General features: G+C 52.1%; 45 protein-coding genes and 2 rRNA genes (2 of these 47 running past the window's edge). 27 read left to right on the forward strand and 20 right to left on the reverse strand.

All coding sequences use genetic code 11. From position 1 onward, the window contains the following. The 11 genes from AWR27_RS22850 to AWR27_RS22900 form a co-directional block, all read left to right on the forward strand. Positions 1 to 1,916: ribosomal RNA gene (locus tag AWR27_RS22850) — 23S ribosomal RNA — on the forward strand (it extends 930 nt beyond the left edge of the window). A 124-nt stretch (positions 1,917 to 2,040) separates the two neighbouring features. Beyond that, positions 2,041 to 2,152, forward strand: a 5S ribosomal RNA gene (gene rrf / locus AWR27_RS22855). A gap of 232 nt (positions 2,153 to 2,384) precedes the next feature. Next, on the forward strand, positions 2,385 to 3,023 hold the full coding sequence (locus AWR27_RS22860; protein ID WP_232325907.1) for a gluconate 2-dehydrogenase subunit 3 family protein: 639 nt from the start codon (positions 2,385 to 2,387) through the stop codon (positions 3,021 to 3,023). 96 nt (positions 3,024 to 3,119) lie between these two features. Further along, positions 3,120 to 4,838, forward strand: a complete 1,719-nt coding sequence (locus AWR27_RS22865) for a GMC oxidoreductase (protein ID WP_077133332.1) — start codon at positions 3,120 to 3,122, stop codon at positions 4,836 to 4,838. 154 nt (positions 4,839 to 4,992) lie between these two features. After that, complete coding sequence (locus AWR27_RS22870) at positions 4,993 to 5,529, forward strand: hypothetical protein (RefSeq protein ID WP_077133333.1); 537 nt, start codon at positions 4,993 to 4,995, stop codon at positions 5,527 to 5,529. A 316-nt stretch (positions 5,530 to 5,845) separates the two neighbouring features. Continuing rightward, positions 5,846 to 7,558, forward strand: a complete 1,713-nt coding sequence (locus AWR27_RS22875) for a gliding motility-associated C-terminal domain-containing protein (RefSeq protein ID WP_077133334.1) — start codon at positions 5,846 to 5,848, stop codon at positions 7,556 to 7,558. A 75-nt stretch (positions 7,559 to 7,633) separates the two neighbouring features. After that, positions 7,634 to 10,078, forward strand: coding sequence for an OmpA family protein (locus AWR27_RS22880; protein WP_077133335.1), 2,445 nt, complete (start codon positions 7,634 to 7,636; stop codon positions 10,076 to 10,078). A gap of 87 nt (positions 10,079 to 10,165) precedes the next feature. Continuing rightward, positions 10,166 to 10,996, forward strand: a complete 831-nt coding sequence (gene ispE / locus AWR27_RS22885; RefSeq protein WP_077134156.1) for a 4-(cytidine 5'-diphospho)-2-C-methyl-D-erythritol kinase — start codon at positions 10,166 to 10,168, stop codon at positions 10,994 to 10,996. Between the two features lie 5 nt (positions 10,997 to 11,001). After that, complete coding sequence (locus AWR27_RS22890) at positions 11,002 to 11,610, forward strand: cytochrome c oxidase subunit 3 (RefSeq protein WP_077133336.1); 609 nt, start codon at positions 11,002 to 11,004, stop codon at positions 11,608 to 11,610. 12 nt (positions 11,611 to 11,622) lie between these two features. Continuing rightward, entirely contained in the window at positions 11,623 to 12,234 is a 612-nt protein-coding gene (locus tag AWR27_RS22895; RefSeq protein WP_077134157.1) for a thioredoxin family protein, read from the forward strand. A gap of 64 nt (positions 12,235 to 12,298) precedes the next feature. Continuing rightward, a complete protein-coding gene (locus AWR27_RS22900; RefSeq protein ID WP_077133337.1) occupies positions 12,299 to 12,805 on the forward strand; it encodes a sll1863 family stress response protein in 507 nt (168 codons plus the stop codon). A gap of 91 nt (positions 12,806 to 12,896) precedes the next feature. Here the strand turns inward: AWR27_RS22900 and AWR27_RS22905 are convergent, their stop codons facing one another. Beyond that, on the reverse strand, positions 12,897 to 15,239 hold the full coding sequence (locus AWR27_RS22905) for a glycosyl hydrolase family 95 catalytic domain-containing protein (protein ID WP_157579292.1): 2,343 nt from the start codon (positions 15,237 to 15,239) through the stop codon (positions 12,897 to 12,899). Positions 15,240 to 15,309: 70 nt separating this feature from the next. Here AWR27_RS22905 and AWR27_RS22910 point away from each other — a divergent pair, with 70 nt between their 5' ends. Beyond that, entirely contained in the window at positions 15,310 to 15,987 is a 678-nt protein-coding gene (locus AWR27_RS22910) for a DUF3291 domain-containing protein (RefSeq protein WP_077133339.1), read from the forward strand. Here AWR27_RS22910 and AWR27_RS22915 read toward each other — a convergent pair. Then, positions 15,957 to 16,607, reverse strand: coding sequence for a hypothetical protein (locus AWR27_RS22915; RefSeq protein WP_077133340.1), 651 nt, complete (start codon positions 16,605 to 16,607; stop codon positions 15,957 to 15,959). The two genes, AWR27_RS22910 and AWR27_RS22915, sit on opposite strands and share 31 nt — an antisense overlap. A 125-nt stretch (positions 16,608 to 16,732) precedes the next feature. Between AWR27_RS22915 and AWR27_RS22920 the strand changes: the two genes are divergently transcribed. After that, positions 16,733 to 18,844 carry a peptidylprolyl isomerase gene (locus tag AWR27_RS22920; RefSeq protein WP_077134158.1) on the forward strand — a complete coding sequence of 704 codons (2,112 nt, stop codon included), beginning with the start codon at positions 16,733 to 16,735 and terminating at the stop codon, positions 18,842 to 18,844. A gap of 107 nt (positions 18,845 to 18,951) precedes the next feature. Here the strand turns inward: AWR27_RS22920 and rdgB are convergent, their stop codons facing one another. From rdgB to AWR27_RS22940, 4 genes are all read right to left on the reverse strand, one after another. Then, positions 18,952 to 19,524, reverse strand: coding sequence for an RdgB/HAM1 family non-canonical purine NTP pyrophosphatase (gene rdgB / locus AWR27_RS22925; protein ID WP_077133341.1), 573 nt, complete (start codon positions 19,522 to 19,524; stop codon positions 18,952 to 18,954). Between the two features lie 58 nt (positions 19,525 to 19,582). Beyond that, positions 19,583 to 20,488, reverse strand: coding sequence for an FKBP-type peptidyl-prolyl cis-trans isomerase (locus AWR27_RS22930; RefSeq protein ID WP_077133342.1), 906 nt, complete (start codon positions 20,486 to 20,488; stop codon positions 19,583 to 19,585). A gap of 90 nt (positions 20,489 to 20,578) precedes the next feature. After that, positions 20,579 to 21,493 carry an FKBP-type peptidyl-prolyl cis-trans isomerase gene (locus AWR27_RS22935; protein WP_077133343.1) on the reverse strand — a complete coding sequence of 305 codons (915 nt, stop codon included), beginning with the start codon at positions 21,491 to 21,493 and terminating at the stop codon, positions 20,579 to 20,581. Positions 21,494 to 21,534: 41 nt separating this feature from the next. Further along, positions 21,535 to 22,551 (reverse strand): DHH family phosphoesterase, encoded by a 1,017-nt coding sequence (locus AWR27_RS22940; protein ID WP_077133344.1) that lies wholly within the window; start codon positions 22,549 to 22,551, stop codon positions 21,535 to 21,537. Between the two features lie 138 nt (positions 22,552 to 22,689). On the opposite strand from AWR27_RS22940, the gene AWR27_RS22945 reads away from it, so the two are divergent. Continuing rightward, on the forward strand, positions 22,690 to 23,109 hold the full coding sequence (locus tag AWR27_RS22945; RefSeq protein WP_077133345.1) for a nucleoside-diphosphate kinase: 420 nt from the start codon (positions 22,690 to 22,692) through the stop codon (positions 23,107 to 23,109). A gap of 120 nt (positions 23,110 to 23,229) precedes the next feature. Here the strand turns inward: AWR27_RS22945 and nth are convergent, their stop codons facing one another. From nth to AWR27_RS22960, 3 genes are all read right to left on the reverse strand, one after another. Next, positions 23,230 to 23,889, reverse strand: coding sequence for an endonuclease III (gene nth, locus AWR27_RS22950; RefSeq protein ID WP_077133346.1), 660 nt, complete (start codon positions 23,887 to 23,889; stop codon positions 23,230 to 23,232). 94 nt (positions 23,890 to 23,983) lie between these two features. Further along, the gene (locus tag AWR27_RS22955) at positions 23,984 to 24,235 is read right to left on the reverse strand and encodes a hypothetical protein (protein ID WP_077133347.1); all 252 of its coding nucleotides are present in this window, start codon (positions 24,233 to 24,235) and stop codon (positions 23,984 to 23,986) included. Next, positions 24,210 to 24,809: an RNA polymerase sigma factor gene (locus AWR27_RS22960; RefSeq protein ID WP_077133348.1), complete on the reverse strand. Its 600-nt coding sequence runs from the start codon at positions 24,807 to 24,809 to the stop codon at positions 24,210 to 24,212. Before AWR27_RS22960 ends, AWR27_RS22955 begins: the two co-directional genes overlap by 26 nt. 377 nt (positions 24,810 to 25,186) lie before the next feature. On the opposite strand from AWR27_RS22960, the gene AWR27_RS22965 reads away from it, so the two are divergent. Continuing rightward, complete coding sequence (locus AWR27_RS22965) at positions 25,187 to 26,728, forward strand: YifB family Mg chelatase-like AAA ATPase (protein ID WP_077133349.1); 1,542 nt, start codon at positions 25,187 to 25,189, stop codon at positions 26,726 to 26,728. A 122-nt stretch (positions 26,729 to 26,850) separates the two neighbouring features. After that, a complete protein-coding gene (locus AWR27_RS22970) occupies positions 26,851 to 28,743 on the forward strand; it encodes an amidophosphoribosyltransferase (RefSeq protein WP_077133350.1) in 1,893 nt (630 codons plus the stop codon). A gap of 121 nt (positions 28,744 to 28,864) precedes the next feature. Here the strand turns inward: AWR27_RS22970 and AWR27_RS22975 are convergent, their stop codons facing one another. Next, positions 28,865 to 30,247: a vanadium-dependent haloperoxidase gene (locus tag AWR27_RS22975; protein WP_077133351.1), complete on the reverse strand. Its 1,383-nt coding sequence runs from the start codon at positions 30,245 to 30,247 to the stop codon at positions 28,865 to 28,867. 189 nt (positions 30,248 to 30,436) lie between these two features. Here AWR27_RS22975 and dnaG point away from each other — a divergent pair, with 189 nt between their 5' ends. After that, a complete protein-coding gene (gene dnaG, locus AWR27_RS22980; protein ID WP_077133352.1) occupies positions 30,437 to 32,488 on the forward strand; it encodes a DNA primase in 2,052 nt (683 codons plus the stop codon). Positions 32,489 to 32,552: 64 nt separating this feature from the next. Here the strand turns inward: dnaG and AWR27_RS22985 are convergent, their stop codons facing one another. Then, positions 32,553 to 32,939, reverse strand: a complete 387-nt coding sequence (locus tag AWR27_RS22985; RefSeq protein WP_077133353.1) for a hypothetical protein — start codon at positions 32,937 to 32,939, stop codon at positions 32,553 to 32,555. A 233-nt stretch (positions 32,940 to 33,172) separates the two neighbouring features. Here AWR27_RS22985 and AWR27_RS22990 point away from each other — a divergent pair, with 233 nt between their 5' ends. Beyond that, positions 33,173 to 33,868 carry a LuxR family transcriptional regulator gene (locus AWR27_RS22990; RefSeq protein WP_077133354.1) on the forward strand — a complete coding sequence of 232 codons (696 nt, stop codon included), beginning with the start codon at positions 33,173 to 33,175 and terminating at the stop codon, positions 33,866 to 33,868. Here AWR27_RS22990 and AWR27_RS22995 read toward each other — a convergent pair. Beyond that, on the reverse strand, positions 33,865 to 34,884 hold the full coding sequence (locus AWR27_RS22995) for a LytTR family DNA-binding domain-containing protein (protein ID WP_077133355.1): 1,020 nt from the start codon (positions 34,882 to 34,884) through the stop codon (positions 33,865 to 33,867). The genes AWR27_RS22990 and AWR27_RS22995 overlap by 4 nt on opposite strands. Positions 34,885 to 35,254: 370 nt before the next feature. Between AWR27_RS22995 and AWR27_RS23000 the strand changes: the two genes are divergently transcribed. Further along, on the forward strand, positions 35,255 to 36,370 hold the full coding sequence (locus AWR27_RS23000) for a lysophospholipid acyltransferase family protein (RefSeq protein ID WP_077133356.1): 1,116 nt from the start codon (positions 35,255 to 35,257) through the stop codon (positions 36,368 to 36,370). Between the two features lie 86 nt (positions 36,371 to 36,456). Here AWR27_RS23000 and AWR27_RS23005 read toward each other — a convergent pair whose 3' ends face one another. The 3 genes from AWR27_RS23005 to AWR27_RS23015 form a co-directional block, all read right to left on the reverse strand. Beyond that, the gene (locus tag AWR27_RS23005) at positions 36,457 to 38,019 is read right to left on the reverse strand and encodes an Rne/Rng family ribonuclease (RefSeq protein WP_198045068.1); all 1,563 of its coding nucleotides are present in this window, start codon (positions 38,017 to 38,019) and stop codon (positions 36,457 to 36,459) included. A gap of 435 nt (positions 38,020 to 38,454) precedes the next feature. Beyond that, positions 38,455 to 39,321 carry a tetratricopeptide repeat protein gene (locus AWR27_RS23010; RefSeq protein WP_077133358.1) on the reverse strand — a complete coding sequence of 289 codons (867 nt, stop codon included), beginning with the start codon at positions 39,319 to 39,321 and terminating at the stop codon, positions 38,455 to 38,457. 1 nt (position 39,322) lies between these two features. Then, positions 39,323 to 39,625, reverse strand: coding sequence for an HU family DNA-binding protein (locus AWR27_RS23015; RefSeq protein WP_077133359.1), 303 nt, complete (start codon positions 39,623 to 39,625; stop codon positions 39,323 to 39,325). Positions 39,626 to 39,766: 141 nt separating this feature from the next. Between AWR27_RS23015 and mutY the strand changes: the two genes are divergently transcribed. The 3 genes from mutY to gldE all read left to right on the forward strand — a co-directional run bounded on the left by mutY (position 39,767) and on the right by gldE (position 42,819). After that, positions 39,767 to 40,855, forward strand: coding sequence for an A/G-specific adenine glycosylase (gene mutY / locus AWR27_RS23020; RefSeq protein ID WP_077134159.1), 1,089 nt, complete (start codon positions 39,767 to 39,769; stop codon positions 40,853 to 40,855). 70 nt (positions 40,856 to 40,925) lie between these two features. Continuing rightward, positions 40,926 to 41,444, forward strand: a complete 519-nt coding sequence (locus AWR27_RS23025; protein WP_077133360.1) for a single-stranded DNA-binding protein — start codon at positions 40,926 to 40,928, stop codon at positions 41,442 to 41,444. A gap of 43 nt (positions 41,445 to 41,487) precedes the next feature. After that, complete coding sequence (gene gldE, locus AWR27_RS23030) at positions 41,488 to 42,819, forward strand: gliding motility-associated protein GldE (protein WP_077133361.1); 1,332 nt, start codon at positions 41,488 to 41,490, stop codon at positions 42,817 to 42,819. Here the strand turns inward: gldE and AWR27_RS23035 are convergent. Further along, positions 42,808 to 43,917, reverse strand: a complete 1,110-nt coding sequence (locus AWR27_RS23035; RefSeq protein ID WP_198045069.1) for an LBF_2804 family protein — start codon at positions 43,915 to 43,917, stop codon at positions 42,808 to 42,810. The two genes, gldE and AWR27_RS23035, sit on opposite strands and share 12 nt — an antisense overlap. Positions 43,918 to 44,076: 159 nt before the next feature. Between AWR27_RS23035 and AWR27_RS26055 the strand changes: the two genes are divergently transcribed. From AWR27_RS26055 to AWR27_RS23045, 3 genes are all read left to right on the forward strand, one after another. Further along, on the forward strand, positions 44,077 to 44,658 hold the full coding sequence (locus AWR27_RS26055; protein ID WP_335695397.1) for a DUF3500 domain-containing protein: 582 nt from the start codon (positions 44,077 to 44,079) through the stop codon (positions 44,656 to 44,658). 14 nt (positions 44,659 to 44,672) lie between these two features. Further along, a complete protein-coding gene (locus AWR27_RS26060; RefSeq protein ID WP_335695398.1) occupies positions 44,673 to 45,209 on the forward strand; it encodes a DUF3500 domain-containing protein in 537 nt (178 codons plus the stop codon). Positions 45,210 to 45,340: 131 nt separating this feature from the next. After that, complete coding sequence (locus AWR27_RS23045; protein ID WP_198045070.1) at positions 45,341 to 46,960, forward strand: S8 family peptidase; 1,620 nt, start codon at positions 45,341 to 45,343, stop codon at positions 46,958 to 46,960. 50 nt (positions 46,961 to 47,010) lie between these two features. Here the strand turns inward: AWR27_RS23045 and AWR27_RS23050 are convergent, their stop codons facing one another. The 3 genes from AWR27_RS23050 to AWR27_RS23055 all read right to left on the reverse strand — a co-directional run bounded on the left by AWR27_RS23050 (position 47,011) and on the right by AWR27_RS23055 (position 53,659). After that, positions 47,011 to 49,518 carry a S8 family peptidase gene (locus AWR27_RS23050; protein ID WP_077133362.1) on the reverse strand — a complete coding sequence of 836 codons (2,508 nt, stop codon included), beginning with the start codon at positions 49,516 to 49,518 and terminating at the stop codon, positions 47,011 to 47,013. An 86-nt stretch (positions 49,519 to 49,604) separates the two neighbouring features. Further along, positions 49,605 to 50,396, reverse strand: coding sequence for a T9SS type A sorting domain-containing protein (locus AWR27_RS26065; protein WP_335695399.1), 792 nt, complete (start codon positions 50,394 to 50,396; stop codon positions 49,605 to 49,607). Beyond that, positions 50,363 to 53,659: a S8 family serine peptidase gene (locus tag AWR27_RS23055; protein WP_335695400.1), complete on the reverse strand. Its 3,297-nt coding sequence runs from the start codon at positions 53,657 to 53,659 to the stop codon at positions 50,363 to 50,365. Before AWR27_RS23055 ends, AWR27_RS26065 begins: the two co-directional genes overlap by 34 nt. A gap of 271 nt (positions 53,660 to 53,930) precedes the next feature. Here AWR27_RS23055 and AWR27_RS23060 point away from each other — a divergent pair, with 271 nt between their 5' ends. Further along, positions 53,931 to 55,376: a DUF1800 domain-containing protein gene (locus tag AWR27_RS23060; protein WP_077133363.1), complete on the forward strand. Its 1,446-nt coding sequence runs from the start codon at positions 53,931 to 53,933 to the stop codon at positions 55,374 to 55,376. 106 nt (positions 55,377 to 55,482) lie between these two features. Next, complete coding sequence (locus AWR27_RS23065; protein WP_077133364.1) at positions 55,483 to 56,724, forward strand: DUF1501 domain-containing protein; 1,242 nt, start codon at positions 55,483 to 55,485, stop codon at positions 56,722 to 56,724. Positions 56,725 to 56,873: 149 nt separating this feature from the next. On the opposite strand, the gene gldG is transcribed toward AWR27_RS23065, so the two are convergent. Then, positions 56,874 to 57,671: the end of a gliding motility-associated ABC transporter substrate-binding protein GldG gene (gldG, locus tag AWR27_RS23070; RefSeq protein WP_077133365.1), read on the reverse strand. It continues 870 nt past the right edge of the window; the window shows 798 of its 1,668 coding nt (coding positions 871–1,668); its start codon lies beyond the right edge, outside the window — the gene reads right to left on this strand; it ends in the stop codon at positions 56,874 to 56,876.

Raw genomic sequence — 57,671 nt, forward strand, 5'->3', positions numbered from 1 at the left:
CTACCAACTTCTGATGAACTCCGAATGCGCAGAGGGGTGCGTGGCAGTGAGGGGCAGGGTGCTAAGGTCCTGCTCCGAGAGGGGAACAACCCAGACCACCGGCTAAGGTCCCCAAGTGAATGCTAAGTTGAACAAAGGCGGTCCGGCTGCTGAGACAGCCAGGAGGTTGGCTTGGAAGCAGCCATTCCTTTAAAGAGTGCGTAACAGCTCACTGGTCGAGCGGGGCGGGCGTCGATAATAACCGGGCATCAAGCATTTCACCGAAGCCGTGGACTTGCAGTTAGACTGCAATGTGGTAGGAGAGCATTCTGACATCAGCGAAGCTGGGGCGTGAGCCATCTGGTGGAGAGGTCAGAAACGCAAATGTAGGCATAAGTAACGAGAATGAAGCTGAGAACGCTTCACACCGAAAGGCTAAGGGTTCCTCCGCGATGGCAGTCATCGGAGGGTTAGTCGGGGTCTAAGGGGCAGCCGAAGGGCGGGACCTGAGGGGGAACGGGTTAATAGTCCCGTACTACTGTTGCAGGTCACCTCATGACGGAGTGCTGGGGGTCTTGGGTGCTGACGGAATAGCACGCTGAGCGGAGACTTCGGTCGAAGCGAAAGGCTGAAGGGGCTTCCAAGAAAAGTGGGGTGATGGTAAGCGCAACGGTACCCGTACCGCAAACCGACACAGGTAGCCGGGAAGAATATTCTAAGGTGCGCGAAAGAATCATGGTTAAGGAACTCGGCAAGATGACCCTGTAACTTCGGGATAAGGGGGGCCGTCTCTTTCGGGAGCGGCTGCAGAGAAGAGGCCCAGGCGACTGTTTACCAAAAACACAGGACTCTGCCAAAATGAAAGTTGACGCATAGGGTCTGACACCTGCCCGGTGCTGGAAGGTTAAGGGGGGAGCTTAGTCTGCAAGGGCGAAGGTTTGAACTGAAGCCCCAGTAAACGGCGGCCGTAACTATAACGGTCCTAAGGTAGCGAAATTCCTTGTCGGGTAAGTTCCGACCTGCACGAATGGTGTAACGATCTGGGCACTGTCTCAACCATGAGTTCGGTGAAATTGTAGTAGCGGTGAAGATGCCGCTTACCCGCCACGGGACGGAAAGACCCCGTGCACCTTTACTACAGCTTAGTAGTGGGTGCTGGTTGTGGCTGTGTAGGATAGGCGGGAGGCTGTGAAGGGGTGTCGCCAGGCATCTTGGAGCCAACCTTGAAATACCGCCCTTTCACAACCGGCGTCCTAACCCTTTATGGGGGACATTGCTTGGTGGGTAGTTTGACTGGGGTGGTCACCTCCGAAAGGGTAACGGAGGTTTCCCAAGGTCCGCTCAGGCCGGACGGTAATCGGCTGGGGAGTGCAATAGCAGAAGCGGGCTTGACAGTGAGGCAAACAGGCCGATCTGGTGCGAAAGCAGGGTATAGTGATCCGGTAGTTCCGCATGGAAGGGCTATCGCTCAAAGGATAAAAGGTACGCCGGGGATAACAGGCTGATCTCCCCCAAGAGCTCACATCGACGGGGAGGTTTGGCACCTCGATGTCGGCTCGTCACATCCTGGGGCTGGAGAAGGTTCCAAGGGTTCGGCTGTTCGCCGATTAAAGTGGCACGCGAGCTGGGTTCAGAACGTCGTGAGACAGTTCGGTCCCTATCTGTGGTGGGCGTGGGAATACTGAGGGGGTCTGTCCTTAGTACGAGAGGACCGGGATGGACCAACCGCTGGCGGATCGGTTGTCTGGCCGCAGGCACGGCCGAGTAGCTACGTTGGGTTAGGATAAGCGCTGAAGGCATCTAAGTGCGAAACCGGCCCCAAGATGAGTGTTCCGTGTGGTAAGGGTTGTTGGAGACGACGACGTGGATAGGGTGCAGGTGTAGGCGTGGAGACGCGTTGAGCTGAGCACTACTAATGAGCCCGAGAGCGTATGGTTTGTGGCAGGTTGAGGGGCAGGTGGTTGGCGGGGTTTGGTTATGGATTTCTTTCTGTAGGGTAAAAGACAAGCAGGTACGGCGATAGCGCAGGGATGCGGTATCGGCAGAAGAGCAAAGAGTCAGGCTGGTGCTGGTCGGGCGGGTGCACACCTCTATCCATTCCGCACAGAGCCGTTAAGCCCCGTACTGCCGATGGTACTGCCGTCACAGGTGGGAGAGTAGGTAGGTGCCACCTGACTTTTTTTAGGATTGGGTCGAGTACCCGGCAAAGCGAGCTGATTCAGCTCGCTTTTTTTTGTTTATAGCTATTCTGAGAAGCATCTACTTTTATATAATCAGTATAACAGACATTTTTACCTGTTTCTTTAGTGATTAAGTTCCATGAATTAGACAATCCAATCATCGATTGTTATACATTTGTAATCCTTACATTCGTTTTATTTGAAAGCTAACTTTATCGTGTAATCATGAACAGAAGAGACGCCTTAATGCGGGTTGCCATGCTGGCGGGGGCAACTGTATCGCTGCCTGCGCTGGCTGATACGCTCGAAGCTTCAGCGGCCCAGCGCGTTCTTACTGGTAAACCAGTTTTGTTTACGGCTGATCAGGACGCTACGGTGGCGGAATTGGCCGAAACAATTATTCCGACAACCTCTACGCCCGGTGCAAAGGCCGCTAAGGTGAATGAAATCATTGATGTGATTCTGAAAGACTGTTACAAACAGGAAGATCAGCAACGATTCCTCGATGGGTTGACGCAGACGAACAAACTCAGTCAGGAGACATATGCGAAGGCATTTGTACAATTGGACCCGACTCAACGCATTGACATAGTCAAAAAACTGGAGGCTGATGCCAAACGGCAAATTGCTGAGATGAACAGCGCGAAGGCCGCTGCAAAAGTAGAAGGTGGGCAGGCTGATTTGCAGGTCCCTGACGCTAAAAAACGTTATACGCCCTTCTTTACTATGTTGAAGGATTTAACGCTGACGGGGTACTTCACGTCGGAAGTTGGCGCAACACAAGCGTTAGAGTATGTAGCCGTTCCGGGACGTTATGAGGGTTGTGTACCTCTGAAACCTGGCCAGAAAGCGTGGGCAATCTAAATCGGTAGTTGTGACGTTATCAGGTTTTATAGTATGCCGTGCGACACGATAACTATACAAACCTGTGATGTTAAAACACTATAACTTTTTTATAGGATGAATCTAAATATCGACGCAAAAAAAGATATGACCTACGACGCTATCGTTGTAGGGTCAGGTATTTCGGGCGGTTGGGCAGCTAAAGAATTAACTCAGAAGGGTTTGAAAGTGCTGATGCTGGAACGGGGGCGCGATGTGAAACACATTGAAGGCTATCCGACAGCAACAAATAATCCCTGGGATTTTCCACATCGGGGGCGCGTTACTGTGCAGGCGGCTGAAGAATACTGGGCCAACATGCGTACAGGCTACACTGCCAATGAAGAGTGGCGGCATTTTTTTGAAAACGATAAGGAACACCCTTATCTGGAGAAACGAAAAGTTGATTGGATTCGCGGCTACCATGTTGGGGGTCGCTCGTTGATGTGGGGGCGGCAAAGCTACCGCTGGAATAAAGAAGATTTTCTGGCGAATGCTAAAGAAGGGGTTGGTATCGACTGGCCGATTCGTTACGAAGATCTCGCACCGTGGTACACATATGTTGAAACATTTGCCGGTATATCAGGTAATAAAGACGGTCTGGATGTCTTGCCCGATGGTAACTTCCTGCCCGCCATGCAAATGAATTGCGTGGAGAAAGAGGTAAAAGCTCGGGTCGAAAAAGCGTTTGGAAAACGTAAAATTACGATAGGTAGAACCGCCCACCTTACCGATCCTAAGCAAATACACTATGATTTGGGCCGGGCGGCATGTCAGTTCCGTAATCAGTGTATGCGTGGTTGCCCGTATGGAGCTTACTTTAGTACACAGTCAGCTACCCTCCCGGCAGCCGTGAAAACCGGTCGGTTAACGCTACGCCCCGACTCGATTGTATCGGAAGTATTGTATGATGAAAAGAAAGGGAAAGCAACCGGGGTTCGGGTTGTTGACCAAAACACGAAGCAGGTACGCGAGTACTACGCCCGGATTATCTTTCTGAATGCATCGGCGTTTGCCAGTACGTATATTCTGATGAACTCCAAATCGAGCCGGTTTCCGAACGGAATGGGGAACGAATCTGATCAACTGGGCCGTAATATAATGGATCACCACCTCGCTGCCGGCGCATCAGGTACATTTGAGGGCTTGGAGGATCAGTATTATTACGGACGCCGGGCTAACGGGATCTATATTCCACGTTATCGAAACTGGAACGGCGATAAGCGGGATTACCTGCGTGGTTTTGGTTATCAGGGCGGGGCGAGTCGGGCTGGCTGGAGCCGGGGTAACGGCATGGAAGGATTTGGTGCTGATTTCAAAGAAAATCTTACCAAACCCGGCCCCTGGACGATGGGTATCGGTGGTTTTGGCGAAATGCTGCCCGATCCAAATAACCGTATGACCCTTTCGCCCGACCAAAAAGACAAATGGGGCTTACCCGTTATTGTGTTCGATGCCGCCTATGGCGAAAACGAGCATAAAATGCGGCAGGATATGATGAACGACGCGGCTGAAATGCTGGAAGCGGCTGGCGTGAAAAACGTTACACCTTATAATGACAAGACAAAAAATCCGGGCATCGGTATTCACGAAATGGGTACGGCAAGGATGGGGCGTGACCCCAAAACGTCGGTGCTGAATGCTCATAATCAATTGCATACGGTGAAAAACGTATTTAATACCGACGGTGCCTGTATGACTTCAGCTTCCTGTGTGAATCCATCGCTGACATACATGGCCCTGACGGCTCGCGCGGCTGACTTTGCAGTCAAAGAGATGAAGAAAGGAAATCTTTGAACATTGGGAGTTTAATATGTACTAAAAATAGGCCGTTAGCAGCGGCCTATTTTGATTTTTAAGGCCAGATAACGAAAAATAATAACTAAAATCTAACATTTCTATAGAGTAAGTGTTTAGTATATGACAAGGTTAAAAATAACTTACTCAACAAATGAAAAAAATCATAATGATGGGCTGGATGCTGGTAGCTGGCATAGCCCTCAACGCAAACGCACAAACTACAAACTCTGGTACAACAACCGGCTCTGGCTCAACTGGAACAACGACGGGGACGTACTCTAATGGCACGAACACCGGAACAAACACCGGCACCTACCAGACTCAGCCACCGACAACAAACTCGGGTACAATGCAGCAGGGTACTACCACCGGTCAAACCCAGCCTCCTACCACCAATTCGGGTACGATGCAGCAGGGCACAGGCACAACCGGTACAGGTAGCCAATATAATAATGCCGGAACAGGAAACTCGTCGAGTAGTACAAATTCGGTGAATGACCGCACCTCAACAGGTACATACTCAACCGGCACCGGGTCAATGCAAAATGGTTCAACCACGCGCACCAACGACTCGATGAACACAACCGACCGGACTAACACCGGATCGACAGGAAACACAAATCGACGGACGAAAAGCAGAAATAGCAACTCGTCGACCACAACAACGACCAATCCACCAAGAAAGTAATTGGTGATTGATAAGAAGAAGGGAACCGACTTGCAAAAGGTCGGTTCCCTTCTTTTTTGTATGTATAACTATAATCAGATAAGTTAAACTGTTTTTTTATAAGTTTTTGTTCAGTGTATCTACTCCGAGAGAATGGCATGATTTGTGCGGAAAATGGCACCACCCAGTGATATAAAATAAATGGACTGTTTACACATTTCTACATACAGATTTACGGGTAGAATTAGCGGAAAAAGACTACGACTTCGTTAGAGTTGATTAAACGCTAAAGGCTTGGCATGAATTTCGTCAGCTATCTGATGATTTCAGATATACTATGACAAGACGACTACCAGCTAAATTTATTTATCGGTATGCATGGTTAGTTGGTGGCCTACTAATCAGCATATCGGCTTTGGGTAGTTCGGGGGTGGTGGCTGATACATGCATTCATCCGCAACCACCGCTTATCAAGGGTAGTGGTACGGCCATTTGCCAGGATGAGCCGGTAACGCTCCGTGCGACCAATTGTGATGGAACGGTAGTTTGGTCGAATGGTGAAGTAGGTAATTCAATTACGGTTCGCCCTCAGCAAACAACCCGATATACGGCTATTTGCCGTGCCCAGTTGGGGTGCATTAGCTGTTTTGCCGACGTTTGGACTATCACCGTAAATACGCCTTTGGCACCTGTTGTTGTGGCATCGGCGGCTACCGTTTGCCCAGAGTCAGTGGTTTCATTGACCGCAACAAATTGTTCGGGTACAGTTCGCTGGCTCGACCAAAACGCAACGGGCGCAGTTTGGCAGGGGCAACTTCGGCAAACAACAACATTTCGGGCAGTATGCGACTATAAGAATTGTCTCAGCAGTCCATCGTTGCCAGTGTCGGTGCAAACGGCAGCGCCCGCAACGCCTGTTGTTTCAGTAGACAAGAACGCTGTTTGCGCCGGGCAACCTGTTCGGCTCACAGCATTGGGGTGTTCAGGCGTAGTGCGTTGGTCAGATGGTGGCATCGGACAAACACGCACAGTATCGCCTGATAAAAATACAACTTACCGGGCGTTGTGTGAGTTGGGAAACTGCCGGAGTGATAGTTCGCTGGCGCGGTATGTATCGGTCAATGCAACTACGTTATCGCTCCCCCAACAAACAGAGTTAACAAATCGCTGCCCGTTCCAAACCGCTGATTTGACGCGGTCAATCGACAGTCAGATTATCGGAAATTCCATTACATCGTACCTGTTTAAGAAAGAAGCTTTTCTGAGTAGCGATGATGTACAATCGCCGGGAGCTGCACTGGCCGGGGTGTATTACGTCTTCGGGCGCACTGCCGATGGGTGTTATACTGAGCCAATGGCCGTGACGGTTCGCATAGATGCCTGTCAGAATAGTATATCACCTTGCATGAGTAATCCGGCTACCGTAGTGGCTCGTATCGATTCGATGAACTGGTCTAAGGGCGTTGTGTATGTACGGGGTAAACTGGGCGGGTCGGCTGAGCGAGCCAGTTGGCAGAGCAGCGGGGGCGGTTTATTTACAGACACCGGGCTGCAAACGCGCTACTTGTTGTCGGAAATTGACCGACAGCGCGGGACTGTGGCGTTTACGCTAACGGTTGCCGACCCCGATGGTACTGGTCCATGTGTTGGTGCAACAGATCAACTAACCGCCGTTAGAGCAGAATCGTCGCGTTTGTTGACAGAAGCAGGTAAGCAGATAACGGACAAGTTAACGTCTGGAGCGGTTGTGGCTGTTGATGAGAGTGGGGAAGGCGTTTTTATTCCAGAGGGTTTCTCGCCCAATGGCGATGGTATTCACGACCGTTTTGTGATACAGCGCGTACCACCAGACGTAGTTATTCGGCTGGAGGTGTATAACCGCTGGGGGCATCGCGTGTACATGAATAACGCCTATGAAAATGACTGGGATGGTACTACAAATCAGGTATCGACCGGGACCGGACAGAGTCTGCCCGATGGAACGTACTACTATCAGGTGCGTTTGAGCGATGGGCGTGAGTTTGCGCGGTTCTTAACGTTGGCACGCTAAAGAAGCAGCAATGATTGACCAGACCATTCGTTGGAGAGTGTAAAACTACTGACAAAGTGGAGTAATAAGACGCCGATGCGTAATTATTGGACGAAAGGGATCGTAGTTTGTATGCTGTGTTTAAGCTGCCTGACAGCTTCGGCACAGATCGACTCGTTGTTGCAGCAGGCCGACCGTCTGCTGGGCTGGAAAGCGTATGGCCGGGCAATTGATGCATATACACAGCTACTTACTGAACAGAGCGATCAGCTCACGCCCGCTCAGAAAGCAACGGCGCAGGGCCGGTTGGCCTATGCCTACCAACAAGTGGGCGATGGTAGTAAAGCCGAGCGCTACTATCGGGAAGCTCTTGCGAACAGCCCTGCCGAAGACCCCCAACAAATACTCCAGTTTGCCAAGACCTTAGCCAGTAACGGTAAATTTCAGGAAGCACAGCGGCAATTTGAACGATACCAAAAACTGAAAGAAGCAGCTCCCTCCCGGCGTCCGTCGCCAGTGCCTACCGAATCGGCGGGCGGTAGCGAACGCAGCGAGTCAGTGCGTTATCGGCTCGACTATCTGGCCCTGAACTCAAAACGGGAAGATTTTAGTCCGGCTTTTTATCAGGATGGGTTAGTCTATGTATCGGGGCTGAAAGGTAACGCCACTATCGAAACCACCGGCAGCGGGGGCGGAGCCGGTTATCTCAATCTGGTGTATGCACCAGACCGGCGAGCCTTAAAAGCCAGTAGTATTATCAATGCCGATGGCAGTACCAGCACGGTTCCCAGAGAACGCTCCCGCTCCGAGCGAACCGTCGGCAATGACCATTATACGCGCCCGACTCCCAATGATTCTTACACAGTGCCTAATTTTGACGCGGGCGTTAATATTGCCGCCGGGTTGGGCTATTCTCCACGGCCTATCGACCCCGTTCGCGAGTTCAGTAAAAGCCTTAACTCGCGTTATCATGAAGGCCCGGCTACATTCTCGCGCGATGGATCACGAATTATTTTTACCCGAAATAATTACAATGAAGGCCGCGCCCGGAAAAGTGCAGAGGGGGTTAATAAACTAAAACTATATACGGCTCGCCAGCAAAACGGCACATGGGTCGATATTGAAGAACTCCCGTTTAACAATGACGAATATTCGGTGGGGCATCCTACACTGAGCCGCGACGAGCAGTTGTTATATTTTGCGTCTGACATGCCCGGCGGTTTTGGCGGTACTGATATTTACGTAAGCAAATGGCAGAATGGAGAGTGGGGAAAGCCTCTTAACCTCGGCGAAGCAATCAATACAAAAGGTAATGAACTGTTTCCGTTCGTTGACGACGCCGGAAATCTTTACTTTTCAACCGACGGACGCCGGGGAATGGGCGAATTAGATATCTTCTTTGCTTCGGTAGTCGGCGGAACCCGCGTACAGAGTGTTCAGCATCTGGACGCGCCTATTAACTCTCCCCAGGATGATTTCGGATTGATTACCGATGCCACTCGCCAGGGCGGTTATTTTAGCAGCAATCGGCGCGAAGGCAACGACGACATTTATCGATTCGTGCGCGAAAGTTCATTGTTTGGTTGCCGCGACCTGACCATCCGGCTATACGACACCCAGAACGACCTGCCGTTAGACAGCGTAACCGTGATAGCCAAAGCGCGGGGCGAGGGCCGGGCCGATCAAACGCTCGTGACCGACGTAAACGGCTATATTCAGCTTTGCTTAGAAGCCAACAACGATTTCACGTTCCAGGCCAGCCGCGATGGGTACGTAAACTCGACCGTTGGTTTCTCGACCCGCAACTTAACCGACGACCAGCCGAGCCAGCTTGAAATGGGCATGTTTAAGCCCACTATCATAATGGATACTGTAACGACCTACGTCGAACCAGCCGGGCCGCTCACCCGCTCACGGGTGCGCGGAGTGGTGTTGAGCGAACGCGACCGTAGACCGCTCGAAGGCGTAACGGTTCGGCTTCGCAACGACTGCGACCGTAGCCAGCGCGAGTATGTAACAGGGGCCGACGGTCGGTATGTATTTGATCTGGTAGAAGGCTGTGATTATACACTGATAGCCTCCAAAGCCGCTTTTGGAACGAATACGAATCGAATAAAACGATTGCCCAAAAAAGCGAAACCTAAAGAATTGTCGGCTGATTTGCGCATGTTAAGCGTGGGAGACGTGGTTACGATTGACAATATTTACTACGACTTTGGCGGCTACAACCTGCGTCCCGATGCCGCCCGCGAATTAGATAAGATGGTGGCGACCATGCAAAAATATCCGACCCTTATTATCGAGATCCGGTCGCATACCGACAGCCGGGGCGACGCGGCCCGGAACAAAGCCCTGTCGGAGCAGCGGGCCAGGTCAGTTGCCAGTTATCTGGCAGCGAAGGGAATCAGCCGCAAACGCATGACCGCTATTGGTATGGGCGAATCGCAGTTAGTAAATAACTGTACCGACGACGTGATCTGCACGGAGGCCGAACATCAGCGCAACCGCCGAACTGAATTCCGGGTGGTCGAAATTAAGTGAAAAGTGAAAAATGAAGCATGAAAAGTGAGAATACTCGCGGCTATCCCGTATTTTTCACTTTTCACTTTTCACTTTTCACTTTTCACGTTGATTATTTTCCCCAACGCAAAAATCAACCTCGGCCTGCGTATAATCGAAAAGCGGCCCGACGGTTTTCATAATCTGCAATCGTGCTTTTACCCGGTCGGCTGGAACGACGTGCTGGAGATAATTCCTGCCGAAACGTTTCAATTTAGCAGCAGCGGACTCCCCATTCCGGGCGACGATTCGACGAACGTAACCAATAACCTGTGCGTTCGGGCGTATAAACTGCTAAACGCCGATTTTGATTTGCCCCCCGTACACATCCACCTGCACAAAGTGGTGCCTATTGGTGCCGGGCTGGGCGGTGGCTCGGCAGATGCAGCTTTTGCCCTCCGGGTATTGAATGAGCGTTTTTCGCTTGGGCTACACGTTGATGCACTGGAAAACTACGCCCGTCAGTTGGGTAGCGACTGTGCGTTTTTTGTTCAGAATAAACCTGTTTATTGTCTCGAAAAGGGCGACGTGTTCGAGCCGATTGCGATTGACCTGACTGGCTTTCACATCATGCTGGTGTATCCTAATCTGGCGATTTCTACTGCGGAGGCTTACGCCCGTGTGCGACCTCATCTGCCCGAAACCCCGCTGCGGACGCACCTGCTGGCCCCGGTCGAAACCTGGCGAGAAACCGTTCGTAACGATTTTGAGGATAGTCTGTTTCCGGCGTACCCCGTGCTGGCCCACATCAAACAGCAACTCTATGAAGCAGGTGCCATATATGCCAGCATGAGCGGCTCAGGGTCAACGTTATATGGTCTGTTTCACGCACCGGTCGAAACGCCAAACCAATTTTCGGCCTACCGCGTTTGGAAAGGAAGGCTACAGACCGTGAACTGATTTCGATGAGCAACCTGATTACCAAACGACGAGAACCGTTCCGCTTTATGGTGTGGCTGGGTATTGCCAGCAGCCTACTCTTTTTTACGATTCTACTGGCTACTTACGTGATTCGGCGCACAGCCTCCGACTGGGCCGACGTGAAACTGCCGATGGTTTTTTTGGTGAGTACTATTGCTATTGTTCTCAGTAGCTTGACGCTGCACAATGCGAATAGTGCGTTTCGGCACGAGCGGTTTAGCAATTACCGGATGAATATGGCTACCACGCTGGCCCTCGGTACGCTATTTATCATATTGCAAGCCTGGGGGTGGCGGCAAATGCTGCGGTCGGGTGTTAAACTGGCCGGGAATCCATCGGCAGATTTTGTTTATATTATCTCCGGCGTCCATTTACTGCACATCCTTATCGGTCTGATTTTGCTGGCGGTTGTACTGGCTGAAGCCCTGCGCCGTCGGCCTTATATCGATTCGTTCGTCTACAGTGTAAACCCGCCGAATCTGCTCAAAATCAAGCTAATTACGCTGTATTGGCATTTTGTCGATATTCTGTGGGTCGGTTTATTTGTGTTCCTGCTGATTCATCAGGGGCTTGATCTGTCGCTGTCGTTATAAACATCGTTGACGTTGAACCTACGCGAAAAATTATTCCTGACGGGTCTGTTTCTCCTGCATTTTGTTGGTACGCAGGCGCAGTCGAAAGGCTATATGATTGGCGACGTTGTTGCTGATTTTCAGCTTAAACATGTAAATGGACAGACCGTTGGCTTACCGGACTACCGCACGCAGAAAGGGCTGATTGTGGTTTTTACTTCCAATCACTGTCCGTTCGCCAAGGCATACGAAAACCGGATACAGGAACTTGACCGGCGATATGCGGCTCAGGGGTTTCCAGTCTTGGCAATCATGCCCAACGACCCAACGGTTTACGAAGACGATTCCTTTGAGGCCATGAAAGTAAGGGCAGCCGAAAAAGCGTATTCGTTCGCGTATGCCATTGACGAAACGCAGACCACGGCGCGGGCTTTTGGAGCTACGCGAACTCCGCAGGTATTCGTGCTGAAAAATGCGAACAGCCAGTTTGTCTTAGAGTATGTTGGGGCTATTGATGATAACCCGCAGGATACAACGGGTATACAACGGCGGTATGTAGAAGAAGCCGTAAATTATTTGCTGGAAGGCCGCCCAGTACAGTCGCCTATCACAAAACCAATCGGTTGTGCGATCAAGTGGAGGTAGCCATGTCAAGCTTTGGCACGGCCTTTGCCAGTGGCTCAGCGTAATCAAACTACACAAACTCGTTATGAAAAAAATTCAATACTATGCCAGCGCACTGATGCTGGTTGCATCGCTCTCGTTACTGCAAAGCTGCGGTTCCGACAACAAGAATGAATCGCGTACAGAAGACGCCATGGAGCGCACAGGCGATGCCATCGAAGCGGATACGAAAGAGGCTACCGCTGAAGCACGCGAAGACATGAATGAAACTGCTGCTGATTTTGAGCGTGAGCGCAAGGAAGCGGTAGCCGAAATGAACCAGCAGAAAGATAAGTTAGATGCCCGAATCGACAACTTGCAGGCCGATATCAAGCGTCAGGGCAATAAAGTGAAAGCCGAGTCGCGCGAAGAACTGGCCGAACTCGAAGCCGAACGCAAGGAACTGCGAAACGATATCGATAAGGCACAGAACGCTACGGCGGCTGCCTGGAAAGACATTAAAGCTGGCTTCAAACAGGCTGGCAAAAATATCAGCAATGCCTTCGATAAAGCCGAAGACAAAGTTGATCCCGACGGGAAAGACGATAACTAAAACCTTTTGGCAGATATGCGAACGCCGACTCACAAATGTGGTCGGCGTTTTTTATAGGCGTTGTGTGAGGTGTTTTTTCTACAATTCCGTCTCAAATTGGCTTCAATATCAGCTCCTCGCCGGGTTGGCAGGAACGTTCTAAGGTGTTGCCCTGCATTATTTTTCCGTTGACCTGATATTGTTCGCCAAGGCCATGCACTAATCGTAACGCCCCGCCCGCCAAACTCTTCACCCGAATCTCGGCAACTTTATTATCGCGCACGGTGGCCCCGATTTGAAACGCGCCGTCGGTGCGAATACGCTCGAACGAGAGTTCGCGCCAGGTGCGGGGCAGGCCGGGTAGCACGTAAATGCCATCGTCGCGGCTTTGTACGAGCAGTTCCAGCACGGCGTTCAGCGCACCGAAACCGCCATCTAACTGCATAATTTCGCGGTTTTGCTTCTCTTTGGTCCAGTCAGGTGCACCCATAATGCTGTTGCCATTATTGTTAGCATTATGCAGCGTACCGCGTCCTTCGTTGGTGAAATTATCTTTCCAGTAATGCAGCCAGTTTACGGCGGCTTCGGACTGACCCGTTCGGGCCAGCAACGTACTGGCCCACGGTACGCACCAGCCCGACCAGCCACCGGCACCTCGAAACCGCCACGTTGTCAGGCTATTGTCTACGATTTTGCGCTGCGCCGGATTGTTCAGGTCAATAGTTGCGAAGGGGTAAATACCGGCCAAATGTGAATGATGCCGGTGGCTTCCGTCGAGGTCTTTGCCCTGCCATAAGCCAATCCGCTCGTTCGTCAGGTTCCATTCGCTCATGTACACGCCTTTTACGGTAGTGTAGAGCGGCAGTCGCTTATCAACGTCGGCCCAGCGCGGGTCGATAGGCTGACCGAGCGCGCGGGCCGCTTCGGGCAAAATCCGGCAGATGCGATGCAGCGCGGCTAACTGAAAACTGGCGTCGCGGCCCCAGGCATTTGGCCCATCGCCCCCGTATTCGGGCGAAACGGAAATGGGCAGGCTGAACCGTTTGCCGCCCGTAGCACTGCCTGACGAATCCACGCCGGGAACTTCTTCGAGCATGGCGTAGTAGCCCTCAAATGCACCGACGAGCAGGGGCCACGCCATGTCGGTCAGCACCTGTTTGGCGTCAGGCTGGTCGAGGCCGTAGCGGTAATGCTGCCAGGCCATTTGCGCCATCCAGGCCGTACAGGCGTGGTCGATAGTGCCGGTCCAGAACGTACCAACTACCCGGCAACGGTCATCAACGGCGTGGGGCAGCATCAGCGCACCTTTGCGGCCAAAGAAAGCTTCACCATTTTGTTTAAGTGTAGGCATCCAGCCGCGCATCATGGTCCAGAGCGGCCCGAAATGGCTGAGCCGGTTGGTAGCCAGTGCAGGCCAGTACATCATCTGTACATTGATGTTAAAATGATAATCGTTGCTCCACGGCACAATCTGGTAGTCTTCCATAAACGGTCCCTGCAATGCAGCCGCTACACCCTGCGGGGGCGACACGCAGGCTTGTTTATACAACCCATAGTCAACAATCTCCTGCAAAGCCGGGTCGGGCAGCGAGATTTTCGGAACAGAAGCCCAGTATTCCTGCCAGAATTGGGGTGTCGTGTTGATCATGCGTTTCGACTGACCTACGCCCGTTAAAAGTTGTTCAACTACGGATTGTTTTTTAGATACCTCTGATGCGACGTAAATATTACCATTTCGTTTGGCATACCCAATGGTAAGTGCATCGTCGCTTGGCAGTAACTGCTGAAAACCATCTAATCCTCCGTCTACAGCCATCGACCAGTCTTCAGCAGGTTTCACACCCGACTTTTCCAATTGACTTTTCGTGAACATTGAGGCTGGTACTAAACGCACCGATAGCGTTGAGCTGTTGACGAGCGGTTTGGGTAATTGCACCTCGGTTAATTCAGCATCGACGGCCTGTTTAACGACTAAATGCTCTTCAGTCTTAACAGAGGAAAGAGCAACGATTACGATCTCCCCCCGACCCATATCCAACTCGCCCCGTTTCAGTGTCCAGCCTTCGGGCAGTGTAATCTCCAGCCGTCCGCCCCCCAACTGCTGCGGATGCCCGAAGCCCTGATCGCCAGTTTTGGGCATAGCAAAAGCGCGTTTGATACCGTCGTAATCGCCCGCCTGCAACAGCCGCTTTACATCCTGGTAGGTTGTCTTCCCCGATGGCCGGCCCGCCGTAAATTCGTTCCCGCCCCGGTGGTCCCAGAAACCGGCTCGGCCAATGGTAATGTTCAACTGCCTGTCTCTGCCCCAGATCATCAGCCCCTGCGTGCCGTTGCCAAGTAGTATGCCGGTGTGTGGGCGTGTTATGGGGAAGTGCCAGACGAGCGGCTGAGCAGGCTGCGCGAAGGAGCAGAGCGATACAAGCAGGGTGCTAATGAGGAAGAAAAAAGAGCGCATAATTCCGTAAGCGGGCGAATTAATTTGTCCGCTTATGGAACAAGGAAGATACACACCGGTTTTTACTGGTATGAGCCTTGTTACCGTAACTGTTCTTCGCTATCAACCCCGTATGCGTTTTCGGGCGTTTGCCAATATGGGCCGGGTGCTGATGCAACCTATTCGGGCCGAGGGTCTTCGATTCAGCAAACTCATGGGTAGCGGCATTGACTTCGGCCTGATTCCCGACCTCTCAACCTACGTTCATCTTGGTGTTTGGGAAGATACCGAACACGCCAACGCCTTTCAGCAAACGTCGGCTTATCACCAGCTTCAGGACGGAACCGAACAGGTCAGAACGCTCTATTTATCGCCACTGAAGTCGCACGGGCATTGGGATGGCATCAATCCTTTTCCAGTTGTGAGCCAACAACCCCGGCAAGATTGTTCGCTGATGGCTGTTCTTACTCGTGCTACTATCCGCCCACGTGCCCTACCCGATTTCTGGCGACACGTACCGCAGGCCCGCCAACGACTTCGTGAACAGGGCGATAAGCTGTTGTTTGGTATTGGCGTTGGTGAGGTGCCTTTGATCCAGCAATGCACCATCAGCGTGTGGCGCGACGCTGCCGCCGTTGATCAATATGCCTACCGTCAAAGCGGCCATCGCGAAGTAGTGCGCCTGACCCGACAGCGTAACTGGTATAGCGAAGAACTTTTCGCCCGGTTCAGGGTGCTTCAGGGGGCTGAGGATATGTTCACTGCCTGATACAACGACTGATACGACTGCCGTAACAGGTTATCTATGCGCTGCCAATCGGCCTCGGTAATGGCCTCGCCCCGCTGATCGCGAAAGAGCATAGCTTCGGTGCGCAAACGCCCGTAGTCGGTGCAGGTAGCTGGCGGAACGTGGTATAAATCGGCTACGACCTGTGTCTGGAGTGCGGCCCATTCGGCGGGTGGATGCTGTTCGCGTTCGCGCCGGATTATCCACCATTCCAGTTCATTGCGAGCCGCTTTGCTTACGTCAACCGGGCGTTTGCTGAGTTGGTTGATACCTTCATAAAAAGCGTTCAGATCGGGCAATGCCCGGTTATAATCGGCGCGATTTTTCCCGTCTTTGAACACAAACGCAGCTTTGGCGGCATGATAGGAAATAACGAACGAACGCCAGAATGGCGCATGAACCTGCTTTCGGAGCAATTCTGCCGACTGCCAGAACAGCAACAGTGGCTTCCGCTCGTAATACGACCGCCACATCAGCCCGTCTAACCGGGCCACCTCGGCAGGGTCGAATTGCCGGAGATCGACTTGCCGGGGAATGAGCAAGTCTGCTACTATCCAGCCCGATAGTAACAACGGAAATAGCCATGTAAGAATACGCTTCATGAGTTTGAGAACAGCTCAGCAATATGAAGTACTCTATCAAACATACGCTCAATATGGGCGATTGTCTTTGTTTTCGAGTCAGAAAAATTGTTATTTTGCGGGCTAAATTGTACGTATATCGCGAAATGTCTGTTATTAACAAGATTAGAGAACGATCAGGCTTGGCAGTCGGCATCATTGCTGTTAGCTTAATCCTGTTTATTGTAGGGGGAGATTTGCTGGGTGGCGGAAACCTCTTCAGTGGAAATCAGCAAAAAGTAGGCGAAATTGCTGGTCAATCCATCGATTATCAGGAATATAACGCCAAAGTAGACGAACTCCGGGAACAGTTTCAGCAGCAGACAGGCCGCACCCCGGCTGAGCAGGACCTCGTTCAACTCCGCGAGCAAGCCTGGAATCAGCTTTTGTTCGAGATTGCGTACCAGGCCGAATTCGATAAACTGGGGCTGAAAGTATCGCCCGAAGAATTGATCGACATGGTGCAGGGAAATAACATCAGCCCCGCCGTGCGGCAAGCCTTTACAAACCCACAAACAGGCGTTTTCGACAAAAACGGCATCATTAGCTTCCTGAAAGGGTTAAAGAACCAACCACCCGACCGGCAGGCTGCGTGGGCTGCGTTTGAGAAAAACTTGGTGGCCGAGCGGTTGCGTGAAAAATACGAGAGCCTGATGCGTCTGTCGTCTTTCGTTACTACTGCCCAAGCGCAAAAAGAGTATCAGGCACAAAATTCAAAAGCTGATCTGAAATTTCTTCTTGTGCCATACTACACCATCAATGATACGGCGGTGAAGGTAACGGATTCGCAATTGCAGGATTATCTCAATACCCACAAAGACGAGTTTCCTGGTGTCAACAGCCGTTCTATCCAGTATGTAACGTTCTCGGTAGCTCCGTCGAAAGAAGACAGTGCCGCACTCTACGCCCAGATTAAATCGCTGGCACGGGGACTGGGTGGCGCACAAAATGATTCGACGTTTGCGCAACAAAACTCCGACGTTCGGGTGCCGCTGTACCTGACAGCCGGAGAAATGCCCGAGCAACTCCGGGCGTCGATTCCGACGTTCTCGCCGGGCGGCATCTACGGTCCGTTTCGCGAAGGCAACACCTATTTTATCTACAAATACGGTGGCTCCAAGAAAGATACGAGCTTTACGGCCCGCGCCAGCCATATCCTGATTCGCCCAACGGCACAAACGGATTCTGCCAAAGCCGATGCGCGTCGTCGGGCCGAAGGTATTCTGAAGCAAATTCAGGCCGGTGCCGCGTTTGAAGCACTGGCACAGCAGTTCAGTGCCGACGGATCGGCGCAGAACGGTGGCGATTTGGGGTATTTCAAAAATAACGGCCAAATGGTGAAGCCGTTTGAATCGGCAGTATTCGGAGCTACTTCCGAAGGGTTGATTCCGCGCATTGTGGAAACGGATTTTGGTTTCCACATCATTAAGGTGACGCAACCGAAAACCAATACGCTGTATCGGGTGGTAGGTATCGGTAAAACCATTGAAGCCAGCCAGGCAACCCGCGATGAAGCCTTGCGCAAAGCCGATCAGTTTGCAGCAGACGTGCGTACAAAAGACGCTTTCGATGCCAAGGTGAAAGAAGATAAATCGCTGATTGTAGCTACAGCCGACCGTATTCCGGAAGGAGCCTCGACCATTAACGCGCTAACCGATGCCCGTCAGGTTGTACGCTGGGCATTCGAGGATAAAACGGATGTTGGCAGTGTTTCAGAACCATTTGAAGTGGGTAATCAATATGTGATTGCGGTGCTGAACAACAAGACCGACAAAGACGACGTAAAGGTTGACGACTACCGCGCTGAACTGACCGCCAAAGTTCGCAATGAACTGAAAGCCGGGCAGATCATGGGGAAACTTGGTAATACCACGGGCACACTCGAAGCGATAGCGCAGAAATACGGGGCTGGTGCGCTGGTTGAAGAAGTACAGGACGTGAACTTAGCCACAGGCTTCCTGAAAAGCGCGGGCGTTGACCCCGTTGCGCTGGGCCGCGCTTTCGGGCAGAAGCCGGGCAAACGCTCGAAACCCTTTGCGGGCGATGCTGGTGTGCTGATTGTTGAAACCACCCGCCTGACCCCGGCCCCCGCCGTTGCTGACTATACGCTTTACAAAACTCAGCTTCAGCAGAATCAGACTGCCCGTTTAGGTTTCTATATCAACGAAGCCATCAAGGAAGCTGCCAAAGTAGAAGATCGACGGGCCAAGTTCTATTAATCACTTACTCGTTCATTATGTAAAACCCCGCTGTCAATAGTTCGACAGCGGGGTTTTTTGTGGTATAAAAGCAGATGCGAGCAGATTGCTGTTGCCTTGCCGCGTTATCAGGTGTTGCGCAGGTACGCAACCATTTTTACCAACGCTTTTGCCCGGTGGCTGATGGCGTTTTTTTCGTCCATGCTCAATTCGGCGAGGGTGCGGTCATAGCCGTCGGGCAGGAAAATAGGGTCGTAGCCGAAGCCGTTGACTCCGCGTGGTGCGTCAACAATTTGTCCATCAAAAATCCCTTCAAACTGGTGTTCTACTCCGTGTAGTATGAGCGTAAACACCGTCACAAACCGAGCTTTGCGGTTTGTTTGTCCGTTCAGCTTAGAAAGTACTTTCTGAATGTTGGCGTTAAAATCACGGCTACCTGAATAATAGGCCGAATCGACGCCAGGCTCACCGTTGAGCGCGTCTATTTCCAGCCCTGAATCGTCGGCGAAGCACGAAAGGCCGAAATGTTTCCAGACATATTCGGCCTTCTGGCGCGAGTTGCCGGGAATAGTGCCGGAGGTTTCGGGCAACTCGTCGGTGCAGCCAATGTCGAGCAGGGTTTTGAGCGTAAACGCATCACCGAGTACGGCAGCTACTTCGGCTAATTTGTGTTGGTTGTTGGTGGCAAAGCAAAGTTCCATATACAAAAAAAGCCGCTTGTGCGAAGAACGCCAAGCGGCTTGGTAAAATGTGTATGGATTACTGCACTTTTACTACCTGTATGTCAAAGCGTAAGGGCGTATATGGCAAAATTCGTTGTGCCCCACGACCCGTACCGGTAGCACCATAACCCACTTTTGAAGGGAAAATGATAGTACCCTTTTCACCCGCCCGCATTTGCAGTAACCCAGATTGTAAACCTTGAATAGAGTTGGTAGTTCCAATTGTTACTCGGAAACTCCCTGTGTTATTAGAGTCGAAAGTGCTGCCGTCCAAGCGATAACCGGTATAATTAATTGTCACATTTTTCCCCGTCGTAATCGCTGCCGAATCTGTTGGCTGTACGAGTGTTTTGATTACCCGTACACTGTCGCTGGTTGTCGTTGTTACAGTCAGGTTATTGGTGCGGATATAGTCGCGAATCTGTTCGTTTTCAGTGCGAACGCTCACAATACGCATGTCGTAGCGCACGGGCGAATACTGCGGCAACAGCAACGTGCCCACCCGACCTCCATCAGCAAAAGCGGGTACCAGTACCGAACCTTCTTCGCCTTCCTTCAATTTCAGAATAGCCGCATACTTACCTAATGTAATGCCCGTAGTTGCATTCTCGGCCAGAATCACCGACGCCGGTACATTGCCGGCAATATCGGTGCTATCAACAATGACGCCATCTAACCGGCGGGCAATGTAATGATAGCGCACTTCGTCGCCCGTTGCCGGAGCCTGGGCATTTGGAACCGTTTTGGTCGGGAAAAAATAAATTCCGTTTTCGAGATTAGTGGCCGAGATATTATTGGCCGTAATGTATGCCTGAATGTCGGCCTCGTTTTCGCGTCGTTTGCGATCAATCAAGGCTTCACCCTGTTCCTGACACGACGCCAGAAGTGCCGAAACGGCCAACAGGCTGTAGGCCCAGAAAAAACGCGATGGTGTAACAATCATAAATGCGTTGAAGAGTTTACCTCTCTGTCTAACGAAAATGAACCGCGCAGTTGTTCGTCGCGGTTCATTTTTTAATGAGTTTTAAGAAATCTACCGGCCCGGCTGTGGCATACCCGGTGCCATGCCCGGCTGCCCTTTCTGAATGTCGATCAGTTCAATATCGAACAACAGCACCGAGTTGGGAGGAATGCCCTGATTGCCGCGCGGTCCGTAAGCCAGTGTCGATGGGATAATCAGCGTAGTTTTCTCGCCTTTGTGCATCTTCATCACGCCCTCTTCCCAGCCCGGAATCACCATGCCTACGCCTACCTGAAACTGTGCGGGCTTACCACCTGCCTGCGGATTTGTACGCGAACTGTCGAATACTTTACCATCGAGCAACTTGCCTGTGTAATGCACCGAAACCGCATCGCCCCGGTTGGGGGTAGGGCCGCTGCCGGGTTGCGTCACTACGTAGTAAACACCACCCTCGGTTTTCTGCACCTTGCCCGTCAGGCCATTTTTGCTAATGTAGTCCTGAATAATTTTGGCGTCGACACCTTTTTGCTTTTCAAAATCAGCCGCCTGTGTTTTCTTGAATTCGTCTTCGCTCTGAACGTTCAGAAGTTTCACCGCTATGCCAATGTCAGTACCTTTCTGCACACCCGGAGGAAACGACTGCATAGCCCGCGCAAACAGTGAGTCGGCACTCACGTAGAACACAGCACTGTCGCCTTTGCCGAGTTTGGTCAAGCCTTCTTCATAGGAGCCTTTAAACGGTGGCACCTGCAACAACATCTGGAATGGCGCACCTTCTTTGTGCGTATCGCGCAGCACTGAATCTTTGCTGTTCATCAGCGTCAGGTGCATGGTCAGAATATCGCCAATTTTAGCTTTACGGGCATCGCCAGCATCTTCGTGAATCTGGTACTTCAGCCCGTTTTCCGTTACCTGAACGCGGTTTTTACCGCACGACGCCAGCACGGCGACAATCAGGGCGGCCTGGCCTAACTGTTTGAAAGACATGAGAAATTATTGTTTGTTATTATGTTCACTATTCAATTTGTTCAGACAACTTCTGCCAGTTGCTGCTGATAGAGCGGCAACACGTCGAGCAGCCGACGCTCGGTTTCGGCCAGCGATAATTTGGAACGACCACCAGCCGCATTTCGATGCCCACCGCCGTTGAAATGCGTACTCGCCAGTTCGCGCACCGAAAAATCGCCGACTGACCGGAACGACAACCGAATTTCGTCGACACGGTCAATCAAAATAGCCGCCATTACCACGCCTTCAACCGCCAGCGCGTAGTTTACCATACCTTCGGTGTCGCCGGTTTTTGAGCGATACCGCTTCAGTTCACTGTCGGTCAGCATGATGTAGGCAAACTTATACTGGGGCAATACTTTCAGTTTTTCGTTGAGTACGTAACCCAGCAACCGAAACTTATCGAGCGATACGTTATCGAAGATGCGCCGGTGAATGCTGCTCACGTCGATGCCGATGTCGAGCAGTTCAGCGGCTGTCCGGTGTACATCGCCCGTCGTATTACCGTGCCGGAACGAACCCGTATCGGTCATCAGACCCGCATACAGACACTCAGCGATGGGTACATCGATTAATTCTTTATCGCCCAATGCGGTAATAAGCTGAAAAATCAATTGTGCCGTGGCGGCTGCCGACGTATCCCACAACTGCAAGTCGGCGAACGATTCGGGTTCAAGATGATGATCGATCATGACCTTGCGGGCGCGGGCCTGCCGCACCAGCGGAGCCAGATCGCGAATGCGGTCGAGGGCCGAAAAATCGAGGCAGAAGATAACATCGGCATCAGCCACCAGTTGCGTTACCTGCACCCGCGATTTCTCGTTAAAATCGATAACACCCTCGTTACCGGAGAGCCAGTGCAGATTTTGCCCATAGTCGGTGGGTGTCACAACTGTAACGTGGTGGCCTTTTTTTCGGAGGTAACCCGCCAGCCCCAGCGACGAGCCCATGGCGTCGGCATCGGGGTTTTGGTGGGTGGTAATCAGCACGGTTTGGGGTTGCCCAATCAGCGTACCGATTGCGTCAATATCTTGCATACACACAGGGCCTCAGCCACAATCGAAACCCAAAAGTACGAAGAAATCAGATACCAGCGGGTATTTAGCTCCGTGCGACTTTTCATTGGAAAACCCATACCTTTGCGGCCAAATATAAGCAGGACATTATCTCTCAGAATGGCAACGAACCGAACGTTCACCATGATTAAGCCCGATGCCGTTGAGGCCGGGTACACCGGAGCAATCATCAAAATGATCGAAGAAGCGGGTTTCCGCATCGTGTCGATGAGTAAAACCCAACTGACGCCCGAGCGGGCCGGTCAGTTTTATGCTGTTCACAGTCAGCGGCCTTTTTACAACGATCTTTGCGCATACATGTCGTCGGGAGCGATTGTACCGATGGTTTTGGAGAAAGAAAACGCCGTAGCCGACTTTCGCAAGCTGATTGGAGCCACCAACCCGGCGCAGGCCGAAGAAGGCACAATCCGCAAACTGTTCGCTAAATCGCTGGAAGCCAACGCCATTCACGGCTCAGATTCTGACGAAAACGCGCAGATCGAAGGCAGCTTCTTCTTCTCAGGAACCGAGCAATTCTAAACCTGGCGTCTGAACCAGGATTAGCCAGGATTTGCGAGATTAAACAGGATTTATCGCTGCGCTTACTGGATTATCAAACAAGCGCAGCGTAGAATCTTGCGGTGATCTTGTAAATCCTGGCTAATCCTGGTTCTGATGGTTCTGATGCTTCTGGTAAAACTTACAGAAATCTTTCAACTGGCATATTTCGCATTTGGGGGCGCGGGCAACGCAGACGTACCGACCGTGCAGGATGAGCCAATGATGTGCTTTCGGGACGTACTGTTTCGGGATGTAAGCCATCAATGCTTTTTCGACGGCTAAAGGCGTAGTTGCCGACAGCGGAGCCAGCCCCAGCCGGTGCGATACCCTGAATACGTGCGTGTCGACCGCCATCGTTGGCGCATTGTACACCACCGAGAGAATCACATGCGCTGTCTTGCGACCTACGCCCGGCAGCGTCTGCAACTCTTCGACCGTTGCCGGAATTTCCCCTCCAAATTTTTCCAATAGTGTCCTTGCCATGCCAACGAGGTGCTTTGCCTTGTTGTTTGGATACGACACACTGCGAATGTAGGTAAAGACTTCATCGACCGAAGCCGCTGCCAGCGACTCGGGTTCGGGAAAACGGGCGAACAGCGCGGGAGTAATTTGATTAATTCGCTTGTCGGTACACTGCGCCGATAAAATCACGGCCACCAGCAATTCAAACGGATTAGTAAAATTCAGTTCGGTTTGCGGTTCGGGATAGTGCTGGATAAAGTAGTCAAGAAAACGGCGGAAACGCTCTTTCTTTTGCATACGAGTAAAGCGGCAGGAAAGCCGCATAGCTATAGACACACTGAGAGCTATGCGGCTTTCCTGCCACGCTACAACTAACAGCCCGCTCGATCAGCTACGAGTACTGTAACGGAGCAAGCGGGTTTAATGGATGAGAACGGGAGTAACGCAGAATGGTGCTTACGGTGCTTTCGCGGGGTTGCCGCTCAATTTTGTTCAGCAACGCACGAAGCTCAAGCGCGTCCAGAAAGAACGTCATTAATTCCGGCTCGGTCATAATTGCGTCTTCGATCAGCAGACTTTCTTCGGGCGAAGTCTCTTCGTAGACATACCGGATAACATCATCTTGGGTAAAGGTTTTTGTCATAACTCGGCGAACGTTTGCTTAGTTGCTTACGCAAATTGATTAACGCGTAACGCATACGTCCCAAAGCCGTGTTAATACTGACGCCGGTCGCATCGGCAATTTCCTGGAAACTCATTTCCTCGTAATGCCGCATGATCAACACTTGACGTTGCTGTTCAGGCAATCGCTGAATCAGTTCACGCAAATGCTCGTGTGTTTCCTGCCTGATTTGGAGCGATTCAACCGAATCTTCCGAAAATTCGAGCGTATTGAACACACTGCTTCCGTCTTCAAACACCACATTGGGGTAGCGTTTATCTCTTCGGAAATAGTCAATTGCCAAGTTGTGAGCGATCCGAATGATCCAGGGTAGAAACTTGCCTTCCTCGTTGTATTTACCCGATTTTAGCGTGTCTACGGCTTTAATAAACGTATCCTGCATTAAATCTTCCGCCACGTACTGATCCTTGACAATCAAATAAATGGTGGTGTAAATCTTCGACTTATGCTTTTGTACTAAACGAGCAAAGGCTTTCTCATTACCACGAATGTACAGGGAAATCAACTCACTGTCGTTTACCTGGGCTTTTTCCATTTTCAGTAAGACAATTAGGTAACGTAGAGTTGTGTTCCGATAGTGTATGTGGTTTGAGTTTTTACTGTGAAATTATTTGCGGCTATAAAAATAAGAAGAATATACGTTGAGTTGCAAATATACAAGGCAAAAAATTTGCCAATCAACGCTTCCGCAACATGAAATTATGCGTTTCTACTCCAAAATTTATCCAATGACACGCCCATTGAGGTTATAAACGAGTGTACGCACTCAGTGATTTGACAAAGACATGAGCGAATAGTTTATAAGCCCCGTAAAAATAGCTGAACTACGGGCAACTACAAGATTCTTTTATATTGACCGTCGGTTCCGTAGTTTTGGCCCGTAGGTATCCAACTGTATCCACGTAACATCTGATGTTAGCGAAAACTTTCGGCGCGGCTGTGTACGGCGTCAACGCCACCATTATTACCATTGAAGTCACCGTTAGTCAGGGACTTCATTTTTTTATGGTCGGCCTGCCCGACAGTGCCGTGAAAGAGAGCGAGCAGCGCGTTGAAGCCTCGCTCAAGCACCTCGGCTACCGAATGCCCCGTCAGAAAATTGTGGTCAACCTGGCTCCTGCCGATATTCGTAAAGAAGGCTCAGCTTATGATCTGCCTATCGCGCTCTGCGTCTTGCAATCGTCCGAACAAATTAGTCCTCAGCGCAATTTAGACGATTACGTTATTATGGGCGAGCTTTCGCTCGACGGACGGTTGCGGCCAATTAAAGGCGTCTTGCCTATTGCCATCGAAGCCCGTAAACGCGGCTATAAAGGATTCGTGCTGCCTATTGAAAATGCTCCCGAAGCCGCTATCGTTAATAACTTAGACGTTATCGGCGTCGAAACCTTGCAGGATGCCGCCGAATTTATTTCGGGTAAAAAAGACATTGAACCACTCGTGTGCGACACCCGCGATTTATTTCAAAGTCAGGTAAACGGCTACGAAGTCGATTTTTCGCACGTGCAGGGGCAGGAGAATATTAAGCGGGCCATGGAAATTGCGGCTGCGGGCGGACACAACGTAATTATGATTGGTCCGCCGGGTGCGGGCAAAACCATGCTCGCCAAGCGATTGCCCACTATTTTGCCGCCTTTAACCTTGCAGGAAGCACTCGAAACCACCAAAATTCACTCGGTAGCGGGTAAGCTCGGCACCCGTGCTACGCTCATTGCCACCCGACCATACCGCGCCCCGCACCATACAATCTCCGACGCGGCTTTGGTAGGTGGTGGGAGCTTTCCGCAACCGGGCGAAATCTCGCTGGCGCATAACGGCGTGCTGTTTTTAGACGAACTGCCCGAGTTTAAACGCTCGGCACTGGAGGTGATGCGGCAACCCCTCGAAGACCGCAAGGTGAGCATCTCACGGGCTAAATGGGCAGTAGAGTTTCCGGCGAGTTTTATGCTCATCGCCAGCATGAATCCTTGCCCGTGTGGCTACTATAACCACCCTGAAAAAGAGTGCGTTTGCGCCCCCGGACTGGTACAGAAATACCTCGCCAAAATCAGCGGCCCCCTGCTCGACCGGATCGACCTGCACGTAGAAGTAACACCGGTTTCGTTTGATCAAATGACTGCCAACCGCCCCGCCGAACCCAGCGAAGCCATTCGGGCGCGCGTGATTCGGGCGCGTGATAGTCAAACGGCACGATTTGAGAAGCAGAGCGGCATTTATTCCAACGCCATGATGCCGTCGCAGATGGTGAAAGACGTTTGCCAGATTGGCGACGCGGGCCGTGCGCTGCTCAAAACGGCAATGGAACGGCTGGGGCTGTCGGCCCGCGCCTACGACCGCATCCTGAAAGTCTCGCGCACCATTGCCGACCTCGCCGGTTCGGAGGAAATAAAAATTGAACACCTGGCCGAAGCCATTCAGTACCGGAGTTTAGATCGCGAAAATTGGGCAGGGTGAAATCGGGTTTGCCGAATAGATGCGCTACCTTTGTTTAGTCGTCTCGGCGAACCCTTTCGGACGCAGGGGCGTTTCCTTCATTACCTGACTGACAATCAATTCGCTTTTCGACACTCCGCGCAATGAGCGACGCCATCAAACACGAATGCGGTATTGCCCTCATCCGGCTCCGTAAACCATATCAATATTACATTGATAAGTACGGTTCGGCCCTGTATGCCGCTAATAAACTTTACCTGCTCATGGAAAAGCAGGTGAACCGGGGCCAGGATGGAGCCGGTATTGCCAATATCAAACTCGATGTGCCGCCCGGCCACCGCTACATCAGCCGGTATCGTTCTGTAGATCAGCGGCCTGTGACCGATATTTTCGAGAAGGTCAATAAGAAATTCCGAAAGTCTATTAAGGGTAATAAAGACAAAGCTAAAGATGCGCATTGGCTTCAGCAGAATGTAGCGTTTACGGGCGAAGTCTGGATGGGGCACCTGCGCTACGGTACTCACGGAGCCAACGAAATTGAGAATTGCCACCCCATGTTGCGGCAGAGCAATTGGCGTAGCCGCAACCTCGTTATGGCTGGTAACTTCAACATGACGAATGTAGACGGGTTGTTCAATAAACTCGTCTCACTGGGGCAGCACCCGAAAGAGAAGGTCGATACCGTAACGGTGATGGAGAAAATCGGCCACTTTTTAGACGAAGAGAACCAGCGCGTATTCGACCGGTTCAAGGGTATTTACGAAAACCCCGATCTGTCGGATATTATTGAAGATAATCTTGATTTACAGCGGGTTTTGCACCGTTCGTGCCGTGATTTCGATGGCGGCTACGCTATGGTTGGGATGACGGGCTATGGCGCGGCTTTTGTGGCCCGCGACCCCGCCGGTATTCGCCCGGCCTACTACTACGCCGATGATGAAATCGTGGTGGTAGCCTCGGAGAAACCAGCGATTAAAGCGGCTTTCAACGCCGAATACAGTGCCATCCAGGAAGTAAAGCCCGGCCATGCACTTATCATCGACAAATACGGCGAATACGGCGAGTATGAATTTATTAAGCCGTTAGAGAAAAAGTCGTGTAGTTTCGAGCGTATCTACTTTTCCCGCGCTACCGATCCCGACATTTATAATGAGCGCAAGCAGTTGGGGAAATTGCTGATTCCGCAGATTCTCAAAGAAATCGATTACGACCTCGAAAACACGGTCTTCTCCTATATTCCGAATACGGCTGAAACGGCGTTTTTCGGGATGGTTGAGGGCCTGGAAGAGTACCTATACAAGCAGCGGAAAAAAGCCATCATGGAAGGTATCCTGTTCGAGGAAGAACTCGACCGGGTATTGTCGTTCCGGCCCCGTATCGAAAAATTGGTCTCGAAAGACGTAAAACTTCGCACGTTTATTACCGATGACACCCAACGCGATGATATGGTGTCGCATGTGTATGATACAACGTTCGAGGTAATCAAGAAGGGTAAAGACAACGTGGTGGTGGTCGATGATTCTATTGTGCGCGGCACCACGCTTGAAAAGAGTATTTTACGAATGCTCGACCGGCTCGGCCCCAAACGGATTATCATTGTCTCGTCGGCCCCGCAGATTCGCTTTCCCGACTGCTACGGCATCGACATGTCGAAATTCAAAGAGTTTGTTGGGTTCCGGGCCGCGCTCGAACTGCTGCGCGACCGGAGTCAGGAGTACCTGATCGATGAGGTGTATGCCCAATGCGTGGCTGCCATCGAATCGGGTAATGCCATGAAAGAAAATTATGTAAAAGCTCTGTTTGAGCCGTTTACCCACGAGGAGCTGTCGGCGAAGGTCGCGCAAATTGTAACGCCCGCCGACCTGAAAGCCGAAGTGTCTGTAGTGTATCAAACGGTCGAAAACCTGCACCGGGCCTGTCCCAACCATTCGGGCGACTGGTATTTTACGGGCAATTATCCTACGCCCGGCGGTAACAACGTGGTGAATCAAGCCTTCGTCAACTTCATGGAAGGCAAGTTAGTCAGGGCGTATTAAAGTTTGAACCAGGATTAGCCAGAATTATCAAGATTAAACAGGATTCTACGCTGCGCTTAACTGCTAAGCTGGCTTGTTGTTTCTGTTTAATCTTGATAATTCTGGCTAATCCTGGTTCAGATTACTTTTTCCAGCCTAACGCCAACACATTTTTAGCGACGTTTTGGCCGTTGGCTAATCCCTGCTCGTTGCCGTGCCGGAAGTGAATGCCGCCGTAGAGCCGTGAGAGTGCCGCTTCGGTGCTAAATTCTCTAAATGATTTAAACGACCGCGTACCTAAACCCCGCTTCTCGTGCGACCGGTCGGTAAAGGCGTAATTAGCCCCAAACATATCTTCCAGAACGGTAGCTACTGCTGCCGACCCGCTCGAGTGTCCTGATGTATATTCCGGGAAAGGGGGCGTAGCTAATAAGGGTTTCCAGGCCGGGTCGATGGCCTGATTAATGTACGTAACAGGCCGCAGTAGATTAAACTTGTACTTGCAACGCCAGCAGCATATAAATGCATCAGTAGTTGCCAGGCCCACTTTTGCGTAGGTTTCGGCGGCTTTCGCCAAATTGGCTTTTTCCTGCTGCAATACCTGTGTGGCAATGGAAAGGCCGTGGCCCGGTGGGGTAAAGGTTTTGACCGGATCGTCGGACCAGAACAGCGCAATTGCCTTTTGCTCAGCCGTTAAGTTTTTACCGGTCGCATAAACTTCCAACGCCTGTGCAAAAAATGGCGACGAAACCTGGGTTGAGTAAGTAAGCGGCCCTACCGGATCGGTGGTGGCGTTTATGCGAACAAATGTCCGGTTGTTGCCCCACGTTGGCTGCATAGGAATCAACTGCGCACTGGTGGGTCGCCAAAGCCCGGCCCCCGTTGGCACTACGTAGTTACCTGGAAAATTACGCGTGTATCCTTCATGGCCGCCATCGGTTTTCGAGTAGTTGAAAATAGCCTCGCCAATGCTCTTGCCAAACGCCGTTGAGCGCGAAACAACGGCTTCGGCTACACCCGTTTTCAGTTCGCTGGCTAATGCCGTTTCGAGCGAGTCGATAGTTTTTTTATTGGCATCGGTGGTGTTGGCCCACAAGCCGCGCACGATGATTGCTTCGGCAGCATTCGCGCTGAGTGCCCAGTGGTACTCCTGCGCTGCTTCTGGGTTTGGCAACGCCGTTAGCCCCGTAAGCTGACCTGCCAGCGAACGATTGGCAGGCATACCCGGCACAGTAGCTTCGTAGAGCGTCAGTCCAGCGTAGCCAAACGCTCTCGATGTTATGGGGGGCGTATTACCTGCCGTAGTTTGAGCCAGTTTCAATTGTAAATTGGCCCATTTGGTGGCTACATCGGCAGAAAACTGATCGGCAGTTTTGCCTGGAGAGGGTGCAGGCGTAACAGCATCGTCGGGCTGCATCCGGCAGGCTTGCAGCAGTGTCAGCGCACCCAGAACCCATAATCTTGTCTGGCTGCGTGGTTGTTGGCGAACTCGATGGGTATAGGGTTTGAGTAGGGTTTTCTCCATAATCAGTTGGCAGATGCTTGAGTAGAAATGAATTTCGGTGAGACTCTAAATGAAGCATTTAGCAAAATCTCTGCCAAAATCCCTGTCGATAACAGTGATGGTATGATGAGAATCCGGAAAAGCTATGTGTGGTGTTGATGGCGGCTTTTGCCGTACATTTGAGTAACAGAACAAACGCTCCCTTCCTCAATGCGTATTCCTGAAGAAACCGTCGAACGGATTCGCCAGTCGGCGGATATTATCGAAGTTATCAACGATTTTGTCTCGCTCAAAAAGCGCGGCAGTAATTACATTGCCTGCTGCCCGTTTCACAATGAAAAAACGCCTTCGTTCAACGTAAATCCTGTTCGGCAAATTTACAAATGCTTTGGTTGCGGCAAAGCAGGTGATGCTGTCAAGTTCATAATGGACATTGAGAACATCGGCTACGGCGATGCGTTGCGGTATCTCGCTAAAAAATATGGCGTCGAGATTGAAGAGCAGGAACAAACGCCCGAAGAACTGCTCCGGCAAAACGAGCGTGAAAGCCTGCACATTGTACTGAATTTCGCCAAAACCTACTTTCAGGAAAATCTGCAAAACACCGACGAGGGCAAGAGCATAGGGCTGAGCTACTTCCGCGAGCGCGGATTCACCAACCCAACTATCGACGCCTTCGATCTGGGCTACAGTTTAGACCTTTGGGATGGTCTGCTTCAGGAAGCCACCCGCCGGGGCCACAGCCGCGACCTGCTCGAAAAAGCCGGCCTGATTCTGACTAAAGAGAATAACAAGGTATTCGACCGATTCCGGGGGCGGGTAATGTTTCCGATCCACAACGTATCGGGGCGGGTTATTGCCTTTGGGGCGCGAATTCTGAAGGCCGATAAAACCCAGCCTAAGTATCTCAACTCGCCCGAAACGCCGGTTTATCACAAAAGTCAGGTTCTGTATGGCATTTTTCAGGCCAAACAGGCCATTCGGCAGGAAGACGTATGTTTTCTCACGGAGGGTTATACTGACGTAATTTCGCTGCATCAGGCCGGCATTAAAAACGTGGTGGCCTCGTCGGGAACCTCGCTCACAACCGAGCAAATTCGACTCATTGCCCGTTTTACGCCCAATGTTACCATCTTGTACGACGGCGATGCGGCTGGCATCAAAGCTGCCCTGCGCGGCTTAGACATGGTGCTTGAAGAGGGCCTGAACCTGAAACTGCTGCTGCTACCCGATGGCGAAGACCCGGATAGTTACGTTCATAAGGTTGGAGCCGATACGTTCAAAGAACACATTCAGAAAAACTCGCAGGATTTCATTGACTTCAAAGCCAAACGCTGGCTAACCGAAGCGGGCGATGACCCAATGAAACGCGCCGAAGGCATTTCAGACGTTTGCGCCAGCATCACGCGCATTCCCGACCATCTGAAACGCCAGACATTATCGCAGCGGGTGGCGCAGGTATTCCACGTTAGTGAACAATCGGTTATTTCAGAAATCAACCGGCTACTCCGGCAACAGCAGGATCAGAAAAAGAAAGAGTTTGACCGAAACGACCGGCAGCAGCAACGCCAGCAAACTACGGCCCCACAGGCACCCGATGCGGCCAGTCTGGAAGATATTAACGCGCTGCTGAACGGGTTGGGTATCGACGCCCCCCCGCCCGACTGGGAGGCCGATACGCCCCACGCTGTGACCTCTCCGGCTGCCCCGCGCCCGGCGACAACTCGAACGTCGTTATCGTACCAGGAAGAGGAATGCATTCGATTGTTGATAAATTATGGCGCACGCGAACTCGAACCGGGTATTACGCTTTGCCAGTATATGCTCGACGAATTGCATGAAATAGATTTTCAAACGTCGCCCTACAATTTGATTTTAACGCTGTTTCGGGAAGCATACAGCCGGGGCGATATTCTAACGTCGGCTGATTTCCTGAACCGTCCACCCGAAGACGACGACGCTATTCAGCAGCAGGCTATTCACCTGACAACTCCGCGCTATGAAATCAGCGACGGGTGGGAGAAGCACGAAATTTTTGTACCGTCGGAAGAAGAAATTAGTATTTTGGCCGATGCGGCTTACCGCAACATTCTTCGTATAAAGAAAATGCTGGCCGAGCAACGAATGGCTTCGCTTCAGCAGCAACTGCATGAAGCCGTTAATTCGCCTGATGACTCAGACCGGCTTATGCTCGAATTTATGCAGATGAAGCGTGTAGAGATGCAAATCTCGCAATTGCTGGGAACAGTGATTTCGGGATAAGCAACCGTAAAAAAAGCCCCGACTCAATGAGCGGGGCTACCTTTATCAAGAGGGAAAGTGAACACTACGCTTGCGCCACCGTTGTGACGGGAGTTGTCAGTTCGGCGTCGATGGCCCGGTTCAGTTCATTCAGCATTCGGGCATGTGAATGGAGCTGTCCGGGTTTAGAGAGTTGGGATGAGCGGCCCGCCCGCTGCCCCGACATGTCGAGCATCAGCGTCAGGAGCGCATCGGTTGAATGTTGCCGCAATATTCTAAGCCGTTGCATTCGTTCGCGGCTGACGGAGGCTCGAATGCGCTTGTTTTTCTCTAATGAATTGATCAGTTCGGTAAGGCCAGTATAGCGTTGACGAAAGCCCTCAGCGGCTAATGCCCAATCCATAATTACATTCTGTATCTCGGCCAATGATGCTTCATAGCCCGACATTGGCATTGCTTCTTCCTGATTCATCTCACAAAAGTCTAAACATGTTTTTGCTGAACTGACGAACGAAAGTAGCCCCGCAATCTTGCTGAAAGCAAGCCCGTATGCGTGAAATCACCATTTTTCCGGACGAAATCACCCAAATAGTTTGAGGAATATGGGTGATTTCGTCCGGAAAAATGGTGATTTCACGCTAACTTATTTGTTAATCCTTGATACGACCTATTAGATTCAAACACCCGATACGGACGCAAACCGCCATGAACGAGTCAACACAGGCCCAGGAGGCCGCCCAGAAATTCGCACTTCGACGCCGGGATTTTTCGATTCTTGTAGCCCAGGCTGAATTATTCAACTGTGAAGTACTTAGCCAGCTATTGAAGGAGCAGGGATATAACGTAGTGGGACGCGCCATTGAGATGGAAGACACCCTGCAACAGATTCGGGTCAAGCGTCCTAAGTGTGTTATTCTCGAATCTGAAATGTCGGGTCGGCGTAGTTTCGATATTGTGCAGCAGATGCAACAGAGCAACCAGCAAACCAAGTTCATACTGTATACCAGTAAGCCCGACCTGCGTTTGGTTGCCAACGCGATGCAGATGGGATTTTTTGGGTTTCTCTATTCCAGCGACGGCCTCGATGAACTCTACCGCTGCTTTCAGATCGTGAGCAGTGGGGGGTGCTATTATAGTAGTGGCTTTATGAATCTGTTGAAAAACTACGGTGTGGAGATAATATCAGAGCAGACACGAGAGGAATTGTCGCGTTTAACCGAGCGTGAGCGGGAAGTCTTACGTATGGTTTCGTGCGGGCATACGTCTAATGAAATAGCTGATCAGTTGGGCATTAGCTACCGAACAGCCGTGAACCACAAGGCACACATTGCTAAAAAATTGGGATTAGATGGATGCCGGCAGTTACCTCGTTACGGAATTGCAGTCAAAAACTATATTTAAGAGGGAGCTAATACCAACGAACCGGGAGCAGGGTCGGTGCCGCTAAGACGCGCGTTGCCCTGCAACCACTCTCGGAACTCGTGCATTCGGGCGCGGGGAACAACAATTTCGAAATTATCGGGGGTGTTTAGCCGAACGATATATTTCCCGTTTTCCCAGTAAGCATAGCTCATAACTGCGTGTCGATTGACAATATAATCGCGTTTAATACGCATAAACTGGGCTGGGTCTAACTCCGTTTCCAGTTCATTGAGTGTTTTGCCAACCAAGTACCGACCTTTTGCCAGCTCAGCGTAGTAGAATCGGTCTTCAATAGTGAAATAGTAAACGTCATTAACTGGAAAGTCGAGTTCGCCACTGGCACCTTTGCCTTTCAGGTGAGCTAAGTAGTTCGAGTTGGTTGGCGGCTGAGGAATCGTTGCCATCAGGGCAATGGCTTTCTCGGTCACTTGGTCGGCTTGTGTTTGGGCAGCTTCCTGAGCCTCTTTACGTTGCTGAAGGTAATCTTTCAACAGGGACATGTTGAGTGCAACATAACCCATGAAAGTAACTGGAAATAGATACTTGAAGTATACAGCCCAAGAAAAGGTATACACTATGTAACTCTGCCAGTATTCTTTAAATGAGTATGTCGGAAACTGCTCCATAACGTAACGTATCGTTTGTGTTACTGGATTGAACAGTGGAAACGATACTAAAAGAACAGGCAGAAAGAAGAGCTGATAACGGGCAATATCTTTCCATTTATTGGCTACCCGGTCTATTTTAAACCATGCGTGAGTCAGATTAAGTAAGAAAATTATGGCACAAAAGGTGAAAAGTTCGGGTAATATCATGCTTCGGGCCAATGCGCCAACGTATGGCATGAAGCCACCTGCTTCGGCCATGAGCCGGACTTTAATATTGTAACCTATCGACCAGGAAACAGCTTCGATCAGCACGATCATACCAATCAGGATCAACACGCCGTTGAGCGGATCGCGTAAAAATTGCCGATTGATTCGAATCTCCTTCATGCTGTCTCTGTAATCAAAATCAGGACTAAGATACCAGTAATAATTTATTATTCCCAATAGCTTATTTAGACATTTTTGGCCGTTGATGACCCTTCGATTGACCGGTAGTTTTGTATCAACAATTCGGCGCAGAAACGCACTGCAACGAAAAGCAAAAACAAAGCAATCAAACCTCAATCAAATACCAGTCATGAAAAAGCAATTCGCCATCAAACTCACGAATCAACTTGCCACTGTTAAGACTGCCATAGCCAAGGCAGAGTCAACAAACAAACTGAATTTTTCTGATGCCGTGTGTTGCAAGGTATACGAAGGTTTCTTCAAGAAGGTTGACAGAGAGCCCGTTTTCACGCTTTAATCAGCACGGACCATGTCAACTGCACGGCAACGCTATCGACAGGAACTGACCCGTTGCGTAGAACACTTCGGGCAGATCGATCTGCAAAAAGAACGTGGTTATCTAATGAAGTTCACCACGTTCTCGGCAAATGTACAAAACATTCTGCCCTACATTTCTCAAAGTGAACATGAAACACTGTTTCGGGAGGTGTTGTTACAGCAAGTCTTCTCGACCTTCGATCAGCAATGCCTATCGGCAGGTGATTTAGTGAAGCTACGGGACGCACAGAAGCTGCTGTCGCCGTCAGATGGGCCGAAAATTTATTGTACATACCACCTTGGTTCGTACCGATTGTTGACAAGTGTGTTGTTTCGGCGGGGCGTCGACTGTGTGCTGCTGGTAGGTAGTAACATGAACCGCAATCAGGGCGATGGAATGCTCGAACATATACAGGCCCTGCGGCAAAAACACGGTTTAACCAACGTATTTCGGGTTGTGGAAGCGGGTAGCCCCTCGGTGGGTCTCACAATTCTGCGCGAGCTAAAAGCGGGTAGGTCATTGATCGTGTACGTTGATGGAAGCCCCGAAACGGCTCCACAGCCAGGCGACGAAGCATCGTTTCTGTCGATTCGGTTTGGTAATCGGCAAGTGCTGGCTCGTAAAGGGGTGGGATACTTTTCGCACGCTGCTGGTGTACCTATCGTGCCTGTGGTGAGTTACCGGGAGCCTGACTTGACGAACGTGCTGCATTGCCTGAAACCAGTAAGACCTATCAGACACAGTGACCGGGAAATGTACTGCCGTGAAGCCATGCAACAACTTTACGACGGACTCTGGGATTACCTGAAACAATATCCAGGGCAGTGGGAAGGGTGGAATTACATTCACTCATTTCTGGAACCACAGACCCATAAGCGTCAACAGGCCAAGCCGACTACAGCGCGTCCAATATTCAACAAAAACCGGTATTCACTGTGCGATTTTGAGCAGGCTCCTGTTCTATTTGATCGACAGTCATACCAAACCTACGAGATAACCGAAGATCTGCGCGATTTGCTCATGAATCTTGATGAGGTCGAATCTGTGGAAGACGTAGTTGGTGTTGAGATTTTTGGAGAGTTAGTAGAAATGGAAGTAATCTGTTAACTCATTCTACAAAAAAACGCACACAGGGTGCTTTCTATTCAGAAAGCACCCTGTGTGCGTTCAACCTGTTTCATAGTAATATTTTACTACGAAACACTGTTCACCTCTATTTCATCACCAGACTTATTTAGAAACTTAAAGTTGACAATTCCGAAGGAACTGTCTTTTACAAGTTTAACCCAAGTCTTGTATTTAACATACCACTGCATTTGTTTTGAGTAAATGCCTTTGGTGTAGTAAGCATACAGAAACGGGTGCATAGTAATTGTAATACCACGTTCGTTCTGTTTGGTTAAAATGTAGTCGAGGTTGTTTTCAATGACATCTGTAACTAACACGCTGGCCTGAATTGTGCCAGTACCACTACAGGTTGGGCAAACTTCGCGTGTAACAATATTCATTTCGGGCCGCACCCGCTGCCGGGTTATTTGCATTAGCCCAAACTTGGTCAGCGGCAAAATAGTGAATTTAGAGCGGTCAGCTTTCATCTCATCGCGCATGATATCCTGAAGCAGCTTTTTATTCTCTGCTTTTTTCATGTCGATAAAATCCACAACGATAATGCCCCCCATGTCGCGCAATCGAAGTTGCCGGGCAATTTCCTTTGCAGCTTCGCGGTTGACGCTGATGGCAGTCGCTTCCTGATCTTCTTCAGAATTCGATTTGTTACCACTATTCACGTCGATAACGTGTAAAGCTTCCGTATGCTCAATAATCAGGTAGCCCCCCCCCGGTAAGCTCACAGATCGCCCAAACAGTGACTTTAGCTGTTTCTCCAGACCAAGAGCCTCAAATACCTTCGCTTTGCCGCTGTAGAGCTTGACAATCTTCTCTTTGTCAGGAGCGATTGTATGAATGTAGTTCCGAATGTCATCAAACGATTCGCGCGTATCGACCGTAATACTCTCAAACGATTCGTTGAGCATGTCGCGCAGAATCGACGACGCCCGATTCATCTCGCCCAACACCCGGTCGCGGGGTTTGGCGTCGGCTAACGCTTTGATGGCCTGCTCCCACTTTTCCAGCGAATTTTGCAGATCGCGGTCAAGTTCTTCAACGTCTTTATCCTGGGCTACTGTTCGTACAATTACGCCGAAATTCTGGGGTTTTAGCGACGACATCAGGCGAAGCAGCCGTGACCGTTCGGCACGGTCAGTAATTTTCTTAGACAGATTTACGCCATCAGAAAACGGCACCAGTACCAAATAGCGTCCAGCAATAGAAATGTCGCAGGAAAGGCGTGGGCCTTTCGTTGAGATAGGTTCCTTCACTACCTGAACCAGAATAGGCATATTCTTGGTCAGGACTTTGTCGATCTTTCCGATCTTCTCGATAGCGGGTTCCAGCTTGCTGCCGTTGAGCCGCCCCGTTGTTACGCGTTTGGCAATTACATCCTTTACCAACCTGGTAAGCGAATTAATATTCGGTCCCAGGTCTTGATAATGCAAAAAACCGTCTTTCTCATGGCCCACGTCCACGAAAGCCGCATTAAGGCCCGACGACAGTTTTTTAACGGTTCCTAAGTAAAGATCGCCAACGGTAAAGCTGCTGTCTAACTCTTCTTCGTGATACTCCAGCAATCTCTTGTTTTGCAAGAGCGCGATCCGATCACCTTTCTGAGTTGAACTGATTACTAATTCATTACTCACAAGATGAATATACGGTTAGAATGGCTGTATAAAAAGAAAGAAGCCGCGTTCGGTCTTTACAGGCCGGCCGAGGCTTCAAAATGAGGGGCAGTAGATAGTGAGCAGTCTTCAACAGGCAGCAGACCTATCGTAAACTGTTAGCTGCCTCTTAAACTAAGTGGAGACTGCAAACTGCCTACCGCCTGCTATTTTTTCTTATGCCGGTTTTTTCTGAGCCGTTTCTTCCGCTTGTGGGTGGCAATTTTATGCCGCTTCCGTTTCTTACCGCAAGGCATTGTGTAATCGTGTTTAATGGTTAACAATATGTGTCGGCCAGCCAACTGGCAAAGCCGTTAAAAGTTGCAACGTTGTCGAGTTAAATAGTTCTGTAGTTGCTTTGCCCAGAAAAAATGCAATAGCTAACGGTACAACTTTATGACTCTGTAAGTTTACAACCTATTTTGAAAGCCGTTCTTCGTATTCGCGAATGGCGGCCAAAATTTGCGGGTCTTTTTCCTGCTGCTTCACCTGCGCAAGCACTTTTTGCGCTTCGGCTTTTTGCCCGGCCTCAGCTAAGCTGATACCTAAATAAAATTGCGCTTTTCGGCTCGACGGATTGTTGACCAGAATCTGACGAAAACGCTCAATGGCCCGTTCGTACTGATTCGACCGCATGGATAGCAGTCCCAGATTAAACAACGCCAGTTCATTGGTCGGGTCCTGCTCCAACACCTCACGCAGCAGCATAATTCCCTGCATAGGCGTGTTGGTGTTCACAAACGTCATCGCCATATTGGCTTTTGCGGCCAGCAGCGTTGGATTTTTAGCCAGCACTTTCTGGTAAAAATCGCGTGTTTTCTGACCCAGCGAAGCCGTCTTTTGCTCATCAACAGCAAACGTATACGCTTCAAAATACTGATCACCCGCCCGGAGCAAATTGCGTTCGGTAGGCTGTGCAGTAGCCAGTTGGCCAGCGTAAAAAGCCGCACTATCGAAGCGTGTCAACTCCCGAAAAACAGCAATCAGTTTCTCGGCTGTAGCTTCTTTCTGGCTCTCACCTGACGATGCCCATGCAGCCCGAAGTACGTCGATTTGCTTTTTCTGTTCGGGCGTCATCGGCTTCTCGTGCATAGCCGACCGGTCAGGCTGGCTTGGGTCGGGCGTACCTACCGATGCGGCTGCATTGAGCGAATCGGTAGTGCGCCCGCCCCGAGCCGCACTGAGCTGTTTGCCTTCGTTCCGAACCACCACTTTGGGTAGTGAGAATAAGCCTACTGTTGCCAGAACAGCTATACCGATAACAAACAGCACATACTTGTTCATCTTACTCAGCCGTTACTTTGGCTTTGTCACTGGTTTTCACCTGCTCAACAAAAACTTTCGCAGGCTTGAAACTGGGAATAAAGTGCTCGTCAATCACCATAGCGGTGTTTTGGGAAATATTACGGGCTACTTTTTTCGCTCTTTTCTTGTTGATGAAACTGCCGAACCCTCTCACATAGATGTTCTCTCCCTCGGCCAACGAGTCTTTCACCACCGAGAAGAATGTTTCGAGGGTATTGGTCACCTCGGCCTTATCAATCCCGGTCTTATCGGCGATCTCTGCAATTACGTCTGCTTTCGTCACGACTTCTTAAACTTTAACGTTTACTGTATTGTTGAAAAATTGGGTGTCAAAAACGGGACACAAAGGTAGGGCTTTCTGATGAATTACAAAAGACGGCTTTTATCCCATTTTATAACCAACGACACTTTTTTTGTTTTTATTTTGGATTGGCAATCAGACGCTAACGATATTGAAGCCGGTTTCGCCCCAACGCTCGAAGCCTGGTATGAACGCCATAAACGCGACCTGCCGTGGCGGCATACCCGCGACCCCTATCGCATCTGGCTCTCGGAGGTAATTCTCCAGCAAACACGCGTGGCGCAGGGTAAACCTTATTACGAACGCTTCATTGACGCCTACCCGACAATTGCCGACATGGCCCGCGCCGATGAACGTGAACTGCTCCGGCTCTGGCAAGGTCTCGGCTATTATTCCCGTGCCCGTAACTTGCATCAGACTGCTCGTTACGTAACCGACGAACTGGCCGGAAAGTTTCCCGATTCGTTTCAAAAGTTGTTGAAAATGAAAGGGATAGGTGTATATACGGCGGCAGCCGTTGCCTCGTTTGCCTTTGGCGAACGGGTGGCGGTCGTTGATGGCAACGTGTATCGGGTGCTGGCGCGGGTGTTTGGTATTGCTGATGACATCACGACCACGACGGCTAAAAAAACATTCGCTGCACTGGCGCAACGGCTTATTCAGCAGGCAAATGACCCAGCGATTTACAATCAGGCCATTATGGAATTCGGAGCCATTCAGTGTACGCCTGTATTGCCCGATTGTCTGTTATGTCCATTACAACAACAGTGCATAGCCTACCAGACCGGGCGGCAGCAAAAACTGCCCGTGAAAGCCAAAAAATCGCCTGTTCGGGAACGCTATTTTCAATACATAGTATTCCGAAACGGCAACAGAATTGCCATGCGCGAACGACTCGGGCGAGATATTTGGCAGAATTTGTACGAATTTTGTTGCCTCGAAACAGACGAGCCTAAAGCTCGACTGTCTGAGTTTGACTTGCCCGACATGGTAGCGGGCCTGGTACAGCAGGGAGTACTGAGCGCAGAGCCGGTTGAGGGCGTACAATTGCTGTCACACCAGCGTATCCGGGCTGTTTTTTATGAGATTGTGCTGCCTGATACAGTTACTGACACTCTGCCTATGGGTTTGCAATGGTATTCAGCAGCAGCCGTGCATGACCTGCCAAAGCCAGTTTTGATTACCAACTATTTGGCAAAAAGGTTTGGATAAGTCGGTTACTTTCAGTATCTTTAATACCTTTAAGCCCTTTTAAATTTCTGCAATAAACCAACTAAAAAACATGGCAAGTTTGAATAAAGTGATTCTGATTGGTAATGTTGGCAACGACCCGGACGTCCGGTATTTAGATGGCGGTTCGGTGGTTGCAAAGTTTAGCGTTGCCACGAATGAACGCTATACGACCCGCACGGGCGAGCAGGTCGAATCTACTGAATGGTTCCGCGTGGAGGTTTGGAACGATCAGGCGAAAACCGTTGAGAAGTATGTGCGCAAAGGGCAACAAATTTATGTTGAAGGCCGTCTGCGCACAGAAACGTATACAGACCGTGAGGGTAAAGAACGGTTTGCACTGAATGTTCGGGCTACAACGTTCCAGTTTCTGGGTGGCCCCAACGACCGGCAGGATGAAGCCCCGGCTCAGCAGCAACAGGCCGCTCCACGTCAGCAGGCCGCGCCCGCCCCGGCCCAACGCCCACAAGCCGCTCCGGCTCCGGCCCGTCAGCAGCCCGCACGTCAGGAGGCTGCACCTGCGCCAGCCGCGTTTGATAATTCCGGTGGAGATGACGACCTGCCGTTCTAAAACGTGCTGAACGCACCCGATTGTTGAACGAGATTTAAGCTACATGGACCTTAGTGATCCTCTTCCTCGACAGGTGCTTCCAGCTCAATTTGGCTGGAGCACCTATTTCGATTTATATGGCCCTTACGTGGCCCTGATTCTGCTGCTTATCACACTGGCCGGGTTGGTATCAGCCTCCGAAGCGGCTTTCTTCTCTCTGTCTCCCGACGACCGTGCCCGTTGCCGCGACAGTCAGCATACGGGCGAACAGCGTATTGCTTCTCTGCTCGACCGCCCCAAGCGGCTGCTGGCGTCGTTAGTGATATTCAATAATTTACTTAACATAGCCATTGTCGTCATCGTCACTTACCTGACATGGGAGGCTTCACAGGCATCGCACGATTCGGGGTGGCTGCTGTCGGGGGTTACGCTTGTAACTACGTTGGCTATTGTCTTATTCGGCGAAATTGTGCCAAAAGTATATGCCAGTCAGAACAACATGAGCGTGGCCCGCCGAACGGCTCCACTGGCGCAGGTTGGCCTGGCTGTGTTCAAGCCGCTGGCACTGCTGCTGGTGAATCTGAGTAATCAGGTCGATAAGCGCATCGAACGAAAGGGGTATAAACTTAGTGTCGAAGAATTGAGTCAGGCCGTTGAACTGACTGGCACCGATGCTACTGCCGAAGAAAAAGAAATCCTGAAAGGGATTGTTAATTTCAGCAATCTTATGGCCCGGCAGGTGATGCGGGCCCGGCTCGACATTTCGGCAGTTAGCGACGAACTGACATTCCCTGAGCTACTCGAACAAATAAATGCGTCCGGCTATTCGCGGGTACCGGTTTACCATGAGTCGCTTGATCAGATTGAGGGGATTCTGTACATCAAAGACCTGCTGCCCCACATTCATGAAACCGAATCGTTTGTCTGGCAGTCGTTACTGCGCCCGGCGTTTTTCATCCCTGAGAATAAAAAAGTGGACGATTTGCTACATGCCTTTCAAAAACGGCGTGTACACATCGCTATCGTTGTCGATGAATATGGCGGCACACGCGGGCTGGTAACGCTCGAAGATATTATCGAAGAAATTTTCGGCGAGATCAACGACGAATTTGATGAAGAAACGCCCGTGGGCTACCGGCGCGAAGACGAGCGAACGGTGGTATTCGAAGGCAAAACGTCGCTGACCGACGTATGCCGGGTACTAAACGTGGATGCTACAACATTTGAATCCGTGCAGGGCGATAGCGAATCGCTCGGTGGATTGTTGCTCGAATTGTTTGGGCGTTTACCCCAATCTGGCGATGAAACCGTATATGCGAATTTCACTTTTACGGTATTGTCGGCTGATGATAAACGTATTCAGGAGGTTCGGGTAGTTCGTAACTCAAACCCATAGCCCTTTTCCTTCGTTGTATTCCTGCCCAAGCCGGGCGACATCATCAGACGAATACGTCAGAAAACCACTTCGGCGCAATCGACGCAGTTTTTGCTTTTCGGCCCACGATAGCCGCCCATCGATTAAAACGCCGAAGATCAGCAGCCGCTCAAGTCCATGACGCACATCGGCAGGAGCCTGAACAAACTGCTCGACAAAATGCCCGGTCAGCGTTTGAGTGGTTTCCAGGTTGAAGCGTTCTATCAGTTTTTCAACCAGCAGGTGATGAGCGTAATTATACTGCCGTTTCATGATAGCTGCGTATTGCAACGCTTCCAGAATGAGCCGCTGAAACTGCGGGTCGTTTTTCCATTCGTCATATAATTCATTCACAAACTCCTGAATTGTTGCAGGAGCTATAACCCGAATCTGGGCTTCGTGCAATACACGCCATGATGACCACGCATTCCAGAGGGCATAAACGGGCATACCCGCCAGATCGGTTACTTGCCGAAACGCAAAACGGCCTAAAAAACGGCGGAGTAAGAACTTGAGCACCAGACTACCCAACGCGGCTTTCGCCAGGTTTAACAGAAAATAAATAGTAAGGCCCCAGCGCGGCATGGTCAGGTATGGGTCGATACCAAACCGGAGCAAGCCCCGGCTACTGCGTTGCAAGGCTGCATCGGCCAGTGCCCGCAGATGCGTTTCATACTGCGGGTCGTGTGCTCGCGGAAACTGGCAGGCTTTCATAATGGCCTTCACGCCCCGCAAGTTCAGCATAATGAGCATGTTGACCTCAATATAGACCAGCAGCAGGCCATACAAAATAGTCGTCAGTGGTAAACTATACACCGTACCGAGTATAGTAACCGACGTACTGGCAAACAGATGCGGCCAGCTATATTGCGGCCAGTACAGCAACAGAACACCCAGAACACCCACCAAAGCAGCCATCAGCAGGGTCGTAATTTTGGCTCGGCGGATAATGCGATGTTCCGTTCGGTTCAATACATACGGCTCATCGGTAGGGTGGGCGGTGTCGAGTGCCTGCCGCAAATACCGCATTGCCAGGTGGTCGAATGGACCGCTGCTGCTGTTGGGTGGCCGGGTTGACATACACGTTACTAAGTGGTGGAATTGCCTGTATAACTTCGCAATGCCCCCGGTTGTTAACAAAACCTGTATGTATCGTTGCTAATCATTGATTCACCGGTAAAAGGAAGGTATAAGCTGTGAGGAGCTGACTTTTATGGTCTCACCCAACTTTGTCAGGCCATGATGCGTACACTTGCTGCTTTCCTGATACTGGGCCTTCTGAGCCAGTCATTTGGTCAAACCACAGCTACTTCGTCGGGAGCGTCTCAGCAACGGCTACAACAGGAGATGGCCGGGGCCGCGTCGCAGTTTCTGGGAATGCTGTCGGTTGGGCAGCGGCAGCAGGCTACGTTCGCGTTTGATGATGCCGAACGATTTGTCTGGTATTTTGTGCCGCACGAGCGTAAGGGGTTGCCGCTGAAGCAGATGACGCCTTTCCAGCAATTGGCCGCATTGCGTTTGCTGAAAACCGGACTGAGTCAGCGAGGCTATACAAAGGCAACGGGGATTATGGACCTTGAAAATGTGCTGCGGGTAATCGAAAACCGCCCTCCCAACGATACATACCGCGACCCCGAAAATTATTACGTGGCCATCTTCGGCGATCCGGCTTCGAGCCAGCCGTGGGGTTGGCGGTTTGAAGGGCATCATTTAGCGACCCAGTTTGTAGTACTGACTGATGCCAACGGGAAAGAGCGCGTATTGGCCCAAACGCCGACGTTCTTTGGCAGCAATCCGGGCGTGTTGCGCTATGATTTTTAGCCGCTGACCGACGCATGGGCGACTGGCGGCTCATTAGTCTGCCACAACACAACCGCCAACTCATGCGCCCCGAAGCCGACCGCGCCTTTCAGTTACTCAACGCGCTTAATCCGGCCCAACGCAAACAAACCGTGCTGAACCCGTTGGCTTATCCCGACATCGTGACGGGCAACCAACGCCGGGCTTCGCTCGACCGCATGGACGGGCTTCGCTTCGCCGACATGGATGAAAATCAACGTGCCATGTTTCTCGATTTGGTGCGGGTTTACCTGACCAACTACCGCGTTACGCTGGCCCGGCAGCAGATGAGCAAGCTGGAAAAAGCCGGACTTGACGAACTCCGCTTTGTGTGGGCGGGCGACCTGACACCCGTGCTGGGCGAGGGAAAAGGCTGGTATTATCGCATTCATGGCCCCACCATGTTAATTGAGTACGATAACACGCAAAACAACGCCAACCACGTTCATACGGTGGTACGCGACCTCACCAACGACTTTGGCGAAGACATGCTGGAGCAGCATTACCGGGCCGCTGGGCACGGCAAGCCGTGAGTGGTTCTGATTGCCAGCATAAGCGGTGCGCTACTGGGTAAACGATAATAACCAATGACCATTTAACATATTTTAAGCCGCCAGCATACAGCTTTTTTCGTAATTTGGGTGAATTATTCGTTTATTATTCCATGAAGAAACTCCTTATGGTTGCGTCGGTGAGCCTGCTATCTGTGGCGGCTTCGGCGCAGAATACGCAGTGGTATCTGCGCGACAAAACCGATAGCACAGCGGGCATCAGCGTCGAACGCACCTACCGCGAACTTCTCAAAAACCGCAAATCTACGCCCGTTGTGGTAGCTGTAATCGATGGCGGCATCGACACTACGCACGAAGACCTGAAACGGGTGCTGTGGGTGAATCCAAAAGAAATTGCAGGCAACGGCAAAGACGACGACAAGAATGGTTACGTCGATGACATCCACGGCTGGAATTTCATCGGTGGTAAAGATGGCCGCAACGTTAGCTACGAAACCGCCGAAGTAACCCGGCTCTACGTAAAGTTGAAGCCCAAATACGAAGGCAAAGCCGGGGTCGCGTTCGACCGGGCTTCATTAAAACCCGCCGAGCAGAAAGAATATGATCTGTTCGTAAAAACTAAAGCTGAAGTCGAAAAAAATCAGAAACAGTATCAGGCACAGTATCAGGGAATCAGCGGTTTTTATACGCAATACAAAACGGCGGTCGATGGGCTGAAACAAGCGTTGAAGGTTTCTAAACTCGATACACTTACGCTGCGAAAAGCTGCCGACACGCTTACTGATGCAGCACTGAAACGCCCGGCTATGGGTATTTTGCGGGTGTTGCGGCAACAGGGCGTGGCCGATGCGGAAGATGTAACGAAGGAACTCGAAAAAGGTATCGAGCAGCTCAAATCGCGGGCTGAATACAATTACAATCCTGATTTCGACAGCCGAGCTATTGTGGGCGATAACCCAAACGACCTGAAACAGCGCGACTATGGCAATGCCGACATCATGGGGCCCCGCGCTGACCACGGCACCCACGTAGCGGGTATCATCGGTGGCGACCGGACCAACAACCTCGGTATTATGGGCGTTGCCGATGCCGTGCGGATTATGGGTGTACGGGCCGTTCCCGACGGGGATGAACGCGACAAAGATGTTGCCAACGCCATTCGCTACGCTGTAGACAACGGGGCGCAAATCATCAATATGAGTTTCGGTAAAGATTATTCGCCTGAGCGCGAGGTGGTTGAAGAAGCCGAACGCTACGCGCTATCGAAAGGTGTGTTGCTGATTCACGCGGCTGGTAACGACGGCAAAGACATCGACACGGCAGCCAACTACCCCGCCCCGCGTTTCATCGATGGCAAAGCCATTCCGAATGTGATTACGGTAGGAGCCAGTGCCGAGCGCAACACCAGCGAACTGATTGCCAGTTTCTCAAACTACGGCAAACAAACGGTTGACGTCTTCGCTCCCGGCAAAGACATTTATTCGACCGTGCCGCAGGGCAACAAGTACGAAAACAACAGCGGCACCAGCATGGCTTCGCCCGTAGTAGCTGGGGTTGCCGCCGTGTTGAAATCTTATTTCCCGAAGCTGACCTACGCCGACATCAAGCGAATTATTCTGCAATCGGCAACACCCTATAGCACAAAGGTGGGCCGACCTGAGTCGGAAGACACCGTGGCTTTTTCGGACCTGTCGAAAACGGGCGCGGTAGTGAATCTGTACGAAGCCGTGAAACTTGCACTGGCCGAAGAAGCAGGTATGAAAGGAAAATAGGCGCGAAGAAAGCAAATGCGCACCAGCAGGCGGGGTTAATGAAACCCCGCCTATTTTTTTATAAACCGGCTCGTCTGGGTGTCAAAATCACCCGTTAAATGGAGCACATAGGCACCCGATGGCAAATCGGTTACGGGCAGATTACCTTCAAAACGACCCAAATTATTCTTCGGTAACAGCACCCGGAGCCGCACGCGGCCATCAACGTCGAAAATCGTAGCCGAAACCTGCCGGGCGGTAGAGTGATTGAAGCGAACGGTCAGCGTGGTTTCGGCGGGATTCGGGAAGAGCACAAAAGCTGGGTCTGGCCCGTTGGTTGTGCTGGTTAAAACGTTCGACAATACGACCCGCTCACTCGACCAGCCCGCGCACGTTTGCTGTTCCACCCGAACTTTGTACCGGCCCGTTTGAGCAACTGGTAGCTCATACGTTGTTGCACGGGCCAATAGCGAATCGTTTCGATACCACTGATAGCGGTAGTCGGTCTCGACCGGTGCCCGCAACGTCAACGTAGCTCCCTGTGGTAAAATCAATTCGGTTTCAATAGGCGTAACGTCAATGCTGTTTACTGTACTGGACTGGAAGACGGTTTCAGCCGACAGACTTTCGCAATCGCCCTGCTTCACCCGAATCTGATACCGACCAGACACACTTGCGCTTAATGTTGTTGAATGAGTACCAGAAATAACCTGCCCATCGAGCAACCAGTCAATTTGAGCGTTTGCCGACGCAGTTGCCGTGAGCGTAACAGGCGGCTGGCCATCGCACAGCCACTGTTGTCCTGTTGGGGTTATTCGGGCTGCAGGCTGGCAATTCGATGCCCGGCGCAATCCGCTCACAATCACTGAAAAAGGTTGGCTGTTGTAGGTCATGTGCCCCTTGTGCGACACGTTGATGGAATAGGCTTTGCCCGGCACGGGGTTCGCGATGTAGACTTGCTCAACGTTATCTCGAACGTTATCGCCCTGTGTAGCGGGCTGGTCGGGGCGGTTGGGGTCAAGTACGAACGGTAGCGACGCCGATGACCCGTCGTCAACGCGCAGATCGAGATCATTTACGAGCTTGGGTGTGCGGCTGTTAACCGAGGCCGTTGTCGTGGGCGAAGCCGTACCTTCAGGGTCGGTCCAGCAGAGGGTAATAATGAGCGGTTCGTTGCCCTGTGCTACAATCGCCTGGTTGACTGTTCTGCCCGGTGTCAGGCTACTTTCCAGCAGCAGATGTGCTTTGTCGGTGTTCAGAATTACGCGGGCCGCAGCGTTGGCATTGAGCAGGCCCCAGCCTTGCCGGTAGTCGGGGCCGTTAGCAGGGTCGGAGCGAATGGCGGTATGCAAAGCCAGTCCGCGCAGGGTAGCCGCCCGCATAAACTGCCCCGTAACTCGACCCTGCTGCGCCGATTGCTGGGCGTATAATTCCTGCAACAGAAACAAGGCTCCCGATACATTCGCCGACGCCATGCTGGTGCCGGTCATGGTAGCGTAGTCGGTAGTGCCCGTCGAAACGGTCGAAAAAACGCTACTGCCCATGCCCAGCAGGTCAGGCTTGATGCGTCCGTCGTCGGTCGGTCCCCAGCCGCTAAACGACGTTGAGCCAACCAGTTCGGGTTGTTGACCACTGAGCCGAACATCGGCGGCCCCAACCGTCAGTACGTTTTTCGCTGTAGCATCAGCCGGAATCACGTCGTAGCTGTCGTTGCGGCTGCGGAGTTGGGTACTGGTTTGATCGGTGTTTCTGAGGAAATACGGCGTATCAGCCGGTGGACCGGTCTCGCTCCGTTTGTTATCTGCCGAGCGGACCATCAAGAAGTATGGATTGTTGTAGGCAATCCGGTCTAAGTCGCGGGCTGTCGCCGTATAAAAACCGTACAAATAATCTTCTGTCGAGTTGATCTTCGGATTGCCCCACCATTCCCATTTCAGGTTCGGGTCGGTTCCGGGGCGTGTCGGGTTGTAAACCCAACCCGTTACGGGGCCATACGCATGATTCGATATGAGCAGATCTGATGCTGCCGACGTAAGTTCAACCAAATCGTTCGCGTAATCCCAAACCGATAATTGTCCGCCAAAGGCCATACCTCGTGCCCGAGCGTTAACGCCCTGTGCCACGAGCGTACCGGCGAGGTGGGTAGTGTGGTCGCTGAGGTCGGGGGTGCCGTCGCGCTGTTGAATCCGTGAGGGGCCAAATTCCTGATGCGTGTTCAACACTCGTCCTCCGTCCCAAATTCCTAATTTGCCAGCCATAAAGGCCGAGTTTCCCGACAGCGCGACGGGCAAAACACCATTGCCATTCAGTGCGTTCGTTTGCGTAGCGCGGGCTGCTTCGTCGTTGTGCAGCGAATAATAAACAGGTTGCCCCAGCGAGTCAACGGCATACAAACGGAAAACGCGCCCGTTGGCGTAGTTTTTGCTGAGAGACCAATTATGCCGCCGGGCCAGCCGGGACGTTTGTTTGTACAGTGTTCGATACTGTCTCGATAACGCGGTTGCCCAGCCATTACGGGTTGGCCTGCCTGATTGCGCCAAGCCAGTAAACTGACCTAACAGGCATATAGTCAGACACATTAGAGTTCTGGCAGAGCCAGGAGCGTAATGTAGTACTGATTGAGTAAGCCAACTTGTTGAGTAAATGTGTTTCAGGGCGAGTAGCGTTAAAGTTTGCGGATACGTTTCAGCCGGACAGTAGACTCCCGCGCTTCATCAATAACCACAAAAAACGTACCGCCCGGCAACGCTGAAATATCTAATACCGTCGAATAACTTTTTCCATCACGCTGCATATCAGCCTGCAACAGCGTACTGCCGCGCTGATCAACCAACCTGACTGTAGGTGCATCGGTTCTGGCCGAAACGCCCGTGAGCCGAACGGTTAACTGGCGGCTCGTTGGGTTGGGGTAAACAACTAACTCGGCTTCCTGCGGGTCGGGTTCGGTGGCTGTGATGGTGATGAATACGTCGTTCGAGAGACTCTCCCCGCAACCATTCACATTGCCGCGCACCGAATAACGCCCCGACTGTACCGCTGTATAACTCGATGCGGTTGCACCCGGAAGGGCCGCGCCATCGCGGAACCACTGGATACCCGATGTGGCATCCGACGTAAGCACTAACCCATTGGCAACCACTACCGGCGATTGCGCCGACCGTATCGACACCGTGACCGGAGCCGACTGCACCGCCGGGCATCCGTTGGCAACCTGTACTGTGTAATCTCCTGCCGAGCTGGCCTGTAACGTACTGCTCGTAGCACCCGTTAGCCGCGCTCCGTTACGAAACCACTGATACGTCAGGTCGGGGCCGGTGTTGGCCTGAAGCCGAACGCTGCCACCAGCGCATACACTGGCCGAGCCGTTGGGCGAGATGGAAGCTGTTGCCGCCGAGCCGCTTGCGGGCGTAACGGGCGTGCGCGTCAGGGCCGGGCAATCGAGCGAACGAACGCGCATGTTGTAGAGGTAATACCAGGCCGTTGTGAGCGTATCGACACCCCCGCTGGCATTGTTGAACAGTGCCCCCGCGAGCTGACAACAGGCTGACCGTTCTGAGCCGTCAGCCGATACGGAAAACCCGTAACACCTGTGTTACTGCGGAAGATACCGGCTCCGTTGGCGTAGGCAATAGTGATTTTATAATCGCCCGGCGTCGGAATGCGTAGGTTCAGCGTGTATTCGGCACCGGCATCGTTGGGGTCATCGAGTAGCATGCCCCCGCTGTTGGTGGCGGTCAGGCTGGTGTTGCGGGTGGGCAGCACGTCGAGCGTGACGCTGGAAATGGGCGTATCATCGAATCGCCGAACCGTGAACGTCAATTGTCCGGCGGATGAAATATAAAGTCGCGCCCGTTCGATAGTGAGCGGCACAGTAGTAGTGATAAGCGGAGCCGGGCCGAAGTTTCCCGCGTAGCTCCCGCCCGTGAAGGCGTTCTTATCAACGGGGCCGAACGAGCCGGCAAAGTCGTTCAGCACGGCAAAATACGTGCTGCTGTTGGGTAGCGACCGCGCAAGGGTCTGATTGCCAGCCGCCAGCAAGTTGCCGCCCGTAGGTGCATCGTACCAGAAGGCCGTGCCGCCCCCTGCGTTACGTAGCGTTACGATGGTATCGGTGCCGCAGCGCAGGGCAGAAAACAGGGCGTTAGTGGGCGTTGGCGTAGTAGTCAGCGATTGCGTAAACGTGCTGTTTCCCGGCAGTTGGTCATTGGGCAGGCTCGTAGTAATCTGGAAACGAAACGTTTGCCCCGGAGCCAGTGTAATGCCCGCCGTGCGCAGCGTCAGAACACCCTCGCGGAAAGCCGCCAGCGTGGGCAAAGTGCCGTTCAGAAACGCAACCGAGCGGTTGTCGGCATCGGTAATCCGCACGGCTACCGGCACATTTGTCTGGTTGGCCGACCCATAATTGCGAACGCGTACAGTAACGGCTAAATCGCTGTTTATCAGGCCGCACAAGCCTGGCTCTGGCGACACAAGAGCGGTAGGTCCTACGTCGTTGGCAACCTGCACCACGTTCAGCACGTAGTCCTGCGTTTCGCCGTTGCCGTAGTTACCACAGGCACTCACGCTGAGTGGGTTATCGGTTTCGGTCGCCACAATCCGCAGCCGAATCAACTGCCCGTTCTGCGCCGTAGTCGGAATTGTTACGGCAGTAGTAAACAGGCCGCTGTTGGGCAGCACGTCCGACGTTGCCAGCAGTTCGCCAGCATCGTTGAAATTGCCGTTCTGATTCCAGTCGGCAAAGGCTTTCACAACGGCGTTGCGCGTTGTTCCGCAGGTGCCAAGCGCAACCGTCAGCGGTAATGCCTGACCAGGCTGTACGTTGGTTCTGACGGGCGTATAATCGGTGTAGGTGGTGCAGCCACTGGTCCCGGTTTGGTCGATACTGCCGAATTGCACCCGGCTAATGCGCGTATCGGCGTTGCTGGTCGCGCCCGATGCGCAGTAGGTTTGCCCACCGATACCGCTGACCAACAGCGCGTAGTTCTGCGGTCCGTTGCTGAGGGTGCCTTTGTGCGTAATGCTGATGGTGTACGACCGGCCCGGTACAGGATTTGCGATGTAGACTTGCTCAACGTTGTCGCGGATGTTATCGCCCCGTGTGGCGGCATTGGCCGGGTTGGCCGGGTCAAGTACCCAGGGCTGTACGGTAGTTGTACCGTCGCTGATGCGGCTGTCGAGGTCGTTCACGAGTTTGGGCGTGCGGTCGTCCAGCGTAGGCGACGAAGGCGTACCGGCGGGGTCGGTCCAGCAGATGGTTGCCAGGAGTGGCCCCCTTCCCGACGCCACCACTGGCACCGAGACTGTGCCGCCCTGCTCCAGCGTCCGTTCGCTGACTAAATAATTCTGGTCGGTGTTCAGAATGGCCCGTCCGGCGCGTTCCATGTTCAGCAACCCCCAGCCGAAGCGGTAATCGGGACCGGGCGCAGAGCCGGTTTCGTCGGCGGTGTGAATGGCTAACCCTTTCAGCGTCGAGGAGCGCATGAATTGCCCGTTGTTGCGCTGGGCATACAACTCCTGCAACAGCAGCAGCGACCCGGCTACGTTGGGCGAGGCCATACTGGTGCCGCTAAGGTTGGTATACAAACTGTCGCCCGACGAACTTGTTGACAGCACACTGACGCCCACGCCCACGATGTCGGGTTTGATACGTCCGTCGTCGGTTGGCCCCCAACTACTGAACGACGCCAGATTCACGTCCGAAGGCTGGTTATAGCCGAGCGGTAAGGTGCTGACGGCTCCAACGGTCAGCACATTTTTTGCCTGATTGTAAGATGGTATCTGGTCATATCCATTTTGATTCTCGCGCGGCACGGTGCTGATGGTGCTACTCGAACCGAGGTAGTACGGCTGACTGGCACCGGGGCCGTTCTGCCCGTGGTTATTGGTGGCTGCCGTAACAATGAGGTAGGAGGGTGCATTCACGGCAATCTGATCCCAGGAACGGGCGCGGCTGTCGTAGAAACCGAAGCGGTAATCTTTGGTCTGGCTGATAGCTGTATCGCCGTACCATTCCCACTGGGTAGTTCCACTGCGGCTACTGTTGAAACGCCAACCTGCAATTAATCCGTAAGAATGGTTAGAAATCAGTAAGTTGGCCGAAGCGGCTGTCATCTCGGTCACATCGTTCGATGCATTATAAGACTGGATGGTTGCCGCGTTTGCCATGCCCCGCGCCGATGCGTTGCGCCCTGCTGCAATCAACGTTCCCGCTACGTGTGTGGAATGCAGAATATCGTCCGTCGAAGTCGATGCCCCATCAATCTGATTGATGCGCCCGCCAAACTCGACGTGCGAGGCACGTGGAAACCCCTGCACTTCCCACAAACCCAGCCGACTCCGCACCGATTCGCTGCTGCCATTTAGCGACAAGCCTAAACTGCCGCCCGCATAGAACGCCGTTGTGCGGGTGCTGATACCCGCCTGCGTGTTGCTGTTGGCACCCACGTAGTAGAGGTTGCCGTTGTCGTCAAGCCCAGCGAGTTCGATGGATTGGCCCGGCCTGGATTGGCCAGGCCCGCCCGACATCCGTAGTGGTCGGCCCAGTTGGTTTGCCAGTCGCACGGCGCGGTCGTAGTTGTCGGCAAAACGCGCCTGTACGTCGCGCCGAAACGCGTCAATCTGGCTTCGCTGCCGGGCTGTATATTGAGGAAGGGGCTGGGCCAGCGAATGGCTAACAGTCAACAGAGAAAGGCCAAAAAGAACGAGTAAACGATGCTGCATAAAACAGAAAACGGGCCGGTTGATGGCCCTGCGTCTAAAATACAAATAGAGTACGGAAAAACAGCCGTTGATGTTGCGGAAACGAATAAGAATATAACCTGAAAGCTTTCTATGGTTGGTCGTGCTTCATTGATTTTTGGGAAACAACTCTGCTTATTCCGGGAAACGCACATAGTCAGGCCCGTTTGGGGCAAAATTTCCTGATATCCTCCTCCCGTTAAACCTTCTGCTAATCAGTGCATCCAAGTTGTGTCTGACAAACACGAACCTGATGAACGCGGTAACTTCCTCTCTAAAAACCGACACGGCTAAACTCCGTCACCTCTACAGCCGGGCGGGGTTCGGAGCCACGCCCGACCAACTTGCCGACGCACAATCGCTCAAACGCGCTGTTCGGAATCTGCTCAGCGATAGCGAGACCGTCTCCGAACTCAAAGTTGTTGAGCCGGACGAGAACGTTACGAAGAAAAACCTCAAAGACCTGATGCAACGCGGTCAACTCGACCGGCAGATGCTGCGCGAACGTATTCGCGACAACGCCGAACGAGTGCGCGACCTCAACCTGCAATGGCTCGACCGGATGGCGTCGGGAAAAGGGTCATTGCGCGAGAAAATGGCCCTATTCTGGCATGGGCATTTTGCCTGTCGCACGATGGGCCAAAACCCGCTGTTTATGCAGCAGTACATCAACACCATTCGCCAACACGCGCTTGGTCGGTTTGGCGATTTGCTGATGGCGGTATCGAAAGAACCGGCCATGTTACAATTCCTGAATAATCAGCAGAACCGCAAAAATGCGCCCAACGAAAATTTTGCCCGCGAGGTGATGGAACTGTTTACGCTCGGACGCGGCAACTATACCGAACGCGACATCAAAGAAGCCGCCCGCGCCTTCACGGGCTGGCAGTTCACGCCCGATGGGCAGTTCGTATTTCGCGAAAAAGTACACGATGAGGCCGATAAAACGGTGTTTGGCAAAACCGGACCCTTTCGGGGTGAAGACATTGTTCAGATGCTGCTGGAGAACCGGCAAACGGCCCGGTTCGTGACGGGCAAAATATACCGCTTCTTCGTCAATGAAACGCCCGACGAAGCTCGCGTGTCGGAACTGGCCGATCATTTTTACAAGACCAACTACGACATTGCCGGGCTGATGGAGCGGATTTTTACCGCCGACTGGTTTTATGATGCCAGAAACATCGGTACGCACATCAAATCGCCGGTAGAGTTGCTGGCTGGGATGCGCCACACCCTCGGCATCACCTTCGACCAGCCGCAGCCGCAGATTTTTGTGCAGCGCACCCTGGGCCAACTGCTGTTCTATCCACCCAACGTAGCGGGCTGGCCGGGCGGCAAAAACTGGATCGACTCGTCGAGTCTGCTGTTCAGGATGCAGTTGCCCAACTACGTGCTGAAAGCCGCCGACGTGAACATTCGGCCCAAAGAAGATGGCGACGTCAATACGCAGTCGCTGGCCCGAAAAGGCGGACAAACATTCCGAACCACTGTCAACTGGACCGATTTCGAAAAGCCGTTCGCCCAAACGCCCGACGCTGCCCTACCCGATGCTCTCGCTGCCGTGTTGTTGCCCTTCCCACTTCGGCCTGAGCAGAAAACGCTCGTACAAAATCAACTTAAATCCGCGCAAACCCATGCCGCGCGCATCCATGCGCTTACCACAGCAATCATGAGTTTGCCGGAATATCAACTTGCCTAATGCTGATTGAATGGTTGAATGATGGAATGATTGAATGGATTAGCTACCTGACTGCTCCATTCAACCATTCCATCATTCAATCAGTCTATCAGTCAACCACTCAAACATGACGCGCAGACACTTTCTTCAGCAATCGGCCTTCGCAACTGCCGGAACGTTACTGATTCCGCACTTCCTGAAGGCGTATGAAACCGCAGCGATGGGGCAAGCGATGGCTCCATCGGGCAAAATTCTGGTTGTGGTACAGCTTTCGGGTGGCAACGACGGGCTGAATACGGTGGTGCCGTACCGCAACGACATCTATTATCGCGAACGCCCGACCATCGCCATCAAACCTGCCGACGTGCTGCCCCTGACCGACGAAATCGGGCTTCACCCGGCTCTGCAACCCCTTCGGGCGTTATATGACGATGGTCTGGTAACGATTATCAACAACGTGGGATACCCCAATCCCGACCGCTCGCATTTTCGGTCGATGGATATCTGGCAAACGGCCAGCGACGCTGATCAGTATCGCTCTACGGGTTGGGTAGGCCGCTACCTCGATGCGGCCTGCGCGGGCCATGCTCACGAACCGTTCCGTACCATTGAGGTAGACGACACGCTGAGTTTAGCTCTCAAAGGCGACACGCTGAACGGCATGGCGGTGCTTGATCCGAAAAAACTGTACAATCAAACACGTAGCCCATTGGTGAAGGGGTTGAGCTATAATCCCCATCCCTCTGAAGGAAGGGCGGTTCAGCACAAGACCCCGGCGGGTGAACCGGAAACGGTAGCGTATCTGTACAAGACGCTGGCCGAAACGGTGTCGTCGGCGGAATATGTCTATGAAAAAGTAGGGTCGCCAACAGTGGCCGCTACCTATCCGAATCATGAACTGGGGAATCGATTGCGGACGGTGAGCCAGTTGATTCAGTCGGGCATTGGTACGAGCGTATACTACGTCTCGATCAGTGGGTTCGACACACACATCAACCAGCCGGGGCAGCAGGAGCGGTTGCTGCGCCAGTATGCCGAAGCCGTGAGCGCATTCATGACCGACCTGAAAGCCGCTGGTCGGCAGCAGGACGTGTTGTTGATGACGTTTTCGGAATTTGGTCGGCGCGTGAAGCAGAATGCCAGCAACGGCACCGACCACGGTACAGCCAGCAACGTCTTCCTGATTGGCGGTGGCCTGCCCGCCCGGCGCGTTCTGAACGAAGCCCCCAACCTGACCACCCTCACCGACGGCGACCTAACCTTTACCGTCGATTTCCGCCAAATTTATGCCACGCTGCTCCGCTCGTATCTGGGTGCCGACGACGTAGCGATTCTGGGGAAAAAGTTTGAGATGCTGCCGTTGGTGTAGAGTTGCTTTCATCGCCAAAGCTGCAAAGCTGTTCGGGACATACGTCCCGAACCTGATAAGTACGGGTATTCACCCGTGCGGACGAATGTCCGCTGTTAGTTGGTTCGGGACGTATGTCCCGAACAGCAGGACAGCAGGCAGCAGGAACTTCATCGCCCATACCTTCTCGTCCGCACTACCTGCCACATTACGCCAACTATACCAAGCAGAGCCAGTGGGCCGAGGAGGTTGAGCAGTTGCCAGCCCGTGCGGTTAGCATCGACCCGGATTTTGTCTAACGGGCGCAGGGCCACCGTGCGGGCGCGGGCCGCAATCACGCCGTTGGGGTCAACCAAATAGTCGATGGCGTTCAGCGCGAAATCTTTGTTGGCGAAGGTGGCGCGGGTGAAACGGTCGAAACCGAGCGGGTAGGGGGCATTCCGCTTGTAATCCACATCGTTTACAATCAAATCACCGTCGGCGCAGACCAACACACGGCTGGGTTCGCCTTCGGTTTTGAAACCCTTGGCACGCGGGTCGCCGGGCAGAATCCGGTTGGCATAAATGGATTGAAATCGGCCTTCAAGCAGGCAGGCAACCAGCCGAATTCCATTGTTGTAGGTTTGTGGATCGGGCTGCTGCCGGGCTTCGTTGTACGAAATCAGCGCGGGAGTTTTCAGTACCTGCGTGTAGGGCGAAGTCAGCAGGAGGGGCGTTTTGCGGATGTTGGGCGAACGTACCGTATCGAGCGTGCTCGTGAACCGGCTCAACACCGCGTCGAGGTTGCGCACGATGGGGTTGCCCGACGAGCCGAAGTTGTTCAGCAGTGGATAAAACCGCCAGGGCAGCAGTTGAATGTTAGGCTTATCGCCGAGGTTGCCCACGTTGAGCGGAATAGGCGCACACTGAAGATCCTTTACCACGTCGCGGTTGACCCGAACGCCCCACCGGAAAAACAAATCATCGAG

Source organism: Spirosoma montaniterrae (assembly GCF_001988955.1).
Lineage (GTDB): Bacteria > Bacteroidota > Bacteroidia > Cytophagales > Spirosomataceae > Spirosoma > Spirosoma montaniterrae.

Bases quoted from the DNA above. Each gene is read 5' to 3' on its own strand.
- AWR27_RS26065 (WP_335695399.1), bottom strand. From the start codon at position 50,396: ATGCGCGTTCGTTCGCTCGATTGCCCGGCCCTGACGCGCACGCCCGTT.
- nth (WP_077133346.1), bottom strand. From the start codon at position 23,889: ATGCAAAAGAAAGAGCGTTTCCGCCGTTTTCTTGACTACTTTATCCAG.
- AWR27_RS23010 (WP_077133358.1), bottom strand. From the start codon at position 39,321: ATGAACAAGTATGTGCTGTTTGTTATCGGTATAGCTGTTCTGGCAACA.
- AWR27_RS22935 (WP_077133343.1), bottom strand. From the start codon at position 21,493: ATGTCTTTCAAACAGTTAGGCCAGGCCGCCCTGATTGTCGCCGTGCTG.
- AWR27_RS22880 (WP_077133335.1), top strand. From the start codon at position 7,634: ATGCGTAATTATTGGACGAAAGGGATCGTAGTTTGTATGCTGTGTTTA.
- AWR27_RS22990 (WP_077133354.1), top strand. From the start codon at position 33,173: ATGAACGAGTCAACACAGGCCCAGGAGGCCGCCCAGAAATTCGCACTT.
- AWR27_RS22965 (WP_077133349.1), top strand. From the start codon at position 25,187: ATGTTAGCGAAAACTTTCGGCGCGGCTGTGTACGGCGTCAACGCCACC.
- AWR27_RS23055 (WP_335695400.1), bottom strand. From the start codon at position 53,659: ATGCAGCATCGTTTACTCGTTCTTTTTGGCCTTTCTCTGTTGACTGTT.
- AWR27_RS22915 (WP_077133340.1), bottom strand. From the start codon at position 16,607: ATGAAGCGTATTCTTACATGGCTATTTCCGTTGTTACTATCGGGCTGG.
- AWR27_RS26055 (WP_335695397.1), top strand. From the start codon at position 44,077: ATGATGCGTACACTTGCTGCTTTCCTGATACTGGGCCTTCTGAGCCAG.
- AWR27_RS22995 (WP_077133355.1), bottom strand. From the start codon at position 34,884: ATGAAGGAGATTCGAATCAATCGGCAATTTTTACGCGATCCGCTCAAC.
- AWR27_RS22920 (WP_077134158.1), top strand. From the start codon at position 16,733: ATGTCTGTTATTAACAAGATTAGAGAACGATCAGGCTTGGCAGTCGGC.
- AWR27_RS23045 (WP_198045070.1), top strand. From the start codon at position 45,341: ATGAAGAAACTCCTTATGGTTGCGTCGGTGAGCCTGCTATCTGTGGCG.
- AWR27_RS22870 (WP_077133333.1), top strand. From the start codon at position 4,993: ATGAAAAAAATCATAATGATGGGCTGGATGCTGGTAGCTGGCATAGCC.
- AWR27_RS26060 (WP_335695398.1), top strand. From the start codon at position 44,673: ATGGGCGACTGGCGGCTCATTAGTCTGCCACAACACAACCGCCAACTC.
- AWR27_RS22970 (WP_077133350.1), top strand. From the start codon at position 26,851: ATGAGCGACGCCATCAAACACGAATGCGGTATTGCCCTCATCCGGCTC.
- AWR27_RS22905 (WP_157579292.1), bottom strand. From the start codon at position 15,239: ATGCGCTCTTTTTTCTTCCTCATTAGCACCCTGCTTGTATCGCTCTGC.
- AWR27_RS22930 (WP_077133342.1), bottom strand. From the start codon at position 20,488: ATGATTGTTACACCATCGCGTTTTTTCTGGGCCTACAGCCTGTTGGCC.
- dnaG (WP_077133352.1), top strand. From the start codon at position 30,437: ATGCGTATTCCTGAAGAAACCGTCGAACGGATTCGCCAGTCGGCGGAT.
- AWR27_RS23060 (WP_077133363.1), top strand. From the start codon at position 53,931: ATGAACGCGGTAACTTCCTCTCTAAAAACCGACACGGCTAAACTCCGT.
- AWR27_RS22985 (WP_077133353.1), bottom strand. From the start codon at position 32,939: ATGAATCAGGAAGAAGCAATGCCAATGTCGGGCTATGAAGCATCATTG.
- AWR27_RS23025 (WP_077133360.1), top strand. From the start codon at position 40,926: ATGGCAAGTTTGAATAAAGTGATTCTGATTGGTAATGTTGGCAACGAC.
- AWR27_RS23000 (WP_077133356.1), top strand. From the start codon at position 35,255: ATGTCAACTGCACGGCAACGCTATCGACAGGAACTGACCCGTTGCGTA.
- rdgB (WP_077133341.1), bottom strand. From the start codon at position 19,524: ATGGAACTTTGCTTTGCCACCAACAACCAACACAAATTAGCCGAAGTA.
- AWR27_RS22960 (WP_077133348.1), bottom strand. From the start codon at position 24,809: ATGGAAAAAGCCCAGGTAAACGACAGTGAGTTGATTTCCCTGTACATT.
- AWR27_RS22975 (WP_077133351.1), bottom strand. From the start codon at position 30,247: ATGGAGAAAACCCTACTCAAACCCTATACCCATCGAGTTCGCCAACAA.
- AWR27_RS22865 (WP_077133332.1), top strand. From the start codon at position 3,120: ATGAATCTAAATATCGACGCAAAAAAAGATATGACCTACGACGCTATC.
- AWR27_RS22875 (WP_077133334.1), top strand. From the start codon at position 5,846: ATGACAAGACGACTACCAGCTAAATTTATTTATCGGTATGCATGGTTA.
- AWR27_RS23050 (WP_077133362.1), bottom strand. From the start codon at position 49,518: ATGTGTCTGACTATATGCCTGTTAGGTCAGTTTACTGGCTTGGCGCAA.
- AWR27_RS22945 (WP_077133345.1), top strand. From the start codon at position 22,690: ATGGCAACGAACCGAACGTTCACCATGATTAAGCCCGATGCCGTTGAG.
- AWR27_RS22955 (WP_077133347.1), bottom strand. From the start codon at position 24,235: ATGACAAAAACCTTTACCCAAGATGATGTTATCCGGTATGTCTACGAA.
- AWR27_RS22940 (WP_077133344.1), bottom strand. From the start codon at position 22,551: ATGCAAGATATTGACGCAATCGGTACGCTGATTGGGCAACCCCAAACC.
- AWR27_RS22910 (WP_077133339.1), top strand. From the start codon at position 15,310: ATGAGCCTTGTTACCGTAACTGTTCTTCGCTATCAACCCCGTATGCGT.
- gldE (WP_077133361.1), top strand. From the start codon at position 41,488: ATGGACCTTAGTGATCCTCTTCCTCGACAGGTGCTTCCAGCTCAATTT.
- AWR27_RS23065 (WP_077133364.1), top strand. From the start codon at position 55,483: ATGACGCGCAGACACTTTCTTCAGCAATCGGCCTTCGCAACTGCCGGA.
- AWR27_RS22900 (WP_077133337.1), top strand. From the start codon at position 12,299: ATGAAAAAAATTCAATACTATGCCAGCGCACTGATGCTGGTTGCATCG.
- AWR27_RS23035 (WP_198045069.1), bottom strand. From the start codon at position 43,917: ATGTCAACCCGGCCACCCAACAGCAGCAGCGGTCCATTCGACCACCTG.
- AWR27_RS22860 (WP_232325907.1), top strand. From the start codon at position 2,385: ATGAACAGAAGAGACGCCTTAATGCGGGTTGCCATGCTGGCGGGGGCA.
- AWR27_RS22890 (WP_077133336.1), top strand. From the start codon at position 11,002: ATGAGCAACCTGATTACCAAACGACGAGAACCGTTCCGCTTTATGGTG.